The organism is Idiomarina piscisalsi (genome assembly GCF_003987095.1).
Lineage (GTDB): Bacteria > Pseudomonadota > Gammaproteobacteria > Enterobacterales > Alteromonadaceae > Idiomarina > Idiomarina piscisalsi.
The window spans coordinates 1-57,671 of record NZ_PIQA01000006.1 but is presented as its reverse complement, the minus strand read 5'-3'; the positions used below and the strand labels follow the sequence as shown (position 1 = coordinate 57,671).

At 48.0% G+C, this 57,671-nt stretch carries 51 protein-coding genes; 29 read left to right on the top strand and 22 right to left on the bottom strand.

Annotated elements, in window-relative coordinates; translation table 11 throughout:
* The first annotated feature begins 5 nt into the window (after nt 1–5).
* Entirely contained in the window at nt 6–974 is a 969-nt protein-coding gene (locus CWI73_RS08325) for a hypothetical protein (RefSeq protein WP_241968874.1), read from the top strand.
* Nucleotides 975–984: 10 nt separating this feature from the next.
* Here the strand turns inward: CWI73_RS08325 and CWI73_RS08320 are convergent, their stop codons facing one another.
* The gene (locus CWI73_RS08320; protein ID WP_126752354.1) at nt 985–2,373 is read right to left on the bottom strand and encodes a PhoH family protein; all 1,389 of its coding nucleotides are present in this window, start codon (nt 2,371–2,373) and stop codon (nt 985–987) included.
* A 148-nt stretch (nt 2,374–2,521) separates the two neighbouring features.
* Here CWI73_RS08320 and rapA point away from each other — a divergent pair, with 148 nt between their 5' ends.
* Genes rapA through CWI73_RS08305 form a run of 3 tightly spaced genes read left to right on the top strand, consistent with a single transcriptional unit; the run spans nt 2,522 to nt 6,684 of the window.
* Nucleotides 2,522–5,182 (top strand): RNA polymerase-associated protein RapA, encoded by a 2,661-nt coding sequence (rapA, locus tag CWI73_RS08315; protein ID WP_126752353.1) that lies wholly within the window; start codon nt 2,522–2,524, stop codon nt 5,180–5,182.
* Nucleotides 5,182–5,838: a pseudouridine synthase gene (locus CWI73_RS08310; protein WP_126752352.1), complete on the top strand. Its 657-nt coding sequence runs from the start codon at nt 5,182–5,184 to the stop codon at nt 5,836–5,838. Before rapA ends, CWI73_RS08310 begins: the two co-directional genes overlap by 1 nt.
* 54 nt (nt 5,839–5,892) lie before the next feature.
* Nucleotides 5,893–6,684 carry a DUF3530 family protein gene (locus tag CWI73_RS08305; protein WP_126752351.1) on the top strand — a complete coding sequence of 264 codons (792 nt, stop codon included), beginning with the start codon at nt 5,893–5,895 and terminating at the stop codon, nt 6,682–6,684.
* A 6-nt stretch (nt 6,685–6,690) separates the two neighbouring features.
* Here CWI73_RS08305 and djlA read toward each other — a convergent pair whose 3' ends face one another.
* From djlA to CWI73_RS08290, 3 genes are read right to left on the bottom strand one after another with little or no spacing between them, the layout of a single operon-like run.
* Nucleotides 6,691–7,527: a co-chaperone DjlA gene (djlA, locus tag CWI73_RS08300; RefSeq protein ID WP_126752350.1), complete on the bottom strand. Its 837-nt coding sequence runs from the start codon at nt 7,525–7,527 to the stop codon at nt 6,691–6,693.
* Nucleotides 7,524–8,201 (bottom strand): N-acetylmuramate alpha-1-phosphate uridylyltransferase MurU, encoded by a 678-nt coding sequence (murU, locus tag CWI73_RS08295; protein WP_126752349.1) that lies wholly within the window; start codon nt 8,199–8,201, stop codon nt 7,524–7,526. The genes djlA and murU overlap by 4 nt, the downstream gene beginning before the upstream one ends.
* A complete protein-coding gene (locus tag CWI73_RS08290) occupies nt 8,198–9,199 on the bottom strand; it encodes an aminoglycoside phosphotransferase family protein (protein WP_126752348.1) in 1,002 nt (333 codons plus the stop codon). The genes murU and CWI73_RS08290 overlap by 4 nt, the downstream gene beginning before the upstream one ends.
* Before the next feature lie 125 nt (nt 9,200–9,324).
* On the opposite strand from CWI73_RS08290, the gene CWI73_RS08285 reads away from it, so the two are divergent.
* Genes CWI73_RS08285 through CWI73_RS08255 form a run of 7 tightly spaced genes read left to right on the top strand, consistent with a single transcriptional unit; the run spans nt 9,325 to nt 17,955 of the window.
* A complete protein-coding gene (locus CWI73_RS08285; protein ID WP_126752347.1) occupies nt 9,325–11,616 on the top strand; it encodes an LPS-assembly protein LptD in 2,292 nt (763 codons plus the stop codon).
* A gap of 11 nt (nt 11,617–11,627) precedes the next feature.
* On the top strand, nt 11,628–12,926 hold the full coding sequence (gene surA / locus CWI73_RS08280; protein WP_126752346.1) for a peptidylprolyl isomerase SurA: 1,299 nt from the start codon (nt 11,628–11,630) through the stop codon (nt 12,924–12,926).
* On the top strand, nt 12,923–13,915 hold the full coding sequence (pdxA, locus tag CWI73_RS08275) for a 4-hydroxythreonine-4-phosphate dehydrogenase PdxA (RefSeq protein WP_126752345.1): 993 nt from the start codon (nt 12,923–12,925) through the stop codon (nt 13,913–13,915). The genes surA and pdxA overlap by 4 nt, the downstream gene beginning before the upstream one ends.
* Complete coding sequence (rsmA, locus tag CWI73_RS08270; RefSeq protein ID WP_126752344.1) at nt 13,908–14,726, top strand: 16S rRNA (adenine(1518)-N(6)/adenine(1519)-N(6))-dimethyltransferase RsmA; 819 nt, start codon at nt 13,908–13,910, stop codon at nt 14,724–14,726. Before pdxA ends, rsmA begins: the two co-directional genes overlap by 8 nt.
* A 3-nt stretch (nt 14,727–14,729) precedes the next feature.
* The gene (gene apaG, locus CWI73_RS08265) at nt 14,730–15,101 is read left to right on the top strand and encodes a Co2+/Mg2+ efflux protein ApaG (RefSeq protein ID WP_053953891.1); all 372 of its coding nucleotides are present in this window, start codon (nt 14,730–14,732) and stop codon (nt 15,099–15,101) included.
* Nucleotides 15,102–15,103: 2 nt separating this feature from the next.
* Nucleotides 15,104–15,916 carry a symmetrical bis(5'-nucleosyl)-tetraphosphatase gene (locus tag CWI73_RS08260; RefSeq protein WP_126752343.1) on the top strand — a complete coding sequence of 271 codons (813 nt, stop codon included), beginning with the start codon at nt 15,104–15,106 and terminating at the stop codon, nt 15,914–15,916.
* A gap of 38 nt (nt 15,917–15,954) precedes the next feature.
* Entirely contained in the window at nt 15,955–17,955 is a 2,001-nt protein-coding gene (locus CWI73_RS08255) for a methyl-accepting chemotaxis protein (RefSeq protein WP_126752342.1), read from the top strand.
* 76 nt (nt 17,956–18,031) lie between these two features.
* On the opposite strand, the gene tyrS is transcribed toward CWI73_RS08255, so the two are convergent.
* Entirely contained in the window at nt 18,032–19,237 is a 1,206-nt protein-coding gene (gene tyrS, locus CWI73_RS08250) for a tyrosine--tRNA ligase (protein WP_126752341.1), read from the bottom strand.
* Between the two features lie 203 nt (nt 19,238–19,440).
* On the opposite strand from tyrS, the gene CWI73_RS08245 reads away from it, so the two are divergent.
* The gene (locus CWI73_RS08245; protein ID WP_126752340.1) at nt 19,441–20,757 is read left to right on the top strand and encodes an OapA family protein; all 1,317 of its coding nucleotides are present in this window, start codon (nt 19,441–19,443) and stop codon (nt 20,755–20,757) included.
* A complete protein-coding gene (locus tag CWI73_RS08240) occupies nt 20,757–21,863 on the top strand; it encodes an anhydro-N-acetylmuramic acid kinase (RefSeq protein WP_126752339.1) in 1,107 nt (368 codons plus the stop codon). Before CWI73_RS08245 ends, CWI73_RS08240 begins: the two co-directional genes overlap by 1 nt.
* Before the next feature lie 3 nt (nt 21,864–21,866).
* On the opposite strand, the gene pepQ is transcribed toward CWI73_RS08240, so the two are convergent.
* The 3 genes from pepQ to CWI73_RS08225 form a co-directional block, all read right to left on the bottom strand.
* Complete coding sequence (gene pepQ / locus CWI73_RS08235) at nt 21,867–23,186, bottom strand: Xaa-Pro dipeptidase (protein WP_126752338.1); 1,320 nt, start codon at nt 23,184–23,186, stop codon at nt 21,867–21,869.
* Nucleotides 23,187–23,267: 81 nt separating this feature from the next.
* On the bottom strand, nt 23,268–23,618 hold the full coding sequence (erpA, locus tag CWI73_RS08230) for an iron-sulfur cluster insertion protein ErpA (RefSeq protein ID WP_053953885.1): 351 nt from the start codon (nt 23,616–23,618) through the stop codon (nt 23,268–23,270).
* Between the two features lie 55 nt (nt 23,619–23,673).
* Nucleotides 23,674–24,420: a DUF6776 family protein gene (locus tag CWI73_RS08225; protein ID WP_126752337.1), complete on the bottom strand. Its 747-nt coding sequence runs from the start codon at nt 24,418–24,420 to the stop codon at nt 23,674–23,676.
* A 94-nt stretch (nt 24,421–24,514) separates the two neighbouring features.
* Between CWI73_RS08225 and CWI73_RS08220 the strand changes: the two genes are divergently transcribed.
* The 4 genes from CWI73_RS08220 to hemL all read left to right on the top strand — a co-directional run bounded on the left by CWI73_RS08220 (nt 24,515) and on the right by hemL (nt 29,014).
* On the top strand, nt 24,515–26,203 hold the full coding sequence (locus CWI73_RS08220) for a chloride channel protein (protein ID WP_126752336.1): 1,689 nt from the start codon (nt 24,515–24,517) through the stop codon (nt 26,201–26,203).
* Nucleotides 26,200–26,631 (top strand): protoporphyrinogen oxidase HemJ, encoded by a 432-nt coding sequence (gene hemJ / locus CWI73_RS08215; RefSeq protein WP_126752335.1) that lies wholly within the window; start codon nt 26,200–26,202, stop codon nt 26,629–26,631. Before CWI73_RS08220 ends, hemJ begins: the two co-directional genes overlap by 4 nt.
* 70 nt (nt 26,632–26,701) lie before the next feature.
* Nucleotides 26,702–27,715, top strand: coding sequence for an aspartate carbamoyltransferase (locus CWI73_RS08210; protein ID WP_126752334.1), 1,014 nt, complete (start codon nt 26,702–26,704; stop codon nt 27,713–27,715).
* Nucleotides 27,716–27,730: 15 nt separating this feature from the next.
* On the top strand, nt 27,731–29,014 hold the full coding sequence (gene hemL, locus CWI73_RS08205; RefSeq protein WP_126752333.1) for a glutamate-1-semialdehyde 2,1-aminomutase: 1,284 nt from the start codon (nt 27,731–27,733) through the stop codon (nt 29,012–29,014).
* 33 nt (nt 29,015–29,047) lie between these two features.
* On the opposite strand, the gene mrcB is transcribed toward hemL, so the two are convergent.
* The 3 genes from mrcB to pepB are packed head-to-tail and all read right to left on the bottom strand — an operon-like array spanning nt 29,048 to nt 35,067.
* The gene (gene mrcB, locus CWI73_RS08200) at nt 29,048–31,309 is read right to left on the bottom strand and encodes a penicillin-binding protein 1B (RefSeq protein WP_126752332.1); all 2,262 of its coding nucleotides are present in this window, start codon (nt 31,307–31,309) and stop codon (nt 29,048–29,050) included.
* The gene (hrpB, locus tag CWI73_RS08195) at nt 31,306–33,762 is read right to left on the bottom strand and encodes an ATP-dependent helicase HrpB (RefSeq protein WP_126752331.1); all 2,457 of its coding nucleotides are present in this window, start codon (nt 33,760–33,762) and stop codon (nt 31,306–31,308) included. The genes mrcB and hrpB overlap by 4 nt, the downstream gene beginning before the upstream one ends.
* Before the next feature lie 6 nt (nt 33,763–33,768).
* On the bottom strand, nt 33,769–35,067 hold the full coding sequence (gene pepB, locus CWI73_RS08190) for an aminopeptidase PepB (RefSeq protein WP_126752330.1): 1,299 nt from the start codon (nt 35,065–35,067) through the stop codon (nt 33,769–33,771).
* A gap of 55 nt (nt 35,068–35,122) precedes the next feature.
* Here pepB and sfsA point away from each other — a divergent pair, with 55 nt between their 5' ends.
* The 7 genes from sfsA (at nt 35,123) to panC (ending at nt 40,899) form a co-directional block, all read left to right on the top strand.
* Nucleotides 35,123–35,827 carry a DNA/RNA nuclease SfsA gene (gene sfsA / locus CWI73_RS08185; RefSeq protein WP_126752329.1) on the top strand — a complete coding sequence of 235 codons (705 nt, stop codon included), beginning with the start codon at nt 35,123–35,125 and terminating at the stop codon, nt 35,825–35,827.
* Nucleotides 35,828–35,968: 141 nt separating this feature from the next.
* Nucleotides 35,969–36,421, top strand: coding sequence for an RNA polymerase-binding protein DksA (dksA, locus tag CWI73_RS08180; RefSeq protein ID WP_053953875.1), 453 nt, complete (start codon nt 35,969–35,971; stop codon nt 36,419–36,421).
* A 6-nt stretch (nt 36,422–36,427) separates the two neighbouring features.
* Nucleotides 36,428–37,279, top strand: coding sequence for a tRNA glutamyl-Q(34) synthetase GluQRS (gluQRS, locus tag CWI73_RS08175; RefSeq protein WP_126752328.1), 852 nt, complete (start codon nt 36,428–36,430; stop codon nt 37,277–37,279).
* 148 nt (nt 37,280–37,427) lie between these two features.
* The gene (gene pcnB / locus CWI73_RS08170) at nt 37,428–38,750 is read left to right on the top strand and encodes a polynucleotide adenylyltransferase PcnB (RefSeq protein WP_126752500.1); all 1,323 of its coding nucleotides are present in this window, start codon (nt 37,428–37,430) and stop codon (nt 38,748–38,750) included.
* On the top strand, nt 38,737–39,243 hold the full coding sequence (gene folK / locus CWI73_RS08165) for a 2-amino-4-hydroxy-6-hydroxymethyldihydropteridine diphosphokinase (protein ID WP_126752327.1): 507 nt from the start codon (nt 38,737–38,739) through the stop codon (nt 39,241–39,243). Before pcnB ends, folK begins: the two co-directional genes overlap by 14 nt.
* Nucleotides 39,244–39,262: 19 nt before the next feature.
* Complete coding sequence (gene panB, locus CWI73_RS08160) at nt 39,263–40,057, top strand: 3-methyl-2-oxobutanoate hydroxymethyltransferase (RefSeq protein WP_126752326.1); 795 nt, start codon at nt 39,263–39,265, stop codon at nt 40,055–40,057.
* Nucleotides 40,054–40,899 carry a pantoate--beta-alanine ligase gene (gene panC, locus CWI73_RS08155; RefSeq protein WP_126752325.1) on the top strand — a complete coding sequence of 282 codons (846 nt, stop codon included), beginning with the start codon at nt 40,054–40,056 and terminating at the stop codon, nt 40,897–40,899. Before panB ends, panC begins: the two co-directional genes overlap by 4 nt.
* Nucleotides 40,900–40,912: 13 nt before the next feature.
* Here the strand turns inward: panC and panP are convergent, their stop codons facing one another.
* Genes panP through mpl form a run of 6 tightly spaced genes read right to left on the bottom strand, consistent with a single transcriptional unit; the run spans nt 40,913 to nt 46,914 of the window.
* On the bottom strand, nt 40,913–42,562 hold the full coding sequence (gene panP, locus CWI73_RS08150) for a pyridoxal-dependent aspartate 1-decarboxylase PanP (protein ID WP_126752324.1): 1,650 nt from the start codon (nt 42,560–42,562) through the stop codon (nt 40,913–40,915).
* Nucleotides 42,563–43,237, bottom strand: coding sequence for a tRNA (guanine(46)-N(7))-methyltransferase TrmB (trmB, locus tag CWI73_RS08145; RefSeq protein WP_126752323.1), 675 nt, complete (start codon nt 43,235–43,237; stop codon nt 42,563–42,565).
* On the bottom strand, nt 43,237–44,013 hold the full coding sequence (locus CWI73_RS08140; protein ID WP_126752322.1) for an ABC transporter permease: 777 nt from the start codon (nt 44,011–44,013) through the stop codon (nt 43,237–43,239). The genes trmB and CWI73_RS08140 overlap by 1 nt, the downstream gene beginning before the upstream one ends.
* Complete coding sequence (locus CWI73_RS08135) at nt 44,010–44,939, bottom strand: ABC transporter ATP-binding protein (RefSeq protein WP_053953867.1); 930 nt, start codon at nt 44,937–44,939, stop codon at nt 44,010–44,012. Before CWI73_RS08135 ends, CWI73_RS08140 begins: the two co-directional genes overlap by 4 nt.
* A gap of 8 nt (nt 44,940–44,947) precedes the next feature.
* Nucleotides 44,948–45,568, bottom strand: coding sequence for a flavin prenyltransferase UbiX (locus tag CWI73_RS08130; protein WP_053953866.1), 621 nt, complete (start codon nt 45,566–45,568; stop codon nt 44,948–44,950).
* On the bottom strand, nt 45,568–46,914 hold the full coding sequence (mpl, locus tag CWI73_RS08125; protein ID WP_126752321.1) for a UDP-N-acetylmuramate:L-alanyl-gamma-D-glutamyl-meso-diaminopimelate ligase: 1,347 nt from the start codon (nt 46,912–46,914) through the stop codon (nt 45,568–45,570). Before mpl ends, CWI73_RS08130 begins: the two co-directional genes overlap by 1 nt.
* 150 nt (nt 46,915–47,064) lie before the next feature.
* On the opposite strand from mpl, the gene CWI73_RS08120 reads away from it, so the two are divergent.
* The 5 genes from CWI73_RS08120 to CWI73_RS08100 all read left to right on the top strand — a co-directional run bounded on the left by CWI73_RS08120 (nt 47,065) and on the right by CWI73_RS08100 (nt 51,083).
* Nucleotides 47,065–48,048: a class 1 fructose-bisphosphatase gene (locus tag CWI73_RS08120; protein WP_126752320.1), complete on the top strand. Its 984-nt coding sequence runs from the start codon at nt 47,065–47,067 to the stop codon at nt 48,046–48,048.
* A gap of 83 nt (nt 48,049–48,131) precedes the next feature.
* Complete coding sequence (gene ppa / locus CWI73_RS08115; protein WP_053953863.1) at nt 48,132–48,662, top strand: inorganic diphosphatase; 531 nt, start codon at nt 48,132–48,134, stop codon at nt 48,660–48,662.
* Nucleotides 48,663–48,688: 26 nt separating this feature from the next.
* A complete protein-coding gene (locus CWI73_RS08110) occupies nt 48,689–49,387 on the top strand; it encodes an ABC transporter ATP-binding protein (protein ID WP_126752319.1) in 699 nt (232 codons plus the stop codon).
* Nucleotides 49,384–50,616: an ABC transporter permease gene (locus tag CWI73_RS08105; protein ID WP_126752318.1), complete on the top strand. Its 1,233-nt coding sequence runs from the start codon at nt 49,384–49,386 to the stop codon at nt 50,614–50,616. The genes CWI73_RS08110 and CWI73_RS08105 overlap by 4 nt, the downstream gene beginning before the upstream one ends.
* A complete protein-coding gene (locus tag CWI73_RS08100; RefSeq protein WP_126752317.1) occupies nt 50,613–51,083 on the top strand; it encodes a DUF3299 domain-containing protein in 471 nt (156 codons plus the stop codon). Before CWI73_RS08105 ends, CWI73_RS08100 begins: the two co-directional genes overlap by 4 nt.
* On the opposite strand, the gene CWI73_RS08095 is transcribed toward CWI73_RS08100, so the two are convergent.
* The 5 genes from CWI73_RS08095 to CWI73_RS08075 form a co-directional block, all read right to left on the bottom strand.
* Entirely contained in the window at nt 51,077–53,290 is a 2,214-nt protein-coding gene (locus CWI73_RS08095) for a GGDEF/EAL domain-containing response regulator (protein WP_126752316.1), read from the bottom strand. The two genes, CWI73_RS08100 and CWI73_RS08095, sit on opposite strands and share 7 nt — an antisense overlap.
* A gap of 88 nt (nt 53,291–53,378) precedes the next feature.
* A complete protein-coding gene (locus CWI73_RS08090) occupies nt 53,379–54,068 on the bottom strand; it encodes a TIGR04219 family outer membrane beta-barrel protein (protein ID WP_126752315.1) in 690 nt (229 codons plus the stop codon).
* A 21-nt stretch (nt 54,069–54,089) separates the two neighbouring features.
* Entirely contained in the window at nt 54,090–54,503 is a 414-nt protein-coding gene (locus CWI73_RS08085; RefSeq protein WP_126752314.1) for a copper chaperone PCu(A)C, read from the bottom strand.
* A gap of 44 nt (nt 54,504–54,547) precedes the next feature.
* Complete coding sequence (locus CWI73_RS08080) at nt 54,548–54,865, bottom strand: Sec-independent protein translocase family protein (protein WP_126752313.1); 318 nt, start codon at nt 54,863–54,865, stop codon at nt 54,548–54,550.
* Between the two features lie 157 nt (nt 54,866–55,022).
* A complete protein-coding gene (locus tag CWI73_RS08075) occupies nt 55,023–57,494 on the bottom strand; it encodes a TonB-dependent receptor plug domain-containing protein (protein ID WP_126752312.1) in 2,472 nt (823 codons plus the stop codon).
* Nucleotides 57,495–57,671: the final 177 nt, after the last annotated feature.

Here is a 57,671-nt window from a genome sequence, read left to right as displayed (position 1 = left end):
CCAGCGTGACACATCATACCGGTGCGTTTTTCTGGCTTTTTCTCAGTTTTTTACTGTTATTTTCCTCGAGCAGCCTTGCTCAATCTTTTTTTCAGCTTGATGAAAAAGACAACCAACTCCACTTTTCGTATCACTGGGACGACTTCGATGGTAATCAAAACACCATAGAGTTTTCCGCTCACAAAAAAGACTTTCTGGAACCCTTAAAGCGTTATCGCGGGTTTAATCGTGAACGCAGTCAGCGTGAATTGAGCCGCCAGCTCAACCGATACATTCGCCAGCAAAATTGGCGAGGTATTCAAGCAAAACTAACCCCCAGGCAGCAAAGCGTGGAACTAGTGACAAGTAGGGCGAGAAGTCAAGAGCAGCAAAATCAACTCGAGCAGTACAAGAGACGCTTGCGCGAGTATTACAATGAGCGCTGGACTGACTATCTGGACTCTAATTTCTACGAAAGTATATCACTGCCACCTGGAGAGCGAGGTATCATTCCAGACCATGCCGCTATAGCCAGGGAAATGGAGAACGTCATAAAGCCGCTAATTAATGCGATTGGCGAGCAGTTGGGTGACAATACACAGCGAAATTACATTAATTATGTGACCAGTTTCCTACAGCAAATACCTTACAACGAATTGACCAACAAACTCGACAGCCGGGGCGATGGCTTTATTCCACCGAATCAACTGATTTATTACAACCAAGGCGACTGCGACAGCAAAGTGACGCTAATGACGGCCATTATGCGTAACATTATCAATAACGCTAAAATGGCAATTATTTACTTACCCGAGCATGCGGTTTTCGGTATTAATATGAGCAAGCGTGATAATGACACGACCATTGAGCATGAAGGCATTCAGTACGTGCTGGTTGATGTTACCGGCCCCGCCGCTATGCCGGCGGGAACCGTAGGTGAAGATACCGAGTTTCATATTCGCACCGGTCAGTACACTGTAAAACCCGTGAATTAATTTTCCCGCTTTATAAATGCTCTTCCGCAAATTGCGCCAAGGAGCTGCGTACCACACCGTTTAAGTTCACAGTCGCACTGCCCGGGTAGTCTTTAAAACGTTCCACAATATAAGTCAGGCCCGATGTGACCGCGGTTAAGTAATAACTGTCTATTTGCGCCAGGTTCCCCGATACAATCAATTTAGTGTTCTCCCCACAGCGAGTTATGAGTGTTTTAAGCTGTGAGGCCGTTAAATTCTGCGCTTCATCCAGAATGACAATGGCATTCTGAATACTGCGTCCACGCATAAAGTTTAAAGACTTAAACTGAATATTCGCCTTTTTCATAATGTAGCTAAGGCTCGACTCCATGCTTTCATCATGCTTGTGTAAAGCTTCCAGTGAGTCGGTAATAGCCGATAGCCAAGGTGCCATTTTTTCTTCTTCCGTACCTGGCAAATAGCCTATCGACTCAGCAATTTCCGGCGTATTGCGGGTCACAATAATTTTTTCATAAATGCCCTGCTCGACCACCATTTGCAAAGCCGCCGAAAGCGCCAAAAAGGTTTTCCCGCTACCGGCAGGCCCCGTTAGAATGACCATATCCATATGGGTGTCTAATAAAGCGTGCAGCGCCATTGCCTGATAAATATTTTTTGGTCGTACACCCCAGGCGTCATACGACATTAACCGTTCAACGCCTAAGTCCATAAGGGTTACCGAGTCTTTGTCGTAGGTATCCACCCGGGCCGCAAAGCTGTTGGTTTCATCAATAATATATTCATTTGCAAATATCTGCGGCAGCAACTCTCGTCCAACTGTGTGGTAAGCGTCACGGCCTTCCTGATGCGTTTCAACTTCACCGACCTGCGACCAAAAATCCCCCTCAAACTTATAAAATCCTTTGGTCAATAAGCGAATGTCGTCAATAAGCTGATCGGTACGGTAGTCTTCGACATATTTCATGCCCGCGCCTTTGGCTTTCAGGCGCATGTTGATGTCCTTTGTCACGAGAACAACCGCTGCCGGAGACTTATCTTTCTGAATCTCCAGGGCAGCCTGAATAATACGGTGGTCATTCTCGGATAAAGATAGCACCGACTCGTTTTGTTCCAACTGATAATCCGGGAATATTGCCAAGGTGCCTTGAGCGTTGTGCTCGCCGTGCATACGGCTGAGCTTCACGCCATCAATAATTTCATCCGGCCGAGCCTCTTTTAACGCCTCTTCTAAAGAACGAATTGCCACCCTCGCCTCACGGCTGACGTCTTTATTTCGGTCTTTAATTTTGTCGAGTTCTTCGAGAACAACCATTGGAATAATAACGTTGTGCTCGTCGAAGTTGAGGAAGGCAAGAGGGTCATGCAGTAGAATGTTGGTGTCGAGGATGAAGTATTTACCCGCTTTATTTTCAGACATAGGCGTTTACCTTTTGTCGTTACTGTTTAATTACAGCTTAGCCTAAAATTAATGACAAAATAGTGACACAGAGAAAATTTTTTCTCGGAATTTTTCGGCGAATTAAGTACCATTGCCGCCCTTAAATAAAGCGATTGGGAGTTCTGCAGTGAGTGAATTTAGAGTCGGCCAACGGTATCTCAGTGAAACCGAAACAGAAATGGGGCTTGGCCTTATCACACAAGCAGAGGGACGCCACATAACCGTTATGTTTCCTGCCAACGGTGAGGTGCGCTTGTATGCTGCACAAGAAGCGCCTTTAGCCCGTTACCTATTGCAGGAAGGGCAACAAGGGAAACACGCTGAGGGCTGGGCCTTTATTATTGAGGAGCTGTCTGAAGCGGCAGGCATTGTCACTTACCACGGCACACGCGAAGACACGCAAGAGAGTGTTGCTGTTCCCGAACCGCAGTTGTCGTACCAAATTGACAACAACCCAGCGCTGACCCGTTTACTGGCAGGACAAGCCGACCGCTTAGATATGTACCAATTACGCTGCGAAGCGAATCAGCATTTGGCTGCGTATCAAAACAGCGAAGTCGCCGGACTTTTGGGTGTGCGCACGCACTTACTGCCACATCAGTTATATATTGCAAAAACAGTGGCTGACCGCTACCACCCACGCGTTCTTTTAGCCGACGAAGTAGGCTTAGGTAAAACTATTGAAGCTGGCATGATCATAAAGCGCCGACTGATGACCGACCGCTCCAGTCGAGTTCTGATAGTGGTGCCTGAATCGCTCATGCATCAGTGGCTCATTGAGTTGCGCCGCCGCTTTGCTTTAAGCTTCACCCTGTTTGACGAAGAGCGTTGTGAACAAGCCTCAGAAGATACAGAAAACCCGTTTCTCACGGAACAGCATATTATTGTCAGCAGTGACTTTATTAAAGAGCCGAAATGGCAAAGTGCTTTGTCGGACGCTGATTTCGACTTACTCGTTATTGACGAAGCCCACCACTTACAACCCGACGCTGATGAGTTTGCGCAAGTCAAAGCACTGTGTGAATCCATTCCCGGACTATTGCTGTTAACAGCAACGCCTGAACAAGAGGGGTCAGAAGGACATTTCTTACGCTTGCAGCTGCTTGACCCTGATCGCTTCAATGACTACGAAGCCTTTTTAAAAGAGCAAGAGCATTACAAAGAGCTCGCCGAACAAGCAGAATCAATTACCGATAGCGAGAAACTCGATGAGCTTCTCGATAAATACGGTAGCGGCCGAGTCATGTTCCGAAATCGTCGTGCAGACATTGGCGGCTTTCCCGAGCGCCGATTCCATCCCATAGAACTGCCTGAGTTTACGCCAGAAGAGGGTATGCCCTGGTGGATGGATGACCCACGAGTCGACTGGCTCATTAACCACATTCAAGAGAATCGCAATACTAAAGCGCTCCTCATTTGTAAAACCGCTGAGCAGGTACTCGACTTATCGGAAGCATTGCGCGTTTTAGCCGGGGTTCAGGCGGCCACCTTCCATGAAGGCATGACACTGACTGAACGTGACCGTTCCGCAGCATTCTTTGCAAGTGAAGAAGACGGCAGCCCAGTGTTATTATGCTCTGAAATTGGCAGCGAAGGCCGTAACTTTCAGTTTGTTAGCCAACTGATTTTATTCGATTTGCCAACCAACCCCGATTTACTCGAGCAGCGCATTGGCCGTTTAGACCGAATTGGTCAGCAAAATACGATTGATATCTATCTGCCTTATACTTCAGGTTCAAGCGAATCCATTTTGCTGCCGTGGTATGAACAAGGCATGAATGCCTTCCGCCAGTGTAATGCCATTGGTCGTAAACTTTACGACGCCTTTGGCACCTTCATTGAAGCGGCACTTCAAAAACGTCAGCCCTTGTCCGACGACATTATTCAGCAAACTCAGGAGTTGAGTGAGGCTTGGCGTGAACTTAATAAGCAGGGTCATGACAAACTGCAGGCAATGAACGCCTGCCGACCTGAACAAGCTGAGCGCATTATTGAACATATCAATGCAGACTCAGACGTTGATACGGTTGCGGACTTTATGCTTGCATTTTGGGACCGCTTTGGTGTGAACAACGAAGTTCTGGACGAGAGCCGTTGGTTCATTCGCGCCAGCGAACACATGCGCATACCAGGGCTTCCGGGTCTGCCGGAGGATGGCATTACTGTCACTTTCGATCGTGTTACTGCATTAAATTTTGAAGATGTCGACTTTCTCAGCTGGGATCATCCGATGGTTCAGGCCGCTTTAGAGCTTCTGTCTTCAGACGACTTTGGAAGTACCTGCGTTGCGCAAATGAAAAACACGGCTATTCCAGCGGGCGCCTGGTTTCTTGAGCTGGACTTTACCAATACGGTAGTAGCGCCTGCTAAAACGGCGGTGCAGGAGTTTTGCCCGCAAGGTAACCTACGTCTGCTATTAGATAGCCAAGGCAGAGAGCTATCCGATAAAGTATCCAGAGAGTTACTTGATCAGCAAGCCAGTTTCCTTGATAAAAAAACCGCTCGCCAAATTCTTAAGCAGTTACGCGGACCGGCACAAGATCTGATACACGGCGCTCAGGACCAAGCTCGCAGTTGGCAAGAACGGCTGGTTAATGAGCAGCAAGAAAAAATCAGTGAGACCCTCCAACGCGAGCTCAACCGTTTGGAAGCATTAAAGGACGTGAACCCATCCGTTCGTGAATCAGAAATTGAAGCTCTCAAAGAGCGCCAAGCCACTTTGTTGGCCGCAACCGAGCAGCCGCAACTGTCGCTAACGGCTATTCGCATATTGGTGAATAATCACTAATGGCCCTTTTGCATTATCAGCCACCGTTAGAGCCTTACCTAAAGGTTATCTACGAGGACTCTGAATTGCTGGTGGTTGATAAGCCAGGGGGCTTGCTCAGTGTGCCTGGTAAGCATATTGATCATCGCGACTCTGTATATACCAGGGCACAGCGTGTATTACCCGATATTCGAGTTGTTCACCGACTCGACATGGCAACCTCGGGGGTCATTCTGCTGGCAAAAACTCGCCATGCTCAAAGCCATATTAGCCGTCAATTTCAGCAGCGCGTGACTAAAAAGACGTACATTGCTGACGTGTGGAGCCGCTTACCAGCGCAACAAGGCGTTGTTGAACTCCCGCTGTCATGTGACTGGCCGAACCGCCCTCGCCAACACATGGACTTTTTTACCGGCAAAGACAGCACCACGGGTTACCGCGTGTTAGCAACTAATGAAAACTATTCACGGGTTGAGCTCTACCCGCATACCGGACGTTCACACCAGCTTCGCGTGCACATGCAGGCGTTAGGTTGCCCCATTTTGGGGGACAAGTTTTACGCACACACTGACGCCTTTAACATGACTGAGCGATTACACTTACACGCTCAGTCATTAACGATTAGTCACCCTCTCACCGAGCAAACCGTTACTTTCACAAGCCCGCTGCCTTTTTAATTTTTTACGCCTCTTTATTATCAAGTTCCGTTCCCTAAAGCCGATATTACAACTATGAAACGTCATTTTCTTATCGCCTTTTTGCTGTTTTTCGTCACTGCTCCTGTGTTGAATGCACAGGACGATTTGCAGCGTTACCTTCCCGAAGACCAGCTGCATTGGTTAACGGACGGTGACGCTGCACGCTTTTTAGTGCTAAAAAAAGAATATTTACAGGCGTTTGAGAGTGGACAAATGACGCTTATTCCCGACTGGCATTATCATCCGCTGCAGTCATTTTATGTCAGTTATTTGTACAACGTGGCACCAGACTTTGGCTGGACCACCTGGGCGTTGACACCACCGGATAACACCATTCGTACAGACAACCTGCAAACGCCGGCTACAAGCACGCACTTTCCGCAGCAAGCCGATGACAGTGTATTTGAACCTTTAGTTGCTGCGCTTGAAAACCGCATAGCGCTATTGCAGGACGAGACTCTAAGCCGGCCTGGGTTTGCCGTTTGGGTTGTAGAGGGAATAACCGCTGATATTACGTTGCGGTTACTCGAAAAAACGCCCTCAATGATGCCCGATGCATTGGTGATAGTGAATGCTTACATTCCTCAGTATCATTTCAACAAGGCACTGTCGGAACGAATCGCTAAGTCGCCGCTGCCTATTCTGGATATTCGAACTGCCGAGAGTAATCATTGGCTCGACGCTCAGTGGACGTTACGAAAAAAACTCGCCACCAAATACCAACACGTTTCTTACCGTCAGCGAAAGCTACTCAGTTCCGGTAACTCAGGACAAAAAGAGCTGCGCTCTACCGTAAAAGGCTGGCTCGAATTTCACGGTTATTAACCACAACTACCGAATGTTTCGGTGTTCTTTTACCTGTTCATACGCAGCCTGAATGTCACGAGCTTTTTGCTGCGCCTGCTTCATCACCTCTTCCGGAAGCCCTTGTGAAGCCAGCTTGTCCGGATGGTGTCGCGCCATCAACTTCCGGTACGCCTTTTTAATTTCCGCATTGCTGTTTTTTTCAGTGACACCCAATATTTGGTAAGCGTCTTCTAAATCACTTTTGGTCGACGACTGGCGTCCACCGCTGCCGGTATGACTGCGCTGACGCTGTTGATGAAAGCGAAACGCCGCTTTTTCCATGATCAACCATTGGTCAAGCTGGAAGCGCGTGAAGCCCAGCGCTTTTGCCACATCCACCAGTACTTCATGTTCGGCCTTTTCCAGTACGCCATCATTCAGCGCCAGGCCAATCAGCTGTTCCATAAAGAGCTGAAGCACATCTCGATTGCCGTAAAACGACGCACTAAAATCTTTCATTACTTGTTGCAGAGGAAAAGTGGGTTCTTTGCCTTCACGAAAAGCATCTTGCGCTTCTTTGGTGGCATCTGTTCCCAGTTTTAATTGCTGCATTAAATACTGCGCTTGTGCAATGTCGCGCTCAGTCACTCGCCCTTTCGCTTTGGCCACATGCCCCATCACCGCAAATAGGGTATAAATAAAGTTTGCATCCCCCACCGCTTTTTCAGCACCGTATAAGAAGCGTCCCCAGGCACCCCGCTTGGAAAAATCCTGAGCCATACCACGGTCAAACCAATGACCAACCAACGCCCCCAAAATCGCTCCGGGCCACTTCATAAAAGCGAAACCAGCCAACGCACCTATTACCTTTCCCCAAATCATTGATACTTCCTTACTTGTTGATTCAGTTGCTCAAGCCGCTCGGGTGTGCCTACATCTGTCCAAAGACCTTTCATTACAGAGGCAAGGACGTTTTGTTCTGATATGGCTTTCTCAAAAAACGGTTTTAACGGAAGTTTGCCCTCAGGGTATGGCTGCAGTAACTCTTTTCGATACAAGCCAATACCCGCAAAGGTTTTTGATTCACCTAGCGGCTTTTCAACTAAGCAGCCGTCGACAACACCAAAGTCACCGTCAGGATTATGCGGTGGGTTATCAACCATCAGCAAATGCGCCAGCTTATCATCGGGTAGGCTTTTCGGCAGCTCAGAGTAATCCCAGTCTGTCCAAATATCCCCGTTAATGACCCAGAAAGGATCATCTCCGAGCAGCGGCAGCGCTTGAATAATACCGCCGGCGGTTTCAAGTCCGCCCTCGGGCTCCGGAGAGAATGACACCTGAATCTGCCAGTCAGAGCCGTCTCCAACAAAGTGTTCAATTTGCTCGCCTTTCCAGGCATGGTTAATAACCACTTCAGTCACTCCTGCCTTCGCGAGCTTTTCTAAGTGGTAAGCCAACAAGGGCTTTCCGGCGACAGGCAGCAGAGGTTTCGGCTGGTTATCCGTCAATGGACGCATACGCTGCCCGCTACCTGCAGCTAAAATCATTGCTTTCATTGCTGCTCCCACGCCGGCAACACACGTTCATTGAGCCAGGCGTTATATTCTTTCAGCTCACTGTATCGCTGGCTTACGCGTTCTAAATAACCCAAGGTTCTGGGCACGTCCTGCAGGTACCCTGGCTTTTTGTCGCGATGGGCCAGGCGTGCAAAAATGCCTGCCGCTTTGGTATGCCGCTGCATGCCCATTAAGTCAAACCACTGTTGCCACTGGGCTAAGCCAGTCTGTGCTGCTAATCGGTTCGTTTCTATTAAATGTTGGCGCAAACGATCACTCAACTCATCAACCAATTCATCGGGCCACTCAATATAGCAGTCGCGCAATAGCGACACAGCGTCATAAGTAATGGGGCCCACTACTGCATCCTGAAAGTCGATAATGCCAATACGGTCATCGCTGAGCAGCATTAAGTTTCTGGAATGATAGTCGCGATGCACGCCAACCTGGGGTTGTGACAATGCATTACTGATCATTTTGTCGCAAAAGTCCTTCCAAATGCGCTCATCTTCAGGCTGCCAGCTTATGGTTAAATGAGTACCCAATAACCAGTCTTTGAACAGCCCTAACTCACGTTCCAACAGCGCTTTATCAAACTTGGGCAAGTCCCCTTTTCGGGTATTGGTGACATCCATAATGTTAGGTAATGCAGCAAGGGCTTGCTCATAAAATTGACGGGCATTGCGCGCGTGAAGCTTACTCAGTAACAAAATTTGGCCAAAATCTGACTGCAGCATAAAGCCATGTTCAGTGTCAGCCGCAATCACTTCCGGTACAGTAACGCCAGCATCACGGTATGCTTCAGCAACCGCCAAAAAAGGTTCCATAGGCTCTTTATCTGGAGGACAGTCAACCGCAATAAGGCTCTCACGGCCGTTAGTCGCTCTAAAATAACGACGAAAACTGGCATCTCCCGACACCACTTCCAGGGTAGGTTGTGTTACTCCGGTTTGCGACTCACACCAGGCTTGCAGAGCCAGCTCTCGCTTGTCTTCCAAAATGTCCTCCAGAAATATGCTTTATGTGCCTAAACTTGCAGTGTATCAAATAGCGAAACAAACAAAATTGCTTTATTATATTGCCCTTTACGCAGATACAATAACGCTAACAACAACAAAAACGGATGACTCATTTGTTACTTAGGCTTACCACAGTAACGTCGCTACTGGCTGTCCTGCTTTTAACGCTTTCAGGTTTGGCATCAGCAGCGCCGCAAAATTCAGTATCCCAACCTATGGTATGCCAGGCAGTGCCTGTTGAGAGCATCGCCGATAAGTCCGTGCGCCTGCAAGCAACAAAGGCAGGTGAGATAGGCGTTGAGTCTAAGTCGGCTCGTATTTTATCTAATGACAAAGCTTACTTTGAAGGTAACGTCATTATTCAACGCAATGGGCAATGGCTATCTACTCAGGCCGCAACCCTTGATCAGCAAAAAGGACAAATTGAAGCCAGCAATGGTATTAATTTCAGCGATGGCTACTTGAGCGTCAGTGGTGAATCGCTGTTTCTGGATTTAAACAGCAACGAAGCCCGACTTTACTCCAGCGACTACCGACTGGCGAACGTCAACGCTCGGGGACACGCCGAACTGCTGTCCTTGTCACAGCAACAAGTGTTTTTGCAGGACTCCAGCTTCACTACCTGCCCCGGCGACACGCCAGCCTGGCAATTAAGAGCAGAGCGCATTGAAATAGATGAGAACAGCGACTTCGGTGAAGCCTGGCATGCCCGTTTCGAGCTATTTGACGTACCCATTCTTTATTTGCCGTACTTCAACTTCCCGATAAGCGATGCCCGCAAAACCGGCTTTTTGTATCCAACCTTTGACTCGTCATCTAATAACGGCTTTGAAGTTGAAGTTCCTTATTACTTCAATATTGCACCAAACATGGATGCCACAGTAGCGCCGGTTTATATGTCTGAGCGCGGCACCATGCTGACCGGGGAGTATCGTTATTTATTTGATGAAAGCGTTGGCCAGCTAAACCTTGAATATTTAAATAATGACAAAGCTATTGTCACCGAAGACAGTCGTTACCTTTGGCATGTTCAACATAAAACCCAATTTAACGATAAGTTGAGCTTGTACCTCGACGGCACACAAATAAGTGACGATAACTACTTAAATGATTTTGGCAGCGACTTTGCCGGGCGCGCCGACACCCACTTATACCGGGTAGCTCAACTTGATTACACCAATGAGAACTGGACGGCTCAGGTTCGAACGGAAGATTACGAGATTTTAGGCGACTACTTAAGCCCTTTCCGAACGCTGCCGCAAATAAGCCTGAACTATCAGCAAAATAGGTTTACCGGTTTTAGCACTAACCTTTATACTGAGCTCACCTATTTCCAGAATCAGGACAGAGCGAGTAATTACGCGACGCGAGCTCATATCGAACCTAGCTTCAAGTACCGCTATGAAAAACCGGCTTTTGACGCAGAAGCTGAACTGTCTTACTTATTTACTCGCTACCAGCAACAAAGCGACGACCCCGGGCTAGACGAAGATGTCACCCGGACACTGCCCAGAGCGCGACTGCAGGCTCAATTGCATTTAGAAAGAAGCACCAGCGATGGCCACCGTCAAACCTTGTCGCCGCAAATTCAGTACTTATATGTACCTTATGAAAATCAGCAGAACATCGGCATTTACGACACGGCCCTCTTGCAGGACGACTATTACGGTTTATTTCGCAGCCGTCGTTTCTCCGGGCTTGATCGTATTGCCGAAGCCAACCAGATAACTTACGGCCTAACCACCAGCCTCTTTACAGATAATGAGCGCGAAGTATTACGAGCCAGTCTCGGGCAAATATATAACATTGAAGACAGCCGAACAGCACTGTTAATTGAGGAAACAGAAGAGCCAACCTTTACTTCCAGTAACAGCGAATGGGTGGCGGATATCAACTGGGCTATGACTGACGAGTGGTCACTGAAAAGTTCGATTCAATACGATACGGAACTTAACAGCACTCGTAAGAGTCAGACCGCACTGGAGTACCGGAAAAACAGCAGTAATTTGGTGCAGGTGAGTCATCGTAAAGCCACCAACATTCTTAACAACGATATTGAGCAAGTGGGTACTCAGGCCGTATTTGCCGCCAGTAAACAATGGCAAGTCGCCGCCAATGTGTTTTATGACTTAACACACGACCGGGTAAATGATGCTATGGTAGGCGTTCAATATAGTAATTGCTGTTGGGCTGTTCGCGTCAGTGCTTACCGACGCATTAATCGTGACCTTGAACCAGCATTTAACAATGCGACAATCAACGCTGGTACCGAGTTTGACAATGGTATTAGCATACAATTTATTATTAGCGGTTTAGCCTCTGACAACCGGGGGCTGATAGATATGCTTGAGAAAAGTACGTACGGTTATCGCCGTCCTTTTTATCTCAGTAACTAGTGGTAGGTAGAATGAAAAAATTGGTAGCTTTTTTTGCATCGGCAATGCTTCTGGCGACGCCTTTGCTGGTCAGTAATACAACTCACGCACAACAACTTCTGGACCGGGTTGTTGTGGTTGTTGATGATGGCGTTGTATTACAAAGCCAAATTGATCAACTGGTGCAACAAGTAAAAGCCGGTAACAACTTCAACTCTGCGAACGCACCTTCTGACGAAGTGTTGGAAACTCAGGCTATAGAGCGACTGATTTTGCAGGAAATTCAACTGCAAATGGCTGATAGAATGGGCATTGAGGTTAATGACTCTCAACTGGAGCAAGCCATTAACGGTATTGCGCAAGAGCAGAACCTGAGCATTGATGAGCTCCGCCAAAAAATGGCTGACAATGGTATTAGTTGGGCAAGCTACCGTGAGAACGTTCGTAATGAAATTACCATCCAGCAAGTTCAGCGCGCAGCCGTTCAACAACGTGTTTCTATTACGCCTCAGGAAATTAATAACCTGGTCAAGCTAATAGACAGTAACCAAAGCACTCAAACCGAATACCGCTTAGGGCAAATTCTTATCGCTGCAGACTCTAATTCATCGCAAAGTGAGTTGGAAAAAGCGAAAGATCGTGCTGACACCGTCCTTCGTTTACTGGACGAAGGCAGCGACTTTTCTGACTTAGCAATTCGCTCCTCTTCAGGCTCTGCCGCATTAGATGGCGGTGACATGGGCTGGATGACAATTAACAGCATGCCAACCTTGTTCGCAGAAGCGGTGGAAGGAAAACCTGCTGGTGAAGTGGTTGGCCCTATTCGCAGTGGTGTTGGTTTCCATATTCTGAAAGTTCAGGACAAACGCGGCGAGCAAACCGTTGAAGTCGAAGAAGTGAAAGCTCGACACATTCTTATTCAGCCATCAGTAATTTTATCGGACAATAAAGCAAAAGAAATGCTAAACACATTCCGCGAACAAATTGCTGCCGGCGAGAAAACCTTTGACGAATTAGCCAAAGAGCATTCGTCAGACCCGGGTTCTGCATCACGCGGTGGTGACCTAGGCTGGGCTCGTCCTGACAAGTACGCGCCTGAGTTTAAAGAGAAAGTAGAAACCATTGCTGCAAATACCATTAGTGAACCCTTTAAGACTCAGTTCGGTTGGCACATTGTCGAAGTGACAGACAGACGCACAACCGACGCAACGGACGAAAGCAAACAAGAGCGTGCTTACCAAATGTTGTTTAGTCGTAAGTTCCGTGAAGAGTTGGACAACTGGCAGCAGGAAATGCGCGATCAAGCTTACATAAGACGGGTTGCTGAGTGAGTTACCCAACCCTGATATTTACTCCGGGCGAGCCCGCTGGTATTGGCCCGGATTTAATTTTAAAAGTGGCGCAGCAGCCCTTAGAGGCTGCTGTTGTCGTTTGTGCTGATAAAAATATGCTGAGGGAAAGGGCAGAGCTTCTGAACTTGCCGGTGACGTTCCATAAGTACGAAAAGGGGCAAAAAGTGCCCAAGCACGAAGCCGGGCACTTATGGGTAGAGCATTTGCCGGTTTGTGAGCCAGTAACAGCGGGTGAACTTACCGTCGCCAATGGCCATTACGTTGTTGATTGCTTAAAGCGCGCCTCAGACGGCAACCTTGCCGGAGAGTTCGACGCTATAGTGACAGGTCCCGTGCATAAAGGTGTAATTAATCAGGCCGGTGTCGCGTTTTCCGGACACACGGAGTTTTTAGCTCACGAGGCTGACTGTAATGACGTTGTCATGATGCTGGCAACCGAGGGGTTACGCGTTGCATTAGTCACCACTCACATACCTTTGGCGTACGTTTCCAGAGCAATTACCAAAGAACGCTTAACCAATATTTTGACGATTTTGCACAACGACTTGACCAATAAGTTTGGAGAAGTTCAGCCTAAAATTTTAGTGTGCGGTTTGAACCCCCATGCGGGTGAATCCGGACATTTAGGTCATGAGGAAATTGATACCATTGCGCCAGTCATCGAAACGCTCAATGCCGGCGGTATGAACTTACATGGCCCATACCCGGCTGATACCATCTTTCAGCCCAAATATTTAGACGACGCCAGTGCTGTTGTCGCCATGTACCATGACCAGGGGCTGCCGGTCTTAAAATACAAAGGCTTTGGGCAAGCGGTCAATATTACACTCGGTCTGCCCTACATTAGAACATCGGTTGACCATGGTACGGCACTCGACTTAGCGGGTACCGGCAATATAAACGACGGTAGCTGCCGCTTGGCAATACAAACCGCTATTGATATGGCAAACGCAAGTTATTATGAGTAAACACCACAATCATTCCCAGACCCACCTGGGTCACCGCGCTCGTAAGCGCTTCGGTCAAAACTTTTTAAATGACGATGGCATTATTGAAGAAATAGTGGATGCCATTAACCCTGAACCAGGCGAAAACTTAATTGAAATTGGTCCCGGTTTAGCTGCATTAACCGAGCCAGTAGCCGATCGCAGCGGTCATTTGAAAGTTGTCGAAATTGACCGTGACTTGGTTGAACGCTTGCGTACGCACCCGTTTTTAAACCAAAAGCTGGACGTCATAGAAGCCGATGCACTTAAGACTGACTTTCGCCAATTTGCCGCGGAAAAGCCAGCTCGTGTGTTCGGTAACTTACCTTACAATATATCCACGCCATTAATTTTTCATTTACTGTCGTTCGCAGACAGCATTGAAGATATGCATTTTATGCTGCAAAAAGAAGTGGTCGACCGATTAGCGGCACAGCCCGGCTCAAAAAACTATGGTCGCATTAGTGTGGGTGTACAACAGGCTTGTGAAGTGACGCCCGTTGTTTACGTGCCACCATCAGCGTTTACACCACCACCCAAGGTAGAATCAGCCGTAGTACGTTTAACGCCTTATAAAGACAGTCCGTACCCGGTTAAAGACCGCAAACAGCTACACAGTTTGTGTTTGACAGCCTTTAATCAACGTCGTAAAACAATAAGAAATAACCTCAAAGGGCTAATACCCGCTGAACAGTTAGAGTCTCTGGGTATTGATCCATCAGCAAGACCAGAAACGCTATCCGTTGAGGATTATTGCAAGCTTTCAGATTGGTTAACTGAGCAGGCTGAGTAATTTATGGCAGGCATAATCGAGATTGAAGTCAATACACACTACTTATCGGCACAGTCTTCTCCTGAGTCTGAGCAATATGTATTTTCGTATACCATCACCATTACGAATACGACCTCTCAGCAGGTACAACTGCTGGCTCGAGAATGGCGCATTACCGATGCTGAAAATAAGATCACTCGAGTAGCCGGTGACGGGGTTGTTGGTCAGCAGCCTGTTTTACAAGCAGGCGAGTCTTTCAGCTATACCAGTGGCACTGTCTTAGCGACTCCCATTGGCACAATGGAAGGCCATTACGTGATGATCGACGAAAACGGTGAGCAATTTAAAGCGGATATTCCGTCTTTCCGCCTCGCTATTCCGAATATTATTCATTAATTATGGCAACTTACGCAGTCGGTGACATTCAGGGGTGTTACCGTGAGCTTATGGCATTACTGGAAACCGTTGGCTTTAGCCATAAAACGGATCAACTTTGGTGCGTTGGCGACATAGTCGCGCGGGGGCCTGATTCAGCAGACGCCATCCGCTTTTTTTATGAGAATGAACACTCCGTCCACACGGTACTGGGTAACCACGACCTTAACTTAGTGGCTGTGTTACTTGGACATAGAGAAGCAAAACGTAACGACAAACTCAGCGGTATTTTAACGGCATCGGAGAAGCTGGATTGGGTAGATTGGTTACGCAGTCAGCCGCTCATGCAACAGTTAAACCCATCGACCGTTATTTCACACGCTGGAATTTACCCGTGGTGGTCTGTCGAAGAAGCTCAAACTTATGCCGACGAGGTTTCCGCTGTACTAAACAGCAGTGACTTTGAAGACTTTATTAAAAGTATGTTTAGTAACAAGCCTTCAAAATGGGACTCAAGTCTTAGCGGATTTGACCGATACCGTTTTATAGTGAACGTATTTACACGAATGCGCTATTGTCACCGAAACGGCGAGTTGGATTTAACTCGTAAAGATGATCCGAATCAACATTCGTCGCACGATGACCTGCAGCCGTGGTTTAACTTTTGGTCAGGCAATGACTATCGGTTATTATTCGGACATTGGGCTGCATTGATGGGCAACACCCATCGCCAGGACATTCTTGCGTTAGATACCGGATGTGTTTGGGGACAATACATGACGCTGTACGATCTGAGTAACGACAAATTTTACTACCAGAATGCGTTTAGTGCTTAGAATACAAAGATAATCATTGCTGTGCTGAGGAAGGTTTCATGAAAATAACGGTTGCTATGCGAGTGATTGGTGGCTTTGCCATCATAACCCTGCTTTTACTCGTCATCAGTTTGAGTTCACTGTTTAACATCAACAGTATTGGCTCATCCGTCGACAACGTTAACGACAAAGCCATGCCAGCATTGAACGAAGTTGCTGCCATTAAAGTTGATACGCTCGAGCTCTCGGGTCTTCAGCTCGAAACTTACTATGCGGAATCATTATCGGCAATAGATTCATACCGCGGTGAATTTGACGCCTCTCAAGAGTCGCTCATGAGCTCTTTAGAAGACCTTCAACGACTAATCAAGGGTGAAGGGCAAAGCGCACTTATTAACAACACAGAAGCTGCAGTAACACAGTACGTTGACCTTATTGATCAACTGTTTAACTATCAGCGTGAGTACCTTGAACTTCGAAGCACCACCGCCGATCAGCTTGACGAAATAGCCTTCAATATAGATGACGCAGCCATCATGCTACTCGATACCATGGATATGTCGAATAACGAAGTCGTTTCGCGTGAGGCTAGTAACGTTGAGTCGTCCCTATCCAGTTTAATTACTCTCATGTACGATTTAAATAAGGCTAACGACCTTGACTCAGCAAACGTTATTAAGAGCGAGATTGATATCAATATCGACAGCATTCGTCCTCGTCTCGAAGCATTAGACAATGAATCGACAGGTAGTGCTGAGCAAATGGTCGACGATGCGGTAACAACAGTACGTAACGCCATCGACCAACTGCAGGGCGCAGGCTCTTATCCGGAAAACGTTATTTTGCGCCAGCAGCGTCGCGTCGATGCAGGCCAAACCCTTGAGCAGGCGCAGCAACAGTCTGATACTCTGATGACGCAAACCGACGAGCTACAAACTGCCGTCCGCGGCATAGCCGAAGACAGCCGTAACTCAGCAGCAGATTCAATTTCAACCAGCAGCTGGATAAACAGCATTATTACGGTTATTTCTATTGCATTAGCCGTGCTGATTTCCTGGTTAACTGTACGCAGTATCAGCCGACCTCTGTCGCGTGTTAACCACATGCTGAATATTATGGCAGAAGGTAACCTGACTGAGCGTGTTGATTATGACGCACAAGATGAATTTGGTGAATTGGCAACAAACACCAATAAATTAACAGGCAACCTTCGCAAGCTTATTGAAGGCATAGCGAACCGTGCTACACAACTGGCAACGGCAGCCGAGCAATCATCAAATGTATCTGACGAAACTACCAACGCAATAGATGAGCAACGCCGTCAAATTGAACAGGTTGCGACTGCGACGCAAGAAATGAACAATACCGCCAGTGAAATGGCTGAAGGCGCTGACCAGGCTCTACGCGAAATTCAGCATTCTGACGATGAAGCAAAACGTGTCCGTGAAATTTCGAATAAGAACCGCTCTACTATTGAGCAGTTAGCTCACGAAATTCAGGGCGCATCCCAGGTCATCGATCAACTGTCTGAGAACAGCAGTAATATCGGTGGCATCCTGGACGTTATCCGCGGTATTGCTGACCAAACCAACTTACTGGCACTAAACGCAGCTATTGAGGCCGCACGTGCCGGTGAGCAAGGCCGGGGCTTCGCGGTAGTTGCGGATGAAGTGAGAACGCTGGCAAGTCGCACTCAAGAGTCTACTGAAGAAATTCAGGACATGATTGAGAGCTTACAGACTGACTCGAAGCGCGCAGTAGAGGTTATGAACCGGGGTCGCGAACAGGCGGAGCTGAGCGTTCAACAGTCAGACGAAGCAGCCCAGGCACTACAATCAATTACTGAATCGGTGCATCAAGCCTCTGACAGCAGTAACCACATTGCTAACGCAGCACAAGAGCAAAGCCGCACTGCGCACGACATCAGTGAGCGACTTGAGTCAATTGTTTCTATTGCCGAGCAAACCGCCTCAGGCTCTAAACAAACAGCCCAGGCTTCAAATGAAGTGGCTAAACTTGCTGACGAATTACAAGACTCCATTAAGAGCTTCAGAGTGTAATTCGAATCTAACCATCAAGTATAAAAAACGCCGGCTACTGATGTAACCGGCGTTTTTTTATTCAGAGAGTGTCTGCTTAAGCTGTCAGCGTCAGCTTCGCAAAACGACGTTTACCGACCTGGTAGACACCCGAGTCCTTGTCTGTACATACGTAGTTCTTGTCGGTGAAACGCTCACCATCCAGCTTCACGGCATTTTGCTTGAGCATTCGCAATGCTTCCGATGTGGATTGAACTAACCCCGCTTCTTTTAGCACATTAGCAATGCCCATGCCTTCAGCACCGACGGCTATCGTTTTTTCTTCAATCTCATCTGGCAGGGCGTTTTTCTGAAAGCGCTGAATAAAGTCCTGCTCAGCTTTGTCAGCCGCGTCGTCTGAATGAAAACGCGCAATAATCTCTTTCGCCAGCAGTACTTTGACATCACGTGGGTTTTTACCCGCCGCTACATCCGCTTTTAAACCATCAATTTCAGCAATGGAGCGGAAACTTAAAAGGTCAAAGTAACGCCACATTAATTCGTCAGACACTGACATTATCTTACCGAACATGTCGTTGGGTGATTCAGTAATGCCAATGTAGTTATTCAGCGACTTCGACATTTTTTGCACGCCATCCAAGCCTTCCAGCAGCGGAGTCATAATGACGGTCTGGGGGCGCAGCCCTTCTTCTTTTTGCAGCTCGCGACCCATTAGCAGATTGAAACGCTGATCGGTGCCACCGAGTTCGATATCTGCTTTCAGTTCTACAGAATCCCAGCCCTGAACTAGTGGGTACAGAAATTCGTGAATCGCAATCGACTGGTTGTTTTGGTAGCGCTTTTTGAAGTCATCACGTTCAAGCATACGAGCAACGGTTTGACGGGCAGCCAATTTAATCATATCGGCAGCCCCCATTTTCGACATCCACTCCGAGTTAAAGCGAATCTCTGTCTTTTCCGGGTCCAGAATCTTAAACACTTGCTCTTTATAGGTTTCAGCGTTAGCAACCACTTCTTCCGGTGTCAGGGGTTTACGAGTCACGTTTTTACCCGTTGGATCACCAATCATGCCGGTAAAGTCACCAATGAGGAAAACAATTTTATGGCCAAAGTCCTGTAACACCCGCAATTTATTGATAAGCACGGTGTGCCCTAAATGCAAATCAGGAGCAGTGGGGTCAAAACCAGCTTTAACAACCAGAGGCTTGCCGCTTTCCAGCTTCTCTGCCAGCTCTTGTTCCAGCAGCACCTCCTCGGCACCACGTGTAATTTCAGCAATAGCCTCTGCCACTTCTGTTTTCATCAAACCTCTCCATCGATTACCCGGTCAAACCGGATATTTTACGTCATTCTTAACACAGTTTTAAGCTCAGAAACTGGTATTCTGCGTTTTTTCGTATTATCCTCGAAACCATAAGGTTATTCTGAGGTCTTAAACGAGGCACCCTGTATATCGCTTACAGGGGTAACCATAATAAAGAAAGTTTGTTCTAAAGTGCGCTAAATATGACATTGAAAGTAGTTTCTCAAATGCAGCGGATGTTTCTGCAGCTTCCGCATTCTCATAAAATACTAATCAGCGCGATTAGTGTTGCCCTACTCATTTTGTTGGTGATTCCTTCAGAGCCAGCAACGGCATCTAAAAATACAACCTCCGTTGACCAACTTGTTCCGGGTAAGCGCTACCAGCTGGAACTGGCCTTTGATAATAACGCCAATAATGAAGAAAGCGCCACTCAAGAGCTTCACTGGCAAACTTATCAAATCAAGTCTGGCGATAATCTGGCCGACATTTTCAGTAAGTTAGGTTTTAGCGCACAAGAGCTTTACCGCGTCACGGAGTCAGGTGAAGAAGCCAAGCTGCTGCGCAAGGTACACCCTGGCGACCTGCTGCGCTTCGCGACAGACTCAAATGAGAAGTTAGTTCAATTAACGCACGACATTAACGGCACCGACACACTCATTATCACGCGCCAAAAAGACAGTTTCGTCGCGGAAGTTGAAGTTAAAGGCGTTGAAGTACGAACCGAGTTTGCACACGCGGTAATTGACTCCAGTTTTTGGAATGCCGGTATTAGCTCCGGACTGACCGATAACCAAATTATGCGTATCGCCAATATCTTCGGTTGGGATATCGACTTCGCCCTCGATTTACGCAAAAACGATGAGTTCAGTGTGTTATTCGAAACGCATTACGTCGACGGTGAATTTGTTGGCTACGGAAAAATACTGGCCGCCGAGTTCGTCAACCGGGGCGAACACTTCCAGGCCATATTGCATGACAATGGCCAGTATTACACGCCAAATGGCCGTGCAATGCGTAAGACATTTTTACGCTCGCCGGTTAACTTTACCTATATTAGCTCGAGTTTTAACCCACGTCGCCTGCATCCGGTGACCGGCCGCGTGCGCCCTCACAACGGCATTGACTACGCAGCATCAACCGGCACACCGGTTATGTCTTCTGGTGACGGTAAGGTGGTTCAGGCTGGCTATAACCATTTAAATGGTAATTACATTTTTGTGCAGCACGGCGAACACTACACAACGAAATACCTACATTTAAGCCGCAAGCACGTTAGAACGGGCGATCGCGTTAAACAAGGCCAGGTAATTGGTCGTGTCGGCGCAACAGGTCGGGTAACCGGTGCTCACTTACATTACGAATTCCTGGTTGATGGCGTTCACAGAAACCCTCGCACAGTGGAACTGCCACAGGCGAAATCTCTGGCCGAGTCAGAGCTGCCAGCATTCCGCCAGCAAGCCGACCAAATTATTGCAGTACTAAACGACAATAAACGTGTTTATTTGGCAATGAGATAATGTCCGAGCTTTATGTTGGCTTAATGTCAGGAACCAGCATGGACGCCATTGACGCTGTGCTGGTTCAGATAGACGCTGACGGAAAGCCAGCTCTAAATGCATCCCTTAGCTCCCCTATTCCAATTAAACTGCGTAATCGGCTCTTACAGCTAAGCGTGAATGACCAATGGTGTGCCGATGAGTTCGCTGAGCTGGATGTACTTTTTTCTGAGCACTCTGCTGCTGTCGTAAAGGAGTTATTGAGTAAAGCTCAAGTGCTGGCTGAGAATGTCACCGCCATAGCCAGTCATGGTCAAACCGTTCGTCACAAACCCGGTCATCGTTCGCCTTACACGCTGCAGTTAGGTGATCCTTCCAGGCTGGCATTTAACACCCAAATAGACGTCATACATGACTTTCGCCGCAAAGACGTCGCAGCTGGCGGTCAAGGCGCGCCATTAGTCCCGGCGTTTCACAGGCACATTTTCGCGCAACGGGAGAAAAGCGTCGCTATTGTTAACTTAGGTGGCATTGCCAACATCACTTGGTTAGGCCCTCAGCAACAGCTGCTCGGCTTTGATACAGGCCCCGCCAATACCTTGATGGACCAGTGGATACAACACTGCAATGCTAACAAAAGCTACGATGAGAATGGCCACTTAGCGAGTCAGGGCAAGGTTATAGAAGAGCTGTTAAATGTGTTACTACAACATACATTCTTTTCCCGCAAAGCGCCAAAGAGTACTGGCCGTGAAGAGTTTAACCTCACGTATTTAAAGCCGCTTCTCAAAGCGAGCTACACAGCTGAAGATGTTCAAAGAACCTTGCTCGCACTTACTGCCGAAACGCTAAGTAACGAAATTAATGGTTTACCCACGAAGCCTGAGCAGGTTTACTTTTGCGGCGGCGGTATCAACAATGAGCTGCTCATAACAGAAATCACCCAGCGCCTCGGTTCAACGATATGTGGAACGACGCAAGAGCTTGGAGTTGACCCTCAATGGGTTGAGGCGATGGCATTTGCGTGGTTAGGTTGGTGCTATGAGCATAAAAAACCGGGGAACCACCCTGCTGTCACAGGTGCGGTGGCCCCGGTTGTACTTGGTTCTAAAACGCTATTTTCTTAAACTTTACTCTGCGCCCAGCGCTTTAAAAGCGTCACGAGTCAGGTTCTCGTTGTTTCCGTCTTTACCGACAACAATGCTGTCTTCAATACGAACACCGCCATAAGGTCGTAACTCGTCAACCTTATCCCAGTTAATGTCGTCGCTGTCTTTGTGTTCTTCGAGCAACTGGTCAACAACATAGAGACCTGGCTCAATGGTAAACACCTGACCTTCTTCAACATCACGTAGCAAACGCAAGAACGGATGACGCTCACTACGCTCGTAACTGCTGCCATCATCAGACTTCAGGAAGCCCCCGACGTCGTGAACCTGCAAGCCAATAAAGTGACCCAGGCCGTGAGGCATAAAGGCACTGGTGTAACCTTTGTCGTAAATACTTTGTGCATCGCCACTGATAAAGCCAAAGTCACTCAGAATCTGAGCCACTTTCAAGTGCATCGAGACGTGTAAATCGTAATAGTTAACACCGGGCTTAATTTCACTCAGTAAATCTCTTTGAGCGTTATCCATCGCCTTAACTAAGTCCGCATAAAAGCCTTCTTCGTAAGCGTATGAGCGCGTGATATCGGCACAGTAACCGCGATAACGTGCACCCGCATCAATTAAGAACGAACGAAATTGCTTCGGCGGCTCAGTATCGTAGACATCGTAATGTAAAATTGCAGAATGACTATTCAGAGCGACAATGCTGTTATACGGCACCTGTGACTCACGAAAGTTAATAGCGGCTAAATAGGCGTGATGAATTTCCAGCTCACTTTTTTCAGCGTAGAAAGCTTCTTTTGCGGCGACATGCGCTTTTGCTGCCAGCTTATTGGCTTCACGCAAGTTCTCCAGTTCCCACTCGGTTTTAATGGCTCGGTGGAAGTGCAGATGATCAATCAGGTTTTGTGGATTACGCGCTTTTACGTTCCAGCTATGAACCGGCTCTGCGAAATCTTCACCGATAAACGCTGTTTCCGCCAGCTCGCTGCCGATATCGTCACTCATAATACTGAGGTCATCAATAATTTTTAAATCAACATACTGCTGCCACTCTTCTTCGGGTACATTGACCGGAGCGTGCCAGAAGTCTCTGGCCTGGAATAGATAAACGGTAGGACGTTGACTGCCTTTGCGATAAAAGATCGCACTTTTGGGGCTTTCAGTAACAGGTACCCAGTATTTAAACAGCGGGTTGACGCGATAAGGCGGCGCGTTGTCGTCAAGAAAATCGACTCGTGGCTGACCTGAGTAAATCAGGGTCGATTCAAAACCGGTATCTGCTAGTGCTTTATCAAAGCGCTCACAAACCGTTTTGATATGTTCAGCGTATGCACTCATAAAAAAACCTCACAACAAATGGTGAGGTCATTTTAGCGCAAATAAGGCCGGTTTTCAGCTGAAGCAGACTCCCTGTAAAGACTAGATAGAGAAACTTGAACCACACCCACAAGTGGTGGTGGCATTCGGGTTGTCAACGAAAAAGCGCGAACCTTGCAAGCCTTCTTCATAGCTAACAATGCCACCCATAAGATACTGGAGGCTCATTGGATCAACCAATAAAGTCACACCTTCTTTTTCGACCTGCATATCGCCCGGGTTGGGGGTTTCATCAAAGGTAAAGCCGTATTGAAAACCTGAACAACCGCCGCCCGTCACATAGACGCGCAGCTTCAAGTTCGGATTTTCTTCTTCCGCAATGAGTTGGCTCACTTTTTTTGCGGCTTGTTCGGTAAACTCAATAGGTACCGCTGTTTCCGCAGAACTGCTCATAGTGTTTCACCCTCGTTGAACTCTGTGGGCATTTTCTCTTACCTGACTATTTTGGTCAAGTATCGCCGTCAGTCCTGACATTCGTTGCCGGCTGACCTTTTCGAATGTCTTTCCAAAAGAACGAACGATTTAACGTGCCACGTCCTCCGTCGGTTAATGTAACCGACACATCAATACGCTCAGGTACAAGCCCTTCAGGCATGAAAAAATCACCTTCGTATACTGAGAAATAACGCATGGTGAAGTTACGTTCATCGGCACCAATGTTGGCTAACTTCATCAGGTCAAAGCGGCGCTTTTCGCCGTTAACTCGCCCCACTAAATCAATAGCGACCCGCCCTTCCACGAAACGCCGACGTTGCTCAATCTGGAGAACCGCCAACGAGAAATGGAAGTGTTTTTCGGCCTGGTTCGGTGTCACCGTAATGGAGTCGATAGTTACCCCACCTTGCTGTAACTCGGGTGCCATTATTTTCTGGTAAAACGCGAGATCCCGGCGCAAGGCATAGTTGTCATTTTGTAGTGCCGTTAACTCGTCCTGCAAGCTTTGATTCGATGAGCGCTCAATATCCAGTTCCACTTGCATTACGTGGCGCTGATATTCCATCTGCTCCAGACGTTTATACATATCGTCCAGTTGATTGGACTGCTCTCTGACCGTTTCTTTCAACGAGTTCGCATGCCAAACGCCGGCAAGGTAAGCTAAATAGGCAAAAAGTACGACTAAACCCACCACCGCCAAAAAAGTTGGCAGCCTGCCGATACGCTTTTGCCAATATTTGAGATTAAAGTACCGCTTCATAATGCTCGCTCATTTCCATTAGCCGCTTATGCTGATATGTTATTGATAAATATGCAAGCCTCGAGCCCGGGTTTCGTTTAAGGAACAACACTAAATGGCGCCTTTATTACGACAACAGTTACGCAAACAATTGGCCATGCCAACGACAACAATTGCTATCTGTTTGTTGGGGTTAGCCGGGGGCGTGCTCGCCGCATTAATGATTGCCGGTTTCCGTTTTGCCATTGAGTACGGCGCTCATCTCATTGGTAACGACACTTACTGGCAGGAACCCTTGCCAACAACGCTCCGTTTTATCATACCCATTGCCGCCGCGTTACTTATTTACGGTATTTTTCGTTTATCGGGTTCGCGCTACGTGCGTATGGGCATTCCCTATGTCATCCATCGTATGAAACAGCATTACGGCATGCTTCCTTGGCGCAGCACCGTTAACCAGTTTTTTGGTGGAATTATTGCCCTGATCGCCGGGTACAGTGTCGGCCGCGAAGGTCCCGCGGTTCATTTAGGAGCAGCCGCATCGACTTGGCTCGGCTTCCATGTCGATGCCCCTAAAAACGCCTTACGCACGCTTGCCGCCTGCGGTATTGCAGCGGCTATTGCGGCTTCTTTTAATACCCCACTTGCCGCTATGGTATTGGTTATGGAAGTGGTACTGCGGGAATACAAAGTCCACGTCTTTATTCCAGTCATGCTGTCAGCCGTCGCCGGGTCTTTAATCACCGAAGAGATTTTCGGCGTTGCATCAGAGCTGGCCATGTTATCGGCACAAGACATTCCAACCACTCAGTTGCCTTGGGTGGTGATTCTCGGCGTCGTGTTAGGCGTCGTCGGCGTTATCTTCAAGAAACTAATGCTGGATGTCATGGACACCGTGAAAGACATGTCCTTACTGACCCGGCTACTGTTCGCAGGCATTATCACCGCTTCTCTGGCAGTTATTATTCCAACCAGTTTAGGTCCCGGGCTAACCGCTATTGAACAGGTACTGAATCACCAAGGCGAAATGTCGTTACTGACAACATTATTACTGGCAAAGCTCTTTGCAGCCGCCATTGCTCTTGGAATGGGTATTCCCGGCGGGTTAATTGGTGCGGTGTTCGGTATTGGTGCCATTATCGCCGCGGTCTTTGTCGGTGCTGTTGACGTACTGGGTATTCAGCAAGCTCTATCTTTTGACAGCTTTATTCTATTGGGGATGGCCGGTATTCTGGCGGCCTGTATCCACGCACCTATGGCAGCACTGCTGGCTATCGTTGAGTTGTCACGCAGTGTTGAAATTATTATTCCGGCAATGCTGGTTATTGTTCCTGCCTACCTGATATCCAGCCAGCTGTTTAAGTCAAAGTCGATTTTTATCGCTCAGTTAGAGTTACAAGATCTTCCCTACCAGCTGGCACCTGTGCATGTGGCGCTGCAAAAAACCGGCGTTGAAAATGCCATGGAAACAGACTTTAAGCTATTGCTTGAGCCCACTCAGAATGAGTTGGTCGACTCGCTCGAGTCCGCTCAGGCCAAAACCGTTATTGTCATGTCAGTCGACGAAGACAACCAACCGCTGTACCGTCTTGTCTCTTATGACATTACAGCCGGTGACAGTCCAAGTTTGAGCTATACACCCATTAAGGGTTTGCGTATTACATCAACACTGGCCGAAGTCTACGACGAAATTGGACAACAACGCCGTGGTGCGGTGTATATTTATGAATCAAACGGTGAACACCCATGTGGCATAGTCACTTGGGAAACTGTCCGTAAAGCATTACAAAGAGAGTTAGCATGACGTGGATTTTATGGGTTAAAGCACTTCATATTGCCTTTATGGTCGCCTGGTTCGCAGGTATTTTTTACTTACCCCGGCTGTTTGTATATCACGCCATGAACGCCAAACCAGCCGTGCATGACCAGTTCTGTGTCATGGAAAGGCGCTTACTTTTTTTTGTAACACCTTTTGCCATTCTGACCTTAGTTTTTGGCCTGGTACTTATTTTTGCCTACGGTTCAGCTTGGTTTGCCGCCAGTGGCTGGCTACACGCCAAGCTAGTTTTAGTGACACTCTTATACGCTTACCACGGCTACTGCTTCAAGCTTCTGAAAGACTTCAAAAACGGTAGAAACACGAAAAGTCACCGCTTCTATCGAGTCTTTAACGAGCTGCCGGTACTGGCACTGTTTGCGATTATTATTTTAGCCGTGGTGAAACCGTATTAGATTCTAAAATTGTACTGACTTTGCTATAGTGTGCGTCCAGTGACATTCTGCGGCAGAGGCGCACCTATTGATGAATTTCACCGGTTCCAACATTCTCTCAGTCAACCAATTCGACCGAGACAGTATCGACTATATCTTTTCCGTTGCTGATAAAATGCAGCCCTATGCCCGTCGTAAAAAACGCACCCGGGTATTAGATGGCGCCATTCTCGGCAATCTGTTTTTTGAACCTTCGACTCGTACCCGAGTCAGTTTCGGCACTGCGTTTAACCTGCTAGGTGGCGAAGTTCGCGAAACCACAGGCATGGAAAGCTCAGCGATTGCCAAAGGCGAGTCTCTCTACGACACCGCCCGCGTACTTAGCAGCTACAGCGATGTTATCGCTATGCGCCACCCTAAGTCCGGCTCGGTGAAAGAGTTTGCCAGTGGCAGCCGGGTACCGGTGATTAATGGTGGTGATGGCGCCAACGAGCATCCGACTCAGGCACTTCTCGACCTGTATACCATTGAGAAAGAGCTGGCTTACCATCAGCAGAGCATCGATAACATGCACATCTGCATGATTGGTGACTTAAAGTACGGACGTACGGTGCACTCGCTGTCGACACTCTTGTCCATGTATAAAAACATTAAGTTTACGCTGATTTCTCCACGTGAATTGTCGATGCCCGAGTCCGTCTTAGCCACTCTGGAGAACGCGGGTCATCAGGTCACTGTCACGGAAAAGGTCGACGGCATTGTCGATGCTGACATTGTGTATCAAACCCGTATCCAGCAAGAGCGCTTCGCAAGTCCCGAAGACGCTGATCAATATCGCGGTAAATTTCGTTTAAATCAGGAAATTTATACCAAGCACTACAAACCCAATACCGTCATTATGCATCCGTTACCGAGGGATTCCCGAGCAGAAGCGAATGAGCTCGATAACGATCTTAACCAGAACCCAAACCTGGCAATTTTCAGGCAGGCTGATAACGGAGTGCTTATTCGGATGGCGCTATTTGCACTGACACTCGGCGTCGTTGACCAGGTCGACAAACACGAATGTGACGTCATCTGGTACAGCGAAAAAAGCCAACAATAAAGAGGTAACTGCGACATGAGTCGTTCAGAAGATTTATTCAAGCAAGCACAAATTAGTATTCCCGGTGGCGTGAACTCACCCGTTCGTGGCTTTAGTGGTGTTGGCGGCACACCCATATTTTTTGAAAGCGCAGAAGGCGCTTATATGTTCGATGCCGACGGCAAACGTTACATTGACTATGTCGGTTCGTGGGGACCTATGATTCTTGGCCACAACCACCCCGCCGTCTTAGAGGCAACATTAGCAGCGGCCAAAAGGGGCTTAAGCTTCGGTACGCCAACCGAAATTGAAATCACTATGGCGGAAACCATTCGTAAAATTGTACCGTCGATTGAAAAGGTTCGTATGGTGAATTCCGGTACCGAAGCAACCATGACAGCTATTCGCTTGGCGCGTGGTTATACCGGTCGTGACAAAATTCTGAAGTTTGAAGGTAACTACCATGGCCACGCTGACTCCTTGTTGGTGAAAGCAGGCTCTGGCGCATTGACCTTAGGAGTTCCAAACTCTCCGGGCATTCCGGAAGACTTAGCCAAGCACACGCTAACTGTTAACTACAACGACATCGATTCAGTTAAAGAGGCATTTAAAGAGTTCGGCGACGATATTGCTTGTATTATCGTTGAGCCGGTTGCCGGCAATATGAACTGTATCCCGCCTGTTCCCGGCTTTTTAGAAGGCCTGCGTGACGTTTGTGACGAGTACGGTTCAGTACTTATTTTTGACGAAGTCATGACCGGCTTCCGCGTTGCTCCGGGTGGTGCCCAGGAGCGCTATGGCATTACTCCCGACTTAACCACCTTAGGAAAAGTAATTGGTGGCGGTATGCCGGTTGGTGCATTTGGCGGTAAGAAAGAAGTCATGGACTACATTGCGCCAGTTGGTCCAGTGTATCAGGCCGGCACTTTGTCAGGTAACCCAGTCGCCATGTCAGCGGGCTTAGCTGCGTTGCAGCAACTGTCGACTCCGGGGCTTTATGACCAACTCTACCAACGCGTAGATGCCTTAGTCGATGGACTTCAAGAGCGAGCCAACAGAGCTGGCGTGCCAATGACAACCAACCGTGCAGGCTCTATGTTTGGTTTCTTCTTTACTGAAGATCCGGAAGTTACGTCTTATGCGCAAGCAACTCAATGCAATATGGAGCATTTCAAAGCGTTTTATCACGCAATGCTGAATGAAGGTGTGTACCTTGCGCCATCTGCATTTGAGGGCGGCTTCATGTCAGCTGCACACACTGAAGATGACATTGAGAAGACCTTGCAGGCTGCGGAAAAGGCCTTTACTCAACTGAAGTAAACCACTGCTTTAGTAGCTAACAACTCGGTGGGACTAGCCTCCAAACAGGCGGTCCCACCAACTTTTTTCCTCGATATTACCGTCACAGGTTATATTGTCCGGCAAGCGTATTCCTTCTGCTGGCAATAGTTCGCCATTATCACAATCATTAGGTATGCGTTGCCCTGTCCGTTCATGAAAACGTTGCATTTTCAAAGGCTCAGGAATCTCCAGCGCCATGCTTAGCGGTGGTTTACGTTCGTAATAGTCAGCGACAACTCTTAACGCACCGCTACTGCCTGTCAGGCCTGTCGGTTGGTTATCGTCCCTTCCCAGCCAGGCTGTCACCACTTGCTCTCCGTCAACGGCAACAAACCAGCTATCCCGGTAGTCATTAGTGGTGCCGGTTTTACCGCCAACTTTTTGTCCGGCTAACACTCGTTGTAAGGCGCTCGCCGTGCCTTCCGCTACTACACCATGCAAACCAAATTTCGTCAGATACGAGACCTTTGAGTCAAACACCTGAGAGGTACTTTTTTCAGGTGCCCGATATAAAACATCGCCCTGATGCGTGGTAATAGACGAAATTGCTGACAGAGACTGGAAGCGACCGTCATTCATGAGTGCGCTGTACATTCTGGTGACCGCAAACGGCGTTAATGACGCAGAGCCTAAGGTTAGCGATGGGTACGCTTCCAGTGGCGTAACCACACCCAGCCGCTTCATGTAATCCACGACAGTATCAACACCAACCTCTACACCGACCCTAACTGCCGGAATATTGCGAGACTGAACAAGCGCGTCGTACAGCAGCAAACTCCCTTTAAATTCGGTATCGTAGTTCTGTGGCTGCCAAGTCTTACCACGTTTGTCTTCAAGAGTTATTGCTTCATCAACCACCGGAGTATGCAGGCCGATGCCGGACTCTTGCATTGCGGTTGCATAAACTACCGGCTTTATTAGTGAGCCTATCGGGCGCAGTGCCATCAATGCCCGATTATAACCGACGGTTTGACTGAGTCTTCCGCCAGCCAGCGCCGTTATCGTCCCTTGTCGATAATTCGCCACGACCATAGCACCTTCCAGCGCACTGTCGTCATCGGTAAGCTTACGCGCCAGCGATTTTTGTACCGCCTCCTGCGCATTAACATCCATGTCGGTGTATATCTTCAAGCCCGTGTCCTGCCAGTCTTCCGGCAACGCCAGGGTTTTCATTTCGCGCTTAATAATATCCATATAGTGAGGGTACGGATGCTCTACTAACCGTCGACTTTCCCTCACGTCTAACTGTTGCTGTACCGCCGCTACATAAGTCGATTTCGCGATAAGATCCTGGTCGAACATGACCTTTAACACCGTATCCCGACGCTTTTGAGCACGTTCCGGGAATCGCCTTGGGTCATAGTAAGATGGGCCTTTTATCATTCCAATGAGTAACGCAACTTCATCAACTGACAGCTCCTGAACCTGCTTACCGAAGTAAAACTGGCTGGCAAGCCCTATACCATGAATTGCGTTGCGGCCATCCTGACCGAAATACACTTCGTTTAAATAGGTTTCCAGAATGGTGTTTTTATCAAAACGGTAGTCGATAACCAGCGACATCATGGCTTCGTGAAACTTTCGCCATAAGGTTTGCTCGCGGGTGAGGTACAAGTTTTTCACCAACTGCTGAGTTAACGTCGAGCCCCCCTGAACCGTTCTGCCTGCTCTTAGGTTCGCGACTAACGCTCTTAGAATAGCCCAGGGAGAAACGCCCTTATGATGATAGAAGTTGCGATCTTCCACCTGAAGTAGCGTCTCAATGAGTAGGTTAGGTACCACTTCCAAACCAACCAATAACCGGTCTTCTTTGCTTAACGTGCTAATTCGACCGATGAGCTCAGGCTCTAACCGAAAGCTTTTCAACTCTCTCCCACTGGGCCACGAGGTAATAGATGCAACTCGATCATTTACAAAGTGAACCTGAACCCGCTTAGACATTTGTGGACCGTCTGAGAAATCAAACGGCCGACGGTGAACCATGACGCTGTCATTGCCGACCGAATAGTACCCGGACTGCTCAGTGTTATTACTGCGGTTATAGCCAATACGCTCGAGTGTTTTTATAAGCGTCGACTGCTGTAATGGGTAACCGGGATAGACACGTAACTCGTCGGCGTAGACAAGTGCCGGCGCTTGATAACGCTCTGTTTTAAAGTGCTTAGACAGGGTGGCATCTAGGTATATCGCATACACAGCAATGACGGCAGCAACCGCTAAACCAATCTTAAAGCTTGTCCAGAATAAATAGCTTAACCATTGACGTTTTATCACTGCATTTGCCTTTTGGTTTTATAGGTCGCCTCGGCGTTTATCGGATCTTCCGGCCACGGGTGTTTCGGGTAGCGCCCGCGCATTTCCTTGCGGACGTCCTGATACGCGTTGTCCCAAAAGCTCTTTAAGTCATTGGTTCGCTGTAACAGCCGGCCTGCCGGCGAGAGTAAATCGACCGATACGACTTGCTGCCCATCAATAATCCGCGGTGAGTCCTTTATGCCAAACATTTCCTGCAATTTCACCTCAACTCGCGGGGGGCCGTCCAGATAATTTATAAAGATTTTACGTTGTGTGGGTGTTTCCCAGTGTTCCGGGCACGCATTATCCAGCCGTTGCTTTTCATCGTAGTTAAGCCGGTACGCCAACGCCTCGCATGGGTCCCAGGCCTGTAACTGCGTCAGCGACTTCACCGAATTCCAGTACGGGTAAGCCCAGTCCTCCAAGTAAGAAAGTAAGCCCTCATGTGATAGTGAGTATTCACTTAACTCACCGGTGACTGACTGTAACAAACGCATACGTGCCAGCAGTTGGTTTGCCTTGCGCGACCAGTTAAGCATTTCAAGACCTTTTTTATTCAGATAGTCGGCAAATGCCTGGCAACGCTCTTCGTTGGCCACATCCCCGTCGAGTTTTTCTTCGGAGAGAACCAATGCTCCTATGATCTTGCCCTTAATTCGAGTCAGCGTTTGCTGCGTGCCAACCCAGTCAGCGGAATAAATGTCAGTAGTTGATAACCCAGCGGCCTCTATTGCACCGAAAATGTCAGGCAGCTCGACATAACTCCGTACTTTGCCGTTGCTATCACTCTGTTGAAAGGTTGCGTCAAATATAATTACCCATTGAGGCTGGTTTAATAACTCGGCAACGGATGCGAGTCGCCCGCCGGTGACCAGCTGGTAACTTTTCTTCGCTTTGCTGTACTTTGCCAACCTGTCAGGAAACCCTGCGACGAGCGTTTTTTCTAGGCCTTTGTTGTTAGCTCGCGTACTCTCAGACACCTGTAAACGCTTTAACCAATACTGCCAACGCCTGCGCCAGCGACTCAATGTCTGACGTTGTTGATAATGTTGCTGTGCACTGTCGAGAATATCGAGCGTTTTAATGTGCGCCGATGGCTCTTCCAGGGTAGCCAAAGCCTGCGCGCAAGCAGCCTTCAGTTCATGACTTTCTGAGCGGGCCGCATCGCAAATGAGTGCAAGACGTGCATCGGTGCCCGGGTCGAGAGTCTTCGCTTTCTTCGTCAACAGACCATCAACCAAAAGCCCTGTTAATGACAAAAACTGCTCAGCAACCCGGCAATGCACAGAGTTGGGCGGTGTCAGCCAGGCCAACTCGTCGACTGAACTGCCCCACTTCATCACTTCCAGTACCAGTGACGTTAAGTCCTGACTTTCTATGTCGGCAGCGGCGTACTTGGGTTGACCGTGCTCTTCCGCTTTAGACCAAACGCGGTAGCATGTTCCTGGCTGTAATCGCCCTGCGCGGCCAGCTCGCTGCGTCGCGGATGCTTTAGACACAAAGTGCGTCGCCAACTGGTTCATGCCGTAACCCGGCAAAAAGTTAGCCCGACGTTCACGTCCGCTGTCCACAACCACATCTATGCCTTCTATGGTTAGGCTAGTCTCTGCAATGTTAGTCGCAAGAATAATTCGCTTACCATTACTAGCTTTTAACGCTTGCTGCTGCTCTTTAAGTGACAGCCGGCTATGCAAGGTATAAACATCGACAGCGGTTGCCACCAGAGAGCCCAGTGCTTGTTGCACACGTTCAATTTCGTAGATACCCGGCAGAAACACCAGCACGCCTTTATCGGCATTTCCTAAAGCCTCGACAATGACACTGGGCAAATGCAGTAACCACTCACTTCGCTTTTTAGGTGCTCGGTATTGAATGTCTATTGGAAAGCTACGTCCTTCGCTTCTAAGCGTTGTTACCCCTTCACAATACCCGGACAACCACTCAGAAATAGCTTCGGCCGGCAGTGTCGCTGACATGACCAACAGGTTTAAGTCGTCACGTAACGGCAGCGCGTCCATGACTAACGCCAGGCTTAAATCACTGTGTAAATTGCGCTCATGAAATTCGTCGAATATCAGTGTGGAGATATCACTAAGCTCAGGGTCCTCCTGTAACCAACGTACTAATATGCCTTCAGTGACGACAAGAAGCTTGGTGTTCTTCGTGCGTTTCGTCTCACCGCGCACAACATAGCCTACCGTTTCACCAACCTCTTCTCCCAGTTGCCTGGCCAGGTAACTGGCCACATTGACGGCAGCAACCCGACGCGGCTGCAGCATAACAGTGATGCCATGAGTGCCCAGCTGTTCGTGCAGTAAATAAAGAGGCAGGTAGGTCGATTTACCGGCACCCGGCGGTGCCTCTAAAACCACACGTGCCGCCGGGAAGCATTGCGCTAACTCCGGCAGCACGTTTTCAACAGGTAGGCTCATACCAAATTAGTCACCTTGAACAGTCGCGGCAATGGTTCTGACGCCTAACGCTGTCGCCCCTGTTGCCCACATAGCTGTCGCAGACTTCTGATACGCCCCGGCTAAGTCAAAGTGCAGCCAGCCTTTACCTTGCTCAGGCGCAAAGCGCAGCAGGAAACCGGCCGCATTGCTGGCCCCTCCGGCACCACCACCTTTTTGCGGGCGGCTGTTTGCGGTATCAGCAAAAGCCGATGGGCAGTTTTCCGAATGCCATGGAGCCAGCGGCAAACGCCACAGCAACTCGTGCTCTTTGTCGGCATTTTTCAATGCTCGGGCCGCGGCGCTGTCATCGACACTAAACAACGCATTGTATTCGTTACCCACGGCCATTTGAGCAGCACCGGTCAGCGTAGCTGCATCAATAATGTTTTTCGCACCAAACTCGCCAGCAGCCTGCAAGCCGTCAGCAAGCACCAAACGACCTTCGGCGTCAGTATTAACCACTTCTACGGTCAAACCGTTCTTATAACGAATAATATCGCCCAGCTTATACGCACGTCCGTCAATCATGTTTTCAGCGCAGCAAAGAATCAATTTAACGCGCTTGTTCAGGCCACGGCGAATAGCCAACGACAATGCACCAGTCACTGTTGCCGCACCACCCATGTCGCACTTCATAGACAACATGCCTTCGCTCGGCTTAATACTGTAGCCACCGCTGTCATAGGTAATACCTTTACCGATAAGCGCTGTATCAACAGGCGCGTTGTCGTCGCCGGTTGGGTTGTAGTCAAGTACCAACATGCCAGGCGCATGCTGGCTGGCACGACCCACGGTATAAATTCCCATCCAGCCTGCGTCTTTCAGAGCCTCACCTTTAATAAACTCTGCGCTTATCGCATCGGGCGCTAACCCTTTAAAATGTTCAATAACGCGCTCAGCCAGGCTTTCCGGATAAATATCTTCTGCCGGTAAGTTGGTGAGCTCACGGCTAAAGCGGGTGGCATCACGCATAGCGTCAAGGTGTTTTGCCGCTTCTGCGTCGTCTGCGTGCCATATCACATCATTTTTTGACAGTGTTGACGTAAAGCCCTGATACAGCGCCCACTGGCGTTCCATATCCCAGCCGTCACCAGACACTGCGACCTTTATTACGCCATTGTTGTCGAGGGTTCGTCCCGCTTTTTGAATACGCCGCAAATTCTCAGACTCGTCGTCTACCAAAATTATTTTTGCTGCGTCGCCGTCAAAAACGACGTTAGACTTCGGGTTCCAATGAGCTGCAGGTGCTTCATTCGTTAAGTAAACCGCTAGTGCGCTGGACATTCTCAACCTCTCTCGATAATTTGCTTTCAGTTACTTTAGAGTTATGAGGTCTCTGATGCAATTTAACAAGCCCCTTCGCCGGGGAGTTTTACAAAAACGCTATAAACGCTTTCTTGCCGACATTGATTTTGGTGATGGGCAAATAACAACGGTTCACTGCCCGAACACCGGTGCAATGACAGGCTGTGCTGAACCCGGCTACACGGCTTACTGCAGTATTTCGGACAATAAAAAACGCAAGTACTCACACACTTGGGAGCTGTCGCAAAATTTGGAGGGCAAATTTATTGCGGTGAATACCGGCTGTGCGAATACATTGGCCGGAGAGCTGCTAAATAGTGAACTTATACCGGAGCTTAGTGGTTGGTCCGAACTGAGGGCTGAAAAAAAGTACGGGCAGGAAAATAGCCGCATCGACTGGTGGGGCGTAGACCCTAATGGCAAAGAGTGCTTTGTCGAGGTAAAAAGTGTGACACTTGCCGAGAAAGAAAGCGGCTATTTCCCGGATGCCGTCAGTCAGCGTGCCCATAAGCATTTGAATGAGCTCATGCACGTTGTCGAACAAGGGCATCGAGCCATCCAGCTCTATATGGTGATGCACACCGGTATTGAATCGGTCAGCCCAGCGAAACATATCGATCCAAAATACGCAGAACTCTGTATTAAAGCGGCGGAACACGGCGTCGAATTTTACGCGGTGAAATGCGCCATAAATGAAAAAGAAATTCGACTGGAGAGACCAGTTCCAGTGCGCTTATAGCGCGAGGTTTTGAGTTAAATTTTAAGCAAAAGAGTCGTTGGAATAGCGTTGCCAACCTGATCCCTTTCTGGTATATGTAGCGTCCTTTTTTAAACGCACGCTTTTAGAGCACTCTAGTTTTAGAGAATTAGGAGATCCAAAATGCCTCAAGGCAAGGAAAAGAAAACCCATGGCATTCTGGCACTAGCCGGCCTGGAGCCTTATCAGGAGAAGCAGGGCGAAGAGTACATGAATGACGCGCAGCGTGCGCATTTTCGTCGTATTCTGGAAGAATGGCGTCGTCAGTTACGCCAAGAAGTTGATCGCACCGTGCATCATATGAAAGATGAAGCAGCGAACTTCCCTGACCCAGTTGACCGCGCGGCGCAAGAAGAAGAGTTCAGCATTGAATTGCGCACTCGTGACCGTGAGCGCAAGTTGATTAAGAAAATTGAGAAAACGCTGCAAAAAATTGAAGACGATGACTTCGGCTTTTGCGATTCATGCGGCATAGAAATTGGTATTCGCCGCTTAGAAGCGCGTCCAACAGCGGATCTCTGCGTTGACTGCAAAACCCTGGCAGAAATGAAAGAGAAACAAATGACAGGAGCCTAAGGGCTCATGTACCGCGGCCGATTTGCCCCGACCCCGTCGGGGCCACTACATTTAGGCTCGTTGGTTGCTGCTGTTGGTAGCTACCTTGATGCTCATGCGCATAACGGCCAGTGGTTTGTTCGTATTGAAGATGTCGACAAACCTCGCGCAATTCCCGGCGCTGCCGATACTATTCTCCGCCAACTCGAAGAGCACGGACTCACCTGGCATGGTGAGGTTATCTTTCAAAGTAACCGTGACGAATCGTATCAGGATTACATCAACTCGCTAATTTCCGCCGGTTTCATCTATCAATGCGATTGTTCACGTAAGGCCATTCGTGAGCGCGGTGGTATTTATGATGGCTATTGCCGAACTCGTCAACCACGCCCGACACCTTATGCATTACGCTATATCAACAGCAACCCCGTCAATCAATTCAATGACCGGGCACTCGGCGTACAACAGGGTGATACCAGCACCTGTGCAGAAGACTTTGTAGTGAAGCGCCGTGATGGCTTGTACGCATACCAATTAGCGGTGGTGGTTGATGATATTGAGCAAGGTATTACCGATATTGTGCGTGGTAGCGACCTGGTTGTTCCGAGCTTTTGGCAGCTCACTTTGTGGCAGCATATCGCTAAAGCCAAGCCTCGAATGATGCACTTACCATTAGTGACATCGAGTGACGGCCGTAAGCTCAGCAAACAAAATCACGCGCCAGCAATAAACAGCCAACACGCGTCAGACAATCTGTTAACAGCCCTCGATTACCTGGGTATTGATGCCCATGAACTCAGTGAAACGCGACAAATCGATGAGATATTGGCCTTCGCGGTGCAAAAATGGCGCAAAAAGTGGCACATTACGCCTGCTTGACGGTACAATATGCGACCAATTGAAAACAAACAACAATAACAATGGTAAGGGAGAGACCACCATTATTAAGCGAATAAAAGAGTTAGCAAAACGCGCTTTCTCCAGCAAGGATACCACCAGCAACAGTCGTTTACCGGCGTTGAAAGTTATCCCAAGAGATAAACACCCCGTATCCCGGAACGACATTAGCAAAAACGCACTTAAAGTCCTTTACCGCTTACATAACAGCGGCTTCGACGCCTATTTAGTGGGCGGTTGCGTACGTGATATTTTACTCGGTATTCAACCGAAAGACTTCGACGTGACCACCAATGCGACGCCTGAACAAGTGAAATCGCTATTTCGAAACTGCCGCCTTATTGGTCGTCGGTTTCGTCTGGCGCATGTCGTGTTTGGCAAAGAGATTATTGAAGTTGCTACGTTTCGCGGGCATCACGCCGATGACACCGACTCAAAAAGCAGTAAGAAAAACCAGCACGCACACAGTGATGAGCATGGTCAGTTAGTACGCGACAATGTCTATGGCACCATAGAGGAAGACGCAGAGCGCCGTGATTTCACCGCTAACGCGCTGTATTACAGTATTGCCGACTTTGCCATTTACGACTTTGCGAACGGCGTAGAAGATATCAACAAAGGTGTTTTACGCTTAATTGGTGATGCTGAAACACGCTACCGCGAAGACCCGGTCAGAATGCTGCGTGCGGTACGTTTTGCGACCAAGCTCAATATGCAACTGGATACCGCGGTTCGTGACCCTATTCCTGAACTAGCGTCATTGCTTGCAAACATTCCGCCAGCGCGTCTGTTTGACGAATTTCTGAAAATGTTCATGTCGGGTAAAGCCACTGCCAACTTTTCCATGATGATGGAGCTGGGGCTGTTTCAGCAGCTATTTCCAATGCTTAAAGGGCACCTCAGTGACGCCCAGTCGCCCGCATACCAAATGCTGTTAAAAGCATTTAAAGACACTGACAAGCGCATTGCTGAAGACAAAAGAGTCACCCCGGCCTACCTTGTTGCTGTGCTGTTGTGGTGGCCATTGTTGGCCCGTAAAGAGCAGTTGGAAAACGAGGGTGGCCTGCCGCCTATGGATGCGATTAACATTGCCGCTGCCGATGTCGTACACAGGCAGTCTCAGCGTGTTTCTATTCCTAAACGCTTTAGTTTACCGGCTCGTGAAATTTGGCAGCTGCAACGACGTTTGCAAGTCACTAAAGGTGGCAGAGCAATGAAAGCGCTTGAGCACAAACGCTTCCGCGCCGCTTATGACTTTATGTTGCTGCGCTCACACGCCGAGCCCGAAGACAAAAAACTGGCTGAACTGGCTCAGTTCTGGACAGAAGCTCAGAACAACCCGGCTAAGCTCAAAACCGGTAAGTCCGGTGCTCCCACTCGCAAGCCGAGACGCCGTCGTCGCGGACCGCGTAAGAAGAAGCCACAAAGCAACTCAGATAATGGCTCAGCATAATGCCTATGTCGCACTGGGGAGTAATTTAAACGACCCGCTCAATAACATACTCAGTGCGCTGTCACGATTAAATCGGTCCAATAGCTGGCAACTTGTCAGCTATTCTTCGCTTTACGGCAGCAAGCCCATGGGACCGCAAGATCAGCCTGACTATGTTAATGCCGTGTGTCTGTTGAAGACGGAATTGTCTGCTTACGACTTGCTGCAGTCACTGCATGATATTGAAGACGAGTTTGGCCGCAAACGCATTCGTCATTGGGGTGAGCGCACATTAGATCTCGATTTATTATTATTCGATAACGAGACGCATCAAAAGCCAGGCTTGACGGTTCCACACCCGGGTATTTATGAGCGTAGCTTTGTCCTGTATCCGTTGGCTGAAATAACGTCAGCACTTGTCTTACCCAACGGCAAAACAGTGACTGAGCAAGCCAAGACACTTACCGAAAGCGGTCTTGACGTGCTAGTCTACCAGTCATCTATTTCTTTATAACTTTGCTAAAGGTCGCATAATGGCTACAACCAGCATTGCTACACTGCAAAAAATGAAGCGTGAAGGCGTTAAAATTAGCTCGCTTACCGCCTACGACTCCAGCTTCGCAAAATTAATGACCGAACAGGGTGTCGACTTTATGCTTGTCGGCGACTCATTAGGTAATGTTGTTCAGGGCCGCAATTCGACTGTTCCGGTCACACTCGATGACATGGCCTATCACACAGAATGTGTGCGCCGCGGCGCCCCTGAAGCCTTCGTTATTAGCGATATGTCGTTTATGACCTACTCGACTCCAGAGCAAACCTATGACAATGCGGCGGCACTTATGCAAGCCGGTGCTAATATGGTGAAGCTGGAAGGCGGTGAATGGCTGGAAGACACCATTAAAGGGCTACATACTCGCGGAATTCCGGTTTGTGCACACCTTGGTTTACTGCCGCAGTCAGTCAATGTGCTAGGCGGCTACAAAGTACAGGGTAAAGAAGAGCAACAGGCAGAAAACACCCTGCGTCAGGCAAAAGCACTCGAAGCCGCAGGCGCTCAACTGTTGGTGTTGGAGTGTATTCCATCCAGCTTAGGCAAGCGCATTACCGACGCCTTAACTATTCCGACCATTGGTATCGGTGCCGGTCCTGACACCGACGGACAGATATTGGTGATGCACGACATGCTGGGCATGAACAGTGACTATTTGCCCAAATTTGCCAAAGACTTTCTGGCGCAGGGCGGTTCTCTCGCTGATGCGTTTCGTTTATACACCGAGCAAGTGCGCTCGGGCGAATTTCCGGCTCCGGAGCACTGCTATAAATGAAGGTACTAAAAAGCTTACAGGAGCTTCGTGAGTGGCGTAGTGCACAGCAGGAAGTCGCACTTGTTCCAACTATGGGCAACTTACATGACGGCCACTTACAGCTGGTAAAAAGTGCGCTGCAACATTGCGACAATGTGGTGGTGAGTATTTTTGTGAACCCAATGCAGTTTGGTCCCAACGAAGATCTAGACAGTTACCCCAGAACCTTAGACGCCGACTGCGCCGCATTAGAGAAGTTGGGCGTTAGTGCCGTGTTTACTCCCACAGTCAGTGATGTTTATCCACGCGGACTGGAGCAACAGACGAAGGTCAGCGTGCCCGGCATAAGCAATATTTTATGTGGTGCCAGCCGCCCAGGCCATTTTGACGGTGTGGCAACTATTGTCTGCAAGCTGTTCAATATGGTGCAGCCACAAGTCGCTGTTTTTGGCGAAAAAGACTATCAACAACTGCAAGTCATTCGGCTAATGACTCAGGACTTAAGCTTGCCGGTAGAAGTTATTGGAGTGCCAACACAGCGAGAAGCCAGCGGTTTGGCTTTAAGCTCACGCAACGGTTATTTGACAGCAGAAGAGAAAGTTCAGGCAACAGCGCTCTACAAAAGCCTTCAAGATGCGAAAGCGGGGCTTGAACGCCGGGAAGACTTTGAGCAGATAGAGTCTCAGGCAGTTCAACAGCTGGGGAAAGCTGGTTTTAAAGTGGACTACTTTAGCATCCGTAACGCAAACGACTTACAACCAGCCTCTAAAACTGACGAAAAGTGGGTCATATTGGCCGCGGCTTTTCTCGGAAAAACTCGCCTGATAGACAACCTTCAGGCTAATAACCCAGCGGCCACTTAACTCACTTTTCGGCTTAGTTCAGCATACCGAGTTCACGCATCTCGGTATGCAACGCCCCTCTCAGACTGGTTGCTTTGGATGCGATTTCACGCTGCTCTTCCAGTACTTCCTCGAGCATGTCGTGCGTCGTTAGCGGGTTCGCCAGCACAACCCGGAATACCACAGTAGGCTCATGATGATACTGTGCCGGCGTCAATTTGGTTCGCGACACAAATGAACGTCCGGTTTCACGCTGACGCTTTTGAATGTAACGCGTTAACGCATTTAAGTGCGGGGTTAAACGCGCCAACTGCTCTGGTGTCGCATTTTTAAGCGCCTTTTTGACTCTTGCCGGTACAAAGCGATAGGTCAGTATACAAAGCTCCGGCTCGGTAATGACCTCAAAGTCATCCTGCTCGCTAATAAGCTTCGAGAAATAACGCGCTTTATCAATACTGTTGTTAATTAGCAGCTCATAACCCCGGCGTCCTATCACGTGCATAGCGGAAAAGACCATCATGGCCATGCCCGCCCGGGAGCCTTCCATTGTATGCGAGCCGAGGTCTTTAGAGCCCTGTCGAATAATATACTCGGCATGGTGTTCTATCGACTTCACCAGCGACGGGTTCTTAAACAACACCAACCCCGCGCCCATAGGCACATACATTTGTTTATGAGCGTCAATGGTAATACTGTCGGCACGCTCAACACCATGCAATAGCGAACGGTGCTGCTCAGATAACAGCGTTGCGCCTCCCCAGGCGGCATCGATGTGAAAGTGTGCGCCAATGTCTTCTGCAACATCGGCCATTTCGTCCAACGGGTCGATGTGTCCTGTTTCTGTGGTACCAGCCACACCAACCAGCGCCAGCACTTTGCCGCCTTCCGCTGCTATTGATTCGCAGGTTTCACGCAGCTTATCGATACGAATGCGGTTGTTGCTGTCCGTTGGCACTGAAACTAAGTTGCGGCGCCCAATACCCAAAACATCAGCGGCTTTACTCAACGAGTAATGCCCTCGCTCAGAGACCACCACCGTCAGGCGTGAATAACCATAGTGCTGCAAACCTGCCGCTATTCCGTCCGCAGCAATGCCACCGAAGTTACCGTCGGCCTGTAACAACCGGTTTCGGGCGACCCACAAAGCCGTCATATTGGCGATAGTGCCGCCTGAGCAAAAGGCACCTAATGAGTGTTGTGCGCTATGCATCCAACGGTTATAGAATGCAGCTTCTTCTCGGTAGACCAAATGATGCAGCATACCAATAACATTACGTTCTAAAGGCGTAAACGCTTTCGAGGTTTCTATTTTTACCAGATTTTGATTCAGCCCAACCATCAACTTCGCTAACGGCAACAGGAAGTAAGGCAAAGCCGATGTCATGTGGCCAATAAATCGCGGCGAAGCGGTATGTACTGAGTGCGCTACCAATTTATCGAGCAAAAACTCGGTATGGTCAGAAACGAATTGCGGCTCTTCCGGAATTTGCGAACGATCGAAGTCCCGTTCAATTTCCTGCAAGGGTTTCTCGCGCGCAACGATATGATCGCCAAGAAACCCCATAAGATTCTCTGACAAATGCTTTTCAATTTTACTCAGTGTTGAGTCGGGCGCTTCAGGAATCGTGAAAATGCGGTAAAGCGACTCTTCACTGACTTCAGCCACGTCTGATTTAGAGCTCAATTAGGTCTCCTTCGATAAATCTGCATCGAGTTGCCACAACGGCTGGCCACTAGTTTTATATTTTCGCTCAAAAGGTGTCATCACTTCTTCGTTACTTTTAACAAGTGACACTTGTGCCTGATAGCCACTCACCATAAGTGCTTGTGTCACTTCCAGCAAGTAAAGGCTCCAGTTTGAACGCATATGCAACTGCCCACCAAGCGTGACAACATCTTTCCACACCGGGCTGCCATGCCAGCGGCGCGACAAATGAGCGGCCTTGGGCCATGGGTTCGGGTACAAAATACAATGCTTTTCAAGCTCCCAGCCCGCCTGATTTGCCAGCCGCCAAAAGTCGATAAGATCAGCCCTAACCACCCAGTAGCGCTGGCCTTTCTCATTATTCTGATAATGACTATGACGTGCCAGTCGGTGCGCTGACTTATCAACACCAATGACCATAGCGTCCGGATGTTGTGCTGCCAGTTTCGCTGTGCTTTCACCAACACCACAGCAGGAATCTAAAATAACCGGTCCCTTCCAGTCTTCAACCTGAGTATTAATTTCCTCAAATGCTCTCAGGTTATGCTCCTGAAATGGCTTTTTGAAAACAGTATTTAAGTGGCGCTCAACCACGCCTACAGTGTCTTCGTGTGGCCCATGCTGGTTACTGCTTACTGGCCTTGCTTCATTCATTACGAGCGAATTCCTATACCTTTATCAAGGATGTAGTACGCCATTGCAAAAAACAGCACATTAAATCCGACGAGTACCGCAATAGCGATACCAATACCAACGTCCGACTGACCTAAAAAGCCGTAGCGGAAACCGTTCACCATATAAAGCACCGGGTTGGCCATAGACACTTTTTGCCAAAACTCCGGCAGCAAGCTTACCGAATAGAATACCCCTCCCAGATATGTCAGAGGCGTCAGTACAAAAGTTGGTACTATGGATATATCGTCAAAGGTTTTACCATAAACGGCGTTAATCAGGCCGCCTAAGCAGAATAATGTCGAGGTTAATACCACCGTCAAAACAACGTATCCAACATGAGCAATTTGAATATCGGCGAACAGGAACGATACGCAAGTGACAATAACAGCCACTATCATCGCCCGCGCCATGCCGCCACCGACATAGCCCGCAATAATGACCGAGGTAGGCACCGGCGACACCAGCATCTCTTCAATATTGCGCTGAAATTTAGCACTGAAAAACGAAGAAGCGACGTTTGAATAGGAGTTGGTAATGACCGACATCATAATAAGGCCCGGTACAATAAACTCCATGTAGCCAACACCACTCATTTCACCAATACGTTCACCGACAATGCTACCGAAAATAACAAAGTACAGCGTCATGGTAATTGCAGGCGGCACCAGCGTTTGCACCCAAATTCTTAAAAAGCGGGTGCACTCTTTTATCCAAATGGTCTTCAATGCGATAAAGTTAGATGCTGAATGACTCATTGCGCAGCCTCCTTCTGACGACCCTGCTCAACCATTGAGACAAAAAGCTCTTCAAGTCGGTTTGCTTTGTTTCGCATGGATAATACTTTTACCTGTTGTTCGCTAAGTTGCTCAAACACACGGTTGAGGCCGGCATCCTTATCGACTTCGACTTCAATCGTGTGGTCGTCTGTCCAACGATGATTAAAGCCGTCAATGGTCGCACCATTGTGACCAGGCTCAATATCGAGAATAAAGGTTTCCCGACTGAGCGTCGCCAATAGACGCTTGATTGAGGTGTCTTCCACGATTTGGCCCGCATCAATAATGCCAATATTGCGGCAAAGCATTTCCGCTTCTTCGAGATAATGCGTTGTCAAAATAATGGTAATGCCCTGCTCGTTTATTTTGGTCAGGTAGTCCCACATTGAGCGGCGCAGCTCTATGTCGACACCGGCAGTAGGCTCATCCAAAATCAGTAGCTTCGGCTCGTGCAGTAACGCCCGGGCAATCATTAAGCGGCGTTTCATACCACCGGACAAAGAACGCGCAGGTTCATTTCGCTTGTCCCATAAACCTAACTGTTTCAGATACTTTTCTGAGCGTTCTTTAGCAAGTTGTCTGGGCACACCATAGTAGCCAGCCTGGTTCACCACTATTTGCTGAACTGTTTCGAACTGGTTGAAGTTGAACTCCTGTGGTACTAAACCAATTTGACGTTTTAAATCCGCTAACTGTGTATCCAGATCATACCCAAACACGCTCACTGTGCCCGCGGTCTTATTCACCAACGAAGAAATAATACCGATAGTCGTCGATTTACCTGCACCATTAGGCCCAAGCAATGCATAAAAATCGCCTTCTTCTACCGACAGATCGATACCTTTTAGGGCTTCAAAACCACCTCGGTATACTTTTCTTAACCCTTTAATTTCTAGCGCTTTCATACTCTGTACTATGACTCCTTTGAGTAGCCCCAACGCGCAACCAGCTTCTGCTCTAACCCTAAATGATCAAGCACTCGGGCGACCATAAAATCAATTAAATCGTCAATGCTCTCAGGCTTATGATAAAAGCCAGGTGCTGCCGGCATTATGGTGACACCCTGCTGACTTAGCTGGAGCATGTTTTGCAAATGTATGGTCGACAATGGCGATTCGCGAGGAACCAAAATAAGCTGCCCACGCTCTTTCATAACGACATCGGCGGCCCGCTCTATAAGCGTATTGCTACTGCCACAAGCTATTGCCGATAAGGTGCTGGTTGAACAGGGACAAACCACCATTTTCCCGGGCGCAGACGAGCCGGACGCCACCGGCGAAAACCATTCTTCTTTACCAAAAACCTGAAGCTTATCGTCGCTGGCTGAAAAGTATTTACGTAATTGTTCAGCCGCTTTGTCAGGGGCGGCCGGCAACTGCATACCATGCTCGGTTGCCAGAACCACTCTGGCTGCGCTGGATATCAACAAAAACACCTGTTGATCCTGATCAAGCAAGCATTGTATCAAACGCAGTGCATAAGGTGCACCCGATGCGCCGGTTATCGCGACCGTGACTCTATTATCCTGTTTCATTAGGCCTCCTGGCTTTGTTGCAACGCATTGAGAAAGCGCTGGTGTAAACCATCAAAGCTACCATTACTCATTATAACGACAGAGTCCTCCGGCTGCGCTTCATGTAGCAACCCCTCGAGTAATTGCCCGGTGCTAGTGAAAACGTGTGCATTCGGTAACACCCGCGCCAGCTCCCACTTTAAGCCGTCAGGCTGCAGTACAAAAACCTCATCGGCAGCCCTCAACGCTTCTTCCATCGCGTCAGCATGAACACCCATTTTCATGGTGTTTGAGCGTGGTTCCAGTACCGCAACAATGCGCGAATCAGGCAGGTGAGAGCGCAAGCCTCTCAGCGTTGTTTTAATTGCGCTGGGGTGATGGGCAAAGTCATCATAGACTCTTATACGGTTATGTTCGCCAATCAGTTCCATGCGTCGTTTAGGGCTTTGAAAGCGGCTTAAGGAGTCAGCACTTTGTTCCGCCGGAACACCAACATGACGAGCTGCAATAATAGCCATCATGGCGTTATTAACGTTGTGCTCACCTAATAAAGACCATTCAACGGTTGCGACCGCGTCTCCCTCATGCATCACCTCGAAGGACGTGCCATCCTCGTTGTTGAGCTTTGCAGACCAGTCTTTACCCAGCTGGACTTTGTCGCTCCAGCAGCCACCGTCAACAACTTCGTTTAACGCCTTGTCTTCGGTTGGATAAATAACCTGACCGGAGTCTGGCACAACACGCAGCAAGTGCGAAAACTGTCGTTTAATGGCGGCAAGATCATCAAAGATATCGGCATGATCAAATTCGAGATTATTCAACACCAGTGTGTCGGGGGCATAGTGTACAAACTTCGAGCGCTTATCGAAAAACGCCGTATCATATTCATCGGCTTCAATCACAAAAAAATCCGACTCGGTCAACCTTGCACTGACAGAGAAGTTTCCCGGCACACCACCAATCATAAACCCTGGATTATAACCGTTATCCTCCAGAATCCACGCCAGCATACTGGCCGTTGTGGTTTTACCGTGGGTTCCTGCAACCGCCAGAACCCAGCGTTGGGTCAGTATATTGTCATGCAGCCATTGCGCACCAGAGACATAAGGAAGCCGCTCACGCAGTACTGTTTCAACCTCTGGATTCCCCCGGCTCAATGCATTGCCGATAATAACTAAATCGGGCTTAGGTTCTAAATTCGCTTCGGCATAACCTTCCATTAACTCGATGCCCAAATTTTCCAGCTGAGTGCTCATTGGTGGGTACACGCTGGCATCAGAGCCTGTTACTTTATGTCCAAGCTGCTGGGCAATAGCGGCGATACCGCCCATAAAGGTACCGCAAATACCGACGATATGAATATGCATGCGTCAATCCAATTCATCTATTTGTTACTGAAGCGAAAGTGTACCACGTCAAAAACGCCAAACAGGATTTTTACTAAAAAATAAGGTATCATTTGCGCCCTCGAAAACATGTCGTTTAACGCACCAACATTTTAAGCTGCAGGAACTGTTATGAAACGCTTATTGCCTACACTGAGAGCCGACCAAACCAGCGAGTCGCTCATATCCGTTATTAACACCATTCAAATTGCAGCCAAGGAAATTTCGTTCCGACTTCATCAGGGCGCACTAGCCGGTGTGCTGGGCTCAACGCTGGATGAAAACATTCAGGGAGAAACTCAGAAAAAGCTCGATGTGGTAGCCAACCAACTGCTGAAAAGTCTGTTGCTGGAGTCGCCTAATGTACACGCCGTCGCTTCCGAAGAAGAAGACTCCGTTGTCGACAGCCCTAACTCCGGCCATTACCTGGTCGCTTTTGACCCACTCGATGGTAGCTCTAATATCGATATTAACGGCGGCGTAGGCACTATCTTTTCGATACTAAGAAAGCCGGAAGGTGAAGAGACCAGCGAGTCAATGTTCCTGCAACCGGGTAAGGCCCAAGTTGCCGCAGGTTATGTATTGTATGGTCCGGCTACCATGATGGTGCTCACTACCGGTAAATCGGTACGGATTTACACACTGGACCAAACCGTTGGCGAGTTTTTGTTAACGCAAGAAAAAGCAGAAATTCCAAAAGACACGACAGAGTTTGCTATCAACATGTCAAACCGCCGCCACTGGGCGGACCCAATTAAAGCCTATATCAACGACTTACTCGAAGGCAAAGAAGGGCTGCGCGGCAAGAACTTTAATATGCGTTGGAACGCAGCCATGGTGTCTGACGTACACCGGGTGCTTTCTCGAGGCGGATTGTTTACTTACCCGTGGGACGCTCGTAAGCCCAAGAAGCCTTTCAAATTGCGTTTAATGTATGAAGCAGCCCCCATGGCAATGTTGGTTGAAAAGGCTGGCGGCAAAGCTTCGGACGGCTATCAGCGTATTCTGGATATTGTGCCTGAGCATATTCATCAACGGGTTGCCGTTGTACTGGGCTCTGCAAACGAAGTTGACGTTTGCATGGAGTATCATAAGAAATATCCGAAACCGTATTAGACCTTTAGCGATATTGCACGATAAAGCCGAACAGCTATAATCGCGCAATCTGTATAACTTTTATATTGAAAATAGGAAGTATTATGAGCTTAGGAAACGTACCTGCAGGTAAAAACCTGCCAGAAGAAGTCAACGTTATCATCGAAATTCCGGCAAACGCCGACCCAATTAAGTACGAAGTCGACAAAGACACAGGTGCATTAGTGGTTGACCGTTTCATGGCAACGCCAATGTTCTACCCTGCAAACTACGGTTTCGTTAATGAAACCTTGTCACTCGATGGCGACCCGGTTGACGTTTTAGTACCAACCCCATACCCACTGCAAGCCGGCTGCGTGATAAAATGCCGTCCTGTTGGCGTATTAAAAATGACTGACGAGTCTGGTGAAGATGCGAAAGTTATTGCTGTTCCTGTCAGTAAACTGACCAAAGAATACGATCATATTAATGACGTGGACGACTTGCCAGAGCTCTTGAAAGCTCAAATTACTCACTTCTTCGAACGTTATAAAGAGCTTGAAAAAGGCAAGTGGGTTAAAGTAGACGGCTGGGAAAACGCAGCGTCAGCTAAAGAAGAGATTAAAACGTCATTTGAGCGCGCTCAGAAGTCGTAAATTCTTAACGTTAGAAGGCAGTATCTATGATCGCCGTTTCTGTTCGTGATTTAAGCTTCTCCTGGAAGCGCAATGAACCCGCCACATTAGAAATACCCGAGTGGCAAGTACAGAACGGCGAAACTCTGCTTTTACGCGGCCCCAGCGGTAGTGGGAAGTCCACTCTGTTATCGCTGCTGGCCGGCATTAATACACCGCAAAAAGGTGAGTTGAGCCTTTTCGACACACCGCTTTCTAAACTTTCCGGACGCCAGAGAGATCGGTTCCGGGCCGATAACATCGGTTATATCTTTCAGCAGTTTAATCTTTTGCCTTATTTGTCTGCATTGGACAATGCTTTGTTAGCTTGTCAGTTTTCAAGCATTCGCAAAGAGCGCATTGCAAAGGCTGGCGAGACACCAGAAGCCTCAGCTCACAATATGTTGAAACGTTTAGGTTTAAGCGAGAGCCAGATTCAACAGCCCGCGCACTCCCTCAGCGTCGGTCAGCAACAACGGGTTGCTGCTGCACGCGCTTTGTTAGGCGCACCACCACTTTTAATCGCGGACGAGCCGACATCAGCACTCGACGCTGAGCACCGTGACAGCTTTATTCAATTGCTTCTCGAACTGTCCGCTAAGAACAATACTACGGTGATTTTTGTCACGCATGATGCCGCTTTATCTCGCTACTTTGACTCCCATGTTGAACTCAATGACCTCAACAAAGCAGGAGTAACGGCATGATAAAGCTGGCCATTAAAAGTTTGCTGAATCGCCGTGCGAGTGTTCTGCTGACTGTTATTGCTATTGCAGTCAGTGTCACCTTGCTACTTGCTGTCGAACGCACGCGAGAACAAGTGCAAACAAACTTTGCTAATACGGTCTCGGGAACGGACTTAATTATTGGAGCCAGGACCAGTCAGATACAGCTGCTGCTGTCGTCCGTTTTTCATATTGGTAGCATGACCAACAACATGAGTTGGGATGCTTTTGATGACATTCGTTCACGCCCCGCAGTGGAGTGGGCAGTGCCAATTTCACTGGGTGACAGCGTCGGCGGTCTACCCGTTGTTGCCACTACTGAGGACTACTTTAAACACTTTAGATACGGTAGTAAGCAGTCACTAACCTTTGCTTCCGGCGACGCTTTTAAAGGTGAAAATCAGGTTGTACTGGGCGCTGAAGCTGCGTCTAAATTAAACAAGAAAGTCGGTGATAACATTACCATTGCGCATGGCAGTGGTGGCATTAGCTTTAGTGAACACGATGATCACCCACTAACTATCGTAGGTATTTTAAAACGCACAGGGACACCCGTTGACCAGACTATTTTAACCAGCTTAACGAGCCTTGAGGTTATTCATGGTGGCGAAAGCCATGACGAACATGACCACGGTGACAGCCACGCTCACCCTCCTGCAGAGAGCATTAGCGCTGCATTACTCGGGCTCAAAGCCAAACCGCTGGCGTTAAGGCTTCAACGACAAATTAACACCTATAAACCGGAGCCACTCACAGCATTATTACCCGGTATGACACTGCAAGAGTTGTGGAAGACTCTGCGCGTATTCGAACAAGCGTTAACCGTTATATCCTCGATGGTAGTACTTATTGGGTTACTAGGCATGCTGACCATTATGCTTGCCAGCTTACGGGAACGCCGTCGCGAAATGGCGGTCTTAAGAGCAGTAGGAGCAGGGCCGGGCACTGTCTTCGGTTTGTTAGTCAGTGAAGCTTTGTTACTGACATTGGTAGGCGCCGCAAGCGGGTTGGCTTTGCTGTACTTGCTCGAATGGTCGCTGGCCGGCGTTATTCAGTCGCAGACCGGCATTGTTCTGAGCTTTGCATGGCCAACAATAGCTGAGTGGTGGCGCTTAGGGCTCGTGGTAGTTACCGGTTTTGTGTTAAGTTTAATTCCAGCCTGGCGAGCGTATCGCCAGTCTTTAGCAGACGGACTTACGGTGAAAGTATGAAGCAGTTATTAGCGTTAATGTTTTTGGTCGTTGCAATGCCGACGTTCGCAGCGGAGAAAATTGGCTGGAAAGACTTAATTCCTGAAGGTTTTACTCCACCACCGGTTAAGCCTCAGTCTTACTATGACGCTAACCCTGAAGAGGATAAGCAAACTAACTTAGATGCACCTGTGGTTGAGTCTTTGGATGGCAAAAACGTACGCATACCCGGTTATGTGGTGCAGCTTGAAGGCGACGCTGACAACGTCACTGAATTTTTGCTAGTGCCTTATTTCGGCGCCTGTATTCACGTGCCACCACCGCCGCCCAACCAGATTATTCATGTTGAATACGAAGAAGGTGTCCCTTATGAAAACACCTACGATGCCGTATGGATTGAGGGTACGATTAAGGTGGAACGCAAAGAAGGCGACCTAGCCGTCGTTGGCTACACTATGGATGCCGACTCTGTTGAGGTATATCAGTAAGAGTCTTTTTGCTCTTTCAATAATTGAATAAGCTCATTAGCCGGCATGGGCTTGGCGAAGTAAAAGCCTTGCCCCTCCCGGCAGTCCAGACCAATGAAATAATCCCGCTGCTCTGTTTCTTCAATACCTTCCGCCAGAATTTCCAGACCCAGTCGATGGGCCATATCCACAATAGTCTCAATAATGATTTGCCCGCTTTTATGGGCGGAGTTATTCACGAAGGTTTTATCAATTTTAATTCGGTTAAGCGGGAGTTTCTGTAAATAACTGAGCGAAGAAAAACCGACACCGAAATCGTCAATAGCAACTTTCACGCCTTGAAGCTTGAGTCGCTTTAAAATATCTGCGACTAACTCAGGCTCTTCCATCAGAATGCTTTCTGTAATTTCCAGCTCAACACGCTCAGGCGATATACCTGACTGCTCAATTTGTCGCTCAACCAATTCGGGGAAGTCCCGTTTTCTGAACTGCGGAACCGATACATTAATGGCGATACGTAAGTTAGGCAGGCCACTTTCATCAAAGGCTTGAATTTGTCGGCAAGACTCTTCGATGACCCAGGAGCCAATATCGACAATAAGCCCCGAGTACTCCGCCAAGGGAATAAACTCAGCCGGTGAAATAAAACTTCCATCGCTCTGTGGCCAGCGCAATAGTGCTTCAACACCAATAATTTCCTGAGTCTTCAGGTCAACCTGGGGCTGATACCAGACCTGCAGTTTTCTATCCGCAAAGTCAGCTCTTAACTTTCTGATCAGTTCGAGACGACGCTGAGTCTCTTGTTCCATAATGGGTTCATAAAAATCGAAGCGCTCGAATGAATGAGTTTTCGCACTTTTAAGTGCAATATAAACCTGCTTCAAAAGACCTTTACCGTTAACTCGTTCGGTATTTTCCGCCGAGGTAAAGCCACAGGTGACTTGCAGCGGTATGTAATGCTCGCCGGCTCTGAACGGCAACATAAACAGTTGGTTAAGGTTGTCTGGCGTGACGATAGCTTTAGGACCTGTTATGCCAAAAACATCCGCTGAAATTCTGGAAACAAAGACTTCATTACCAAGTTGTTCGGTAAGTCGAAGCGCAACGGAACGTAGCAGTAGATTGCCTATATCCTGGCCGAGGCCATCGTTCACATCTGAAAAGTGGTCAATATCCACCACGGCTATGGCGGTTTCCTGGCAGGGCTTTTCAGAGATAACCTGAAGCTTTCGCGTAAATTCAGCGCGGTTAGGAATGCCGGTTAGCGGGTCAAGATAAGCAGCAGTGCGTAGCTCTTCAAATAAATTCGCATTTTCAAACCCGACAGCAATATTGGCTAAAAAGACTTCCAGCAACTCCTGATCGTACTCAGCCACTTTTTGGTCAGTCTCAATATAGGCCGCAGCCTGATGCTCTTGCCCGTCGATGAAAAATACCGTTGCGTGCTCTGTCTGAATGTGTCGCTTTTCATTCAGACACTGACGAACAGATCTTTCTATTTCCTCAGAGTTTAGCGTCGATAAACTTTTATGTATGCTGTTCGCAAAGTGACCAGCAGCCCCCAGTACTAAAATATCATTATCTTTATGAGGAGCTCGTGCGCCGACAATGCCTTCTGCGTTTAGGCCAAGCAGTGAAGCAATTTGAGTAACGACACCTTCGGAAAAATTCACTATGGAGTGCCGTTCCATCAAATTCGAAGCAGAATGAATAATTTTTCTTAAGCCACGGCGATTTTCATTAATGGTTTTTAACTGTTGGTAAGAACGCACCGCCGAGAAAACAGTGGTTAACAGGCGACTACGAGTGAGTTCAGTTTTTGTTTTATAGTCATTGATGTCATACGCTTTTACGACATTTTCTTCCGGTGCATACCCGGGCTGTCCCGTTCGCAACACAATACGTATTTCATCGTTAGCGAGCTTTTCTCGAATATCCTGCGCGACTCTCAAACCGGCGTCGTCAGTTTCCATAACAACATCCAGTAAAATCATAGCAACGTCATCGTGCTCGCTTAAACGATCGAGCGCTTCGCTACCGCTATACGCATGCAAAAATTGAAGGGGTTTGTCTGAAATAATGACATCGGCGAGAGCCATTTTTGTGACAGCATGAATCTCCTGATCATCATCGACAATCAGGATTTTCCAAAAGTCCTTGGGCTTGTCTACCTTGATCTCTTCATCGTCATCATGAAGGAACAGCGGCTCATCTGGGGGACTGCTCATTCGCCTTCCGCTTAATTCGTTACAAACATCTAACAATTTAGCTTATAAGGTTGTACAACTGCAAGCGAATAAGCAGTATTCGAGTTATTTAGAAATGTACTTCCAAGCCCACAAAAGGACCTTTGAAGGTGACGTCAGAATAAATATCGTCAACATCATCTAATTCAATGACAGAGTGGCGGTAACCGGCATGCAGATTCAAATCGATTGCCAGGTTTTCAACCAAGCGATATTCGATACCAATTTGGGCATCCTGTACTTTTGAATCCTTCACGCTTAAAGCACTGGCTTCTGCAAACAGAGTTAGTTCGGTCATTGGGATACCAACACGAGTTGCAAGATAAGCTGTGGGAACAGTGACCGAGAAGTCCTGTCGACCAAAAGTCGTGCTTACCGGTGTACGAACCGTACCGTCAAAGTCCATTGCATTAATACCCGCGTCAAACGAGATAATGTCGTTATCGAAAAACTCGTAATAAAAAATATAGTCACGGTGGCTAAAGTCATTACGCCCATACCCACCATCAAACTCAAGTGAGTTCTCACGTATCTTTACGTTAGGGATTAATGGGATGGGGTGCTCTAATGCTACGTAATAACTGCCTTGCCCCTTATCTTCAAAGCCTGCGTCATATCCTTCTGAGCCTACCACGTATTCACCGCTGGCATCGGTATCCCAGTATTGGCCACCAAGATATAAACCTAAAACAGTGTCAGCGTTTGCTAGTGTCGGCGTTAACGCTAAAGTAGCGGCAACCATAATGCTTTTCTTGTACATGTTCATCCTTAATACGACGTTTTATTTAACACGAATAGTAATTGGCTGGGCTTCACCATTGGTAAAGTGTAATTGCAAATCAAACGATTGCCCACTTTTCAGCGGTGACGAGAGTCCAAATAACATAAAGTGATAGCTTCCGGGTTCAAAGGTTATTTGTTCATTTGGAGGTAATTCAAGCGCCTTTACCTGTTGCATCGACATCATTCCATCGGTCATCACATGAGTATGGACTTCTATCTTGTCTGCAACAGACCCCCTCACGCCCTTTATAATCAGAGCTTCTTGAGATGGGTTGGTTAGCTTGCCGTAAGCGGCTCCATTTTCCGCTCCGGGTATGCTTTCTCGCGCCCACCCCTCAGAAAAGCTAACAACATCGGCATATACCACCGATGTTGTTAGTAGTAAAAATATACCAGCCAGTAATGTGCGCATTGTTATTCCAATAATTAGCTAATAATGCACTATCTTACACTTAATTATGGAGCCCTAGAAACCCTCGGTTTGCGAAACACTAAGTAAAGAACGAAAAGACAGAGTAAAAGTGGCCAGAAAAAACTAATTCCACTTAGCACCAATGCTATAAACGCTGCGCAGAAGCCAAGTAGCGTACTACCAAACACCGTTGTAACTACGAAAAACACACCGCCAACAATGAGTAACCAAACAATTAATGAAACTGACAACTCTACAGCAGCTCCTAAAATAGACCCTGCTAAACCAATAATCTCATCCCCAAACAATAGAAACGCAATAACCGCAATTACAATGAGCCAAACCGTTTTCTTGTCGGACATAATCTACTCCACACCTATTAATTCACTTTAATAGTATTGCTTTCATAAACCATGCCAACGAGTAACCAGTTGTTTTCCCGGGGTTTTATCGAAAGTGAGGTTGCCGAAAATAAAAAAACCGCCAAATAATGGCGGTTTTTACTAAGTTTTCGAGAATTTAAAACTTGTACTCGACTTCGGAATAGAAGTAAGCACCGTTGAACCCAATGGGAGAGTTCGTATTAGGGTACTTAAATATCGTGTCAAACGCGCTCTCTACAGGTTGCTCTTCTGGATACTCACTAAACACGTTCTGACCGCCAACAATTAAGCTTAGGTCATCAGAAAATGAATATTTTACTGAAATGTCAGTCACCCAATTTGGACCGTACGTATCGTTGGCTTCTTCAGCCGTTTCACCAGCGTCATAGTCACCAATAATGTAAGTTCCAAAGTAATTAAAGCGTACGTCTGTTTTCCAGTTTCCTAGTGAGTGAGTAAAGCCCAAGGAACCACTGTGATCCGGTGTTGAGTCGGTCATTCGCACTTTCTCATCATAATCGAATAATACCGATTCCAGCCCGTCAAAAAGTGGCGGCAAATTAACTGACTCTATTTCCGTGTTATTAAAGCCATAAGCAAGTTGTGCTTTTAGCTCACCAAAGTCATTTAAGCTAAATGTCTTGCTCGCAACAATATCCAAGCCTTCTGTTTTTGTATCAACTGCATTGATAAAAAATCGGGCATTTTCTGCGGACACCGTGCTTAGCGCATCGGCTACAGCCGGCGAGTCCCCCGGAAGCACTTGGTTTGATAAAATAATGCGGTCATCAATATTGATTCGGAAATAGTCTAATGTAATGGCCAAACCGTCATAACCATTCCAGACAATACCTGCGCTGATACTGTCAGATTCTTCTGGTTCAAGATCAGGGATATTCAAAGCCTCTGTAACCGGACTCAGAGAGTTAAAGGTTCCAGAGCGTTGCAGAACTGTCTCACCATCAACATCAACAGCCAAAGTCGAGATGTTGGTGAAATAAAGTTGTTGGGCACTGGGTGCTCTAAAACCGGTATTAACCGCGGCACGTACCGCTATTCTGTCCGTAATGTCGTAGCGTCCGGATACCTTCCAGCTCGTATTGTCACCAAAGTCTGAATAGTCTTCATAGCGTACCGCTGCACCCCACATAAAGTCTGTAGTTAGCTGGTTTTCGGTTTCGAAGTACACGCCAACATTGTCACGGCTTTGGTTAACTTCTGCGTCAGGTCTAAAGCCTGTGTAGCCCTGACTCCCGCCGGCAAAACCATTTATGGCATAATCGGCTTCGTAATTTCCTTTTATATAGGACTCTTCTTGGCCAGCTTCAATCTGGTAAGTGTTGTCTCTGTAGCTTACGCCAAAGGCAACCGATAAATCAGAATTGTTCATAAACGGGACAAAACGCTGGGCATCGAACGTGATATTTGCCTCTTCATTAGTCAATGTTCCCGCATCGAACGACGTTGGCGTTACGTCGGGTCCCAAAGATGCATTCAATGAGTTTTCAACGTTGTACTGGAACTCACTAATACCATAACCACCACTAAAATCTAAAGTCCATTCCCCTAGGTACCACTCGTAGCCGGCGTAGGTAGAATAGTCTTTAACATCTGGTGCTAGAATAGGCAGAAACCCGTCAGGATAGATCTCTGGTAATGTTTGGCCAGCATCATCCTCATAAGCGCCATTTTGAATCGCTCTTCTGTAAAAAGCCCCGGACTCAGATTTGCGGTCACTCATGCCGCCAAAGGCATAAAGCCTACCTTCGCCCAAAGTCATATCGAAGTTAGCAAATAAAGAGGCATTCTCGTATTCAGCTTGGCCAATATGAAAACTTTGTCTATCAAAAGTCTCTTCTCGGGGATCTGGGTCACCGTTTTCAAGCAATGGATACTGTTGCCGAGTATCTGGCCCGGCTCTATTGGTACGGTTTTTGTGGTGAAGCTCTCCAGACAACGTCAACGCGCCGTCTTCACCCACCGAAAATCCCGTACTAGCCGATGCGCGCCATTGTTCTCCATCGCCTTTATGTGTTTGGCCAAGCTGAAAGCTCGCACTTCCGCCCTCTGAATTGTCTTTCAACACAACGTTAATGACACCAGCAATAGCGTCCGAACCATAAAGTGCAGCAGCGCCATCTCTTAAGACCTCAATCCGTTTTATAGCGGACATTGGTATTGCGTTAAGGTCAACGTTTGAGCTACCTCTCCCTGTTGTTCCATTTAGGTGTACTAAGGCAGAGCTGTGACGACGTTTCCCGTTGATAAGCACAAGCGTATGATCAGGCGATAAGCCTCTTAATGAGGCCGGTCTAACAGCGTCACTGCCATCCGTAATAGAAGATGATGGGAAGTTAAAGCTTGGTACCGCATATTGGAGGGCTTTTGCAGTATCAGTCATCCCTGTGGCGGCTAGATCTTCTCCGCTAATAATGTCGACCGGAGCTGCACCGTCAGTAGCAGTTCTCATTGACAAACGAGAACCGACAACCTGGATAACCTCTTCAACTTCTGCACTGTCATTTGTATCAGCACTTTGTGCTATTGCCGTTGGAGCGACAAGAAAGCTACTAGCCAAAGCTAGTGTTATAGGATTTATACGTTTCATACTGCTGTTCTCCCCATTTATATGTCATTTTAATATAGCAGTTAAAACGTAATTTGGTTCAGTCCTGTTAGCGATGACATATGAACATTTGTTATAAGTATCCTGAGGCTATTGCATCAGGTGAGATGGGAGTCCCACCCAGAAGACGGGCATAACAAAGCCCCCAGCATCAGCTGA

Excerpts from the sequence above, each read along its gene's own strand:
- pepQ (WP_126752338.1), bottom strand. The coding sequence starts at position 23,186 with ATGAGTGCATACGCTGAACATATCAAAACGGTTTGTGAGCGCTTTGAT.
- CWI73_RS08320 (WP_126752354.1), bottom strand. The coding sequence starts at position 2,373 with ATGTCTGAAAATAAAGCGGGTAAATACTTCATCCTCGACACCAACATT.
- murU (WP_126752349.1), bottom strand. The coding sequence starts at position 8,201 with ATGAAAGCAATGATTTTAGCTGCAGGTAGCGGGCAGCGTATGCGTCCA.
- CWI73_RS08090 (WP_126752315.1), bottom strand. The coding sequence starts at position 54,068 with ATGTACAAGAAAAGCATTATGGTTGCCGCTACTTTAGCGTTAACGCCG.
- gluQRS (WP_126752328.1), top strand. The coding sequence starts at position 36,428 with ATGTACCGCGGCCGATTTGCCCCGACCCCGTCGGGGCCACTACATTTA.
- CWI73_RS08240 (WP_126752339.1), top strand. The coding sequence starts at position 20,757 with ATGTCCGAGCTTTATGTTGGCTTAATGTCAGGAACCAGCATGGACGCC.
- apaG (WP_053953891.1), top strand. The coding sequence starts at position 14,730 with ATGGCAGGCATAATCGAGATTGAAGTCAATACACACTACTTATCGGCA.
- CWI73_RS08260 (WP_126752343.1), top strand. The coding sequence starts at position 15,104 with ATGGCAACTTACGCAGTCGGTGACATTCAGGGGTGTTACCGTGAGCTT.
- CWI73_RS08140 (WP_126752322.1), bottom strand. The coding sequence starts at position 44,013 with ATGAGTCATTCAGCATCTAACTTTATCGCATTGAAGACCATTTGGATA.
- surA (WP_126752346.1), top strand. The coding sequence starts at position 11,628 with ATGAAAAAATTGGTAGCTTTTTTTGCATCGGCAATGCTTCTGGCGACG.
- hemL (WP_126752333.1), top strand. The coding sequence starts at position 27,731 with ATGAGTCGTTCAGAAGATTTATTCAAGCAAGCACAAATTAGTATTCCC.
- djlA (WP_126752350.1), bottom strand. The coding sequence starts at position 7,527 with ATGATTTGGGGAAAGGTAATAGGTGCGTTGGCTGGTTTCGCTTTTATG.
- CWI73_RS08080 (WP_126752313.1), bottom strand. The coding sequence starts at position 54,865 with ATGTCCGACAAGAAAACGGTTTGGCTCATTGTAATTGCGGTTATTGCG.
- CWI73_RS08120 (WP_126752320.1), top strand. The coding sequence starts at position 47,065 with ATGAAACGCTTATTGCCTACACTGAGAGCCGACCAAACCAGCGAGTCG.
- hemJ (WP_126752335.1), top strand. The coding sequence starts at position 26,200 with ATGACGTGGATTTTATGGGTTAAAGCACTTCATATTGCCTTTATGGTC.
- panC (WP_126752325.1), top strand. The coding sequence starts at position 40,054 with ATGAAGGTACTAAAAAGCTTACAGGAGCTTCGTGAGTGGCGTAGTGCA.
- rsmA (WP_126752344.1), top strand. The coding sequence starts at position 13,908 with ATGAGTAAACACCACAATCATTCCCAGACCCACCTGGGTCACCGCGCT.
- tyrS (WP_126752341.1), bottom strand. The coding sequence starts at position 19,237 with ATGAAAACAGAAGTGGCAGAGGCTATTGCTGAAATTACACGTGGTGCC.
- CWI73_RS08085 (WP_126752314.1), bottom strand. The coding sequence starts at position 54,503 with ATGCGCACATTACTGGCTGGTATATTTTTACTACTAACAACATCGGTG.
- hrpB (WP_126752331.1), bottom strand. The coding sequence starts at position 33,762 with ATGAGCCTACCTGTTGAAAACGTGCTGCCGGAGTTAGCGCAATGCTTC.
- mpl (WP_126752321.1), bottom strand. The coding sequence starts at position 46,914 with ATGCATATTCATATCGTCGGTATTTGCGGTACCTTTATGGGCGGTATC.
- CWI73_RS08130 (WP_053953866.1), bottom strand. The coding sequence starts at position 45,568 with ATGAAACAGGATAATAGAGTCACGGTCGCGATAACCGGCGCATCGGGT.
- ppa (WP_053953863.1), top strand. The coding sequence starts at position 48,132 with ATGAGCTTAGGAAACGTACCTGCAGGTAAAAACCTGCCAGAAGAAGTC.
- CWI73_RS08305 (WP_126752351.1), top strand. The coding sequence starts at position 5,893 with ATGAAACGTCATTTTCTTATCGCCTTTTTGCTGTTTTTCGTCACTGCT.
- CWI73_RS08255 (WP_126752342.1), top strand. The coding sequence starts at position 15,955 with ATGAAAATAACGGTTGCTATGCGAGTGATTGGTGGCTTTGCCATCATA.
- pepB (WP_126752330.1), bottom strand. The coding sequence starts at position 35,067 with ATGTCCAGCGCACTAGCGGTTTACTTAACGAATGAAGCACCTGCAGCT.
- CWI73_RS08105 (WP_126752318.1), top strand. The coding sequence starts at position 49,384 with ATGATAAAGCTGGCCATTAAAAGTTTGCTGAATCGCCGTGCGAGTGTT.
- CWI73_RS08225 (WP_126752337.1), bottom strand. The coding sequence starts at position 24,420 with ATGAAGCGGTACTTTAATCTCAAATATTGGCAAAAGCGTATCGGCAGG.
- folK (WP_126752327.1), top strand. The coding sequence starts at position 38,737 with ATGGCTCAGCATAATGCCTATGTCGCACTGGGGAGTAATTTAAACGAC.
- CWI73_RS08100 (WP_126752317.1), top strand. The coding sequence starts at position 50,613 with ATGAAGCAGTTATTAGCGTTAATGTTTTTGGTCGTTGCAATGCCGACG.
- CWI73_RS08285 (WP_126752347.1), top strand. The coding sequence starts at position 9,325 with ATGACTCATTTGTTACTTAGGCTTACCACAGTAACGTCGCTACTGGCT.
- trmB (WP_126752323.1), bottom strand. The coding sequence starts at position 43,237 with ATGAATGAAGCAAGGCCAGTAAGCAGTAACCAGCATGGGCCACACGAA.
- CWI73_RS08095 (WP_126752316.1), bottom strand. The coding sequence starts at position 53,290 with ATGAGCAGTCCCCCAGATGAGCCGCTGTTCCTTCATGATGACGATGAA.
- CWI73_RS08220 (WP_126752336.1), top strand. The coding sequence starts at position 24,515 with ATGGCGCCTTTATTACGACAACAGTTACGCAAACAATTGGCCATGCCA.
- CWI73_RS08310 (WP_126752352.1), top strand. The coding sequence starts at position 5,182 with ATGGCCCTTTTGCATTATCAGCCACCGTTAGAGCCTTACCTAAAGGTT.
- erpA (WP_053953885.1), bottom strand. The coding sequence starts at position 23,618 with ATGAGCAGTTCTGCGGAAACAGCGGTACCTATTGAGTTTACCGAACAA.
- CWI73_RS08135 (WP_053953867.1), bottom strand. The coding sequence starts at position 44,939 with ATGAAAGCGCTAGAAATTAAAGGGTTAAGAAAAGTATACCGAGGTGGT.
- dksA (WP_053953875.1), top strand. The coding sequence starts at position 35,969 with ATGCCTCAAGGCAAGGAAAAGAAAACCCATGGCATTCTGGCACTAGCC.
- CWI73_RS08245 (WP_126752340.1), top strand. The coding sequence starts at position 19,441 with ATGACATTGAAAGTAGTTTCTCAAATGCAGCGGATGTTTCTGCAGCTT.
- sfsA (WP_126752329.1), top strand. The coding sequence starts at position 35,123 with ATGCAATTTAACAAGCCCCTTCGCCGGGGAGTTTTACAAAAACGCTAT.
- CWI73_RS08110 (WP_126752319.1), top strand. The coding sequence starts at position 48,689 with ATGATCGCCGTTTCTGTTCGTGATTTAAGCTTCTCCTGGAAGCGCAAT.
- panB (WP_126752326.1), top strand. The coding sequence starts at position 39,263 with ATGGCTACAACCAGCATTGCTACACTGCAAAAAATGAAGCGTGAAGGC.
- CWI73_RS08075 (WP_126752312.1), bottom strand. The coding sequence starts at position 57,494 with ATGAAACGTATAAATCCTATAACACTAGCTTTGGCTAGTAGCTTTCTT.
- CWI73_RS08210 (WP_126752334.1), top strand. The coding sequence starts at position 26,702 with ATGAATTTCACCGGTTCCAACATTCTCTCAGTCAACCAATTCGACCGA.